At 31.9% G+C, this 57,671-nt stretch carries 44 protein-coding genes and 1 pseudogene; 13 read left to right on the forward strand and 32 right to left on the reverse strand.

Annotation, left to right across the window (positions count from 1 at the left end; translation table 11 throughout):
• Nucleotides 1–352: 352 nt before the first annotated feature.
• The 9 genes from AC1Q8L_RS27360 to AC1Q8L_RS27400 form a co-directional block, all read right to left on the reverse strand.
• Nucleotides 353–730 carry a DUF956 family protein gene (locus AC1Q8L_RS27360; protein ID WP_009327551.1) on the reverse strand — a complete coding sequence of 126 codons (378 nt, stop codon included), beginning with the start codon at nt 728–730 and terminating at the stop codon, nt 353–355.
• A 198-nt stretch (nt 731–928) separates the two neighbouring features.
• Complete coding sequence (locus tag AC1Q8L_RS27365) at nt 929–1,840, reverse strand: PTS system mannose/fructose/sorbose family transporter subunit IID (protein ID WP_071714019.1); 912 nt, start codon at nt 1,838–1,840, stop codon at nt 929–931.
• Between the two features lie 18 nt (nt 1,841–1,858).
• Nucleotides 1,859–2,659: a PTS mannose/fructose/sorbose transporter subunit IIC gene (locus tag AC1Q8L_RS27370; protein ID WP_000103758.1), complete on the reverse strand. Its 801-nt coding sequence runs from the start codon at nt 2,657–2,659 to the stop codon at nt 1,859–1,861.
• A gap of 35 nt (nt 2,660–2,694) precedes the next feature.
• A complete protein-coding gene (locus AC1Q8L_RS27375) occupies nt 2,695–3,681 on the reverse strand; it encodes a mannose/fructose/sorbose PTS transporter subunit IIA (RefSeq protein WP_029443212.1) in 987 nt (328 codons plus the stop codon).
• Nucleotides 3,682–4,884: 1,203 nt separating this feature from the next.
• Nucleotides 4,885–5,589, reverse strand: coding sequence for an MIP/aquaporin family protein (locus AC1Q8L_RS27380; RefSeq protein ID WP_029443211.1), 705 nt, complete (start codon nt 5,587–5,589; stop codon nt 4,885–4,887).
• Between the two features lie 17 nt (nt 5,590–5,606).
• The gene (locus AC1Q8L_RS27385) at nt 5,607–5,858 is read right to left on the reverse strand and encodes an HPr family phosphocarrier protein (RefSeq protein ID WP_029443210.1); all 252 of its coding nucleotides are present in this window, start codon (nt 5,856–5,858) and stop codon (nt 5,607–5,609) included.
• Nucleotides 5,859–6,229: 371 nt separating this feature from the next.
• Nucleotides 6,230–6,883 (reverse strand): dihydroxyacetone kinase subunit DhaL, encoded by a 654-nt coding sequence (dhaL, locus tag AC1Q8L_RS27390; RefSeq protein ID WP_097877207.1) that lies wholly within the window; start codon nt 6,881–6,883, stop codon nt 6,230–6,232.
• A 10-nt stretch (nt 6,884–6,893) separates the two neighbouring features.
• On the reverse strand, nt 6,894–7,892 hold the full coding sequence (gene dhaK, locus AC1Q8L_RS27395; RefSeq protein WP_098312009.1) for a dihydroxyacetone kinase subunit DhaK: 999 nt from the start codon (nt 7,890–7,892) through the stop codon (nt 6,894–6,896).
• Nucleotides 7,893–7,977: 85 nt separating this feature from the next.
• The gene (locus AC1Q8L_RS27400; protein WP_231009628.1) at nt 7,978–8,298 is read right to left on the reverse strand and encodes a sigma 54-interacting transcriptional regulator; all 321 of its coding nucleotides are present in this window, start codon (nt 8,296–8,298) and stop codon (nt 7,978–7,980) included.
• A gap of 581 nt (nt 8,299–8,879) precedes the next feature.
• Here AC1Q8L_RS27400 and AC1Q8L_RS27405 point away from each other — a divergent pair.
• The 4 genes and pseudogenes from AC1Q8L_RS27405 to AC1Q8L_RS27420 all read left to right on the forward strand — a co-directional run.
• Nucleotides 8,880–9,989 carry a glycerol dehydrogenase gene (locus tag AC1Q8L_RS27405; RefSeq protein ID WP_097961979.1) on the forward strand — a complete coding sequence of 370 codons (1,110 nt, stop codon included), beginning with the start codon at nt 8,880–8,882 and terminating at the stop codon, nt 9,987–9,989.
• A 996-nt stretch (nt 9,990–10,985) separates the two neighbouring features.
• Nucleotides 10,986–12,989, forward strand: coding sequence for a fibronectin type III domain-containing protein (locus tag AC1Q8L_RS27410; RefSeq protein ID WP_098312008.1), 2,004 nt, complete (start codon nt 10,986–10,988; stop codon nt 12,987–12,989).
• A gap of 265 nt (nt 12,990–13,254) precedes the next feature.
• Nucleotides 13,255–14,250 carry a DUF4046 domain-containing protein gene (locus AC1Q8L_RS27415; RefSeq protein WP_001178340.1) on the forward strand — a complete coding sequence of 332 codons (996 nt, stop codon included), beginning with the start codon at nt 13,255–13,257 and terminating at the stop codon, nt 14,248–14,250.
• Between the two features lie 213 nt (nt 14,251–14,463).
• A pseudogene (locus AC1Q8L_RS27420) lies at nt 14,464–14,636 on the forward strand (IS256 family transposase); the annotation flags it as partial.
• Here the strand turns inward: AC1Q8L_RS27420 and AC1Q8L_RS27425 are convergent.
• Nucleotides 14,624–15,274: an RpiB/LacA/LacB family sugar-phosphate isomerase gene (locus AC1Q8L_RS27425; RefSeq protein ID WP_151614298.1), complete on the reverse strand. Its 651-nt coding sequence runs from the start codon at nt 15,272–15,274 to the stop codon at nt 14,624–14,626. The pseudogene AC1Q8L_RS27420 and the gene AC1Q8L_RS27425 sit on opposite strands and share 13 nt — an antisense overlap.
• Nucleotides 15,275–16,815: 1,541 nt before the next feature.
• Here AC1Q8L_RS27425 and AC1Q8L_RS27430 point away from each other — a divergent pair.
• A complete protein-coding gene (locus tag AC1Q8L_RS27430) occupies nt 16,816–17,379 on the forward strand; it encodes a hypothetical protein (RefSeq protein WP_000726946.1) in 564 nt (187 codons plus the stop codon).
• A gap of 1,067 nt (nt 17,380–18,446) precedes the next feature.
• On the opposite strand, the gene AC1Q8L_RS27435 is transcribed toward AC1Q8L_RS27430, so the two are convergent.
• Complete coding sequence (locus AC1Q8L_RS27435) at nt 18,447–18,908, reverse strand: hypothetical protein (RefSeq protein ID WP_225989880.1); 462 nt, start codon at nt 18,906–18,908, stop codon at nt 18,447–18,449.
• 437 nt (nt 18,909–19,345) lie between these two features.
• Here AC1Q8L_RS27435 and AC1Q8L_RS27440 point away from each other — a divergent pair, with 437 nt between their 5' ends.
• On the forward strand, nt 19,346–19,576 hold the full coding sequence (locus AC1Q8L_RS27440) for a helix-turn-helix domain-containing protein (RefSeq protein WP_000467338.1): 231 nt from the start codon (nt 19,346–19,348) through the stop codon (nt 19,574–19,576).
• Between the two features lie 442 nt (nt 19,577–20,018).
• Nucleotides 20,019–20,993, forward strand: a complete 975-nt coding sequence (locus AC1Q8L_RS27445) for an NAD(P)H-dependent flavin oxidoreductase (protein ID WP_029443194.1) — start codon at nt 20,019–20,021, stop codon at nt 20,991–20,993.
• A gap of 144 nt (nt 20,994–21,137) precedes the next feature.
• Here the strand turns inward: AC1Q8L_RS27445 and AC1Q8L_RS27450 are convergent, their stop codons facing one another.
• The gene (locus tag AC1Q8L_RS27450; protein ID WP_000167466.1) at nt 21,138–22,043 is read right to left on the reverse strand and encodes an Rpn family recombination-promoting nuclease/putative transposase; all 906 of its coding nucleotides are present in this window, start codon (nt 22,041–22,043) and stop codon (nt 21,138–21,140) included.
• A 314-nt stretch (nt 22,044–22,357) separates the two neighbouring features.
• Between AC1Q8L_RS27450 and AC1Q8L_RS27455 the strand changes: the two genes are divergently transcribed.
• Entirely contained in the window at nt 22,358–22,753 is a 396-nt protein-coding gene (locus tag AC1Q8L_RS27455) for a DUF3221 domain-containing protein (protein WP_029443193.1), read from the forward strand.
• A gap of 144 nt (nt 22,754–22,897) precedes the next feature.
• Here AC1Q8L_RS27455 and scfB read toward each other — a convergent pair whose 3' ends face one another.
• The 6 genes from scfB to ald all read right to left on the reverse strand — a co-directional run bounded on the left by scfB (nt 22,898) and on the right by ald (nt 31,984).
• Nucleotides 22,898–24,304, reverse strand: coding sequence for a thioether cross-link-forming SCIFF peptide maturase (gene scfB, locus AC1Q8L_RS27460; RefSeq protein WP_098014668.1), 1,407 nt, complete (start codon nt 24,302–24,304; stop codon nt 22,898–22,900).
• Between the two features lie 60 nt (nt 24,305–24,364).
• A complete protein-coding gene (scfA, locus tag AC1Q8L_RS27465; RefSeq protein WP_000821353.1) occupies nt 24,365–24,526 on the reverse strand; it encodes a six-cysteine ranthipeptide SCIFF in 162 nt (53 codons plus the stop codon).
• A 622-nt stretch (nt 24,527–25,148) separates the two neighbouring features.
• The gene (locus AC1Q8L_RS27470) at nt 25,149–27,764 is read right to left on the reverse strand and encodes a putative mucin/carbohydrate-binding domain-containing protein (RefSeq protein ID WP_366559575.1); all 2,616 of its coding nucleotides are present in this window, start codon (nt 27,762–27,764) and stop codon (nt 25,149–25,151) included.
• A 632-nt stretch (nt 27,765–28,396) separates the two neighbouring features.
• On the reverse strand, nt 28,397–29,779 hold the full coding sequence (locus AC1Q8L_RS27475; RefSeq protein ID WP_061660510.1) for an amino acid permease: 1,383 nt from the start codon (nt 29,777–29,779) through the stop codon (nt 28,397–28,399).
• A 94-nt stretch (nt 29,780–29,873) separates the two neighbouring features.
• Nucleotides 29,874–30,875, reverse strand: coding sequence for a bifunctional threonine ammonia-lyase/L-serine ammonia-lyase TdcB (tdcB, locus tag AC1Q8L_RS27480; RefSeq protein WP_029442949.1), 1,002 nt, complete (start codon nt 30,873–30,875; stop codon nt 29,874–29,876).
• Nucleotides 30,872–31,984 (reverse strand): alanine dehydrogenase, encoded by a 1,113-nt coding sequence (gene ald / locus AC1Q8L_RS27485; protein ID WP_098329581.1) that lies wholly within the window; start codon nt 31,982–31,984, stop codon nt 30,872–30,874. Before ald ends, tdcB begins: the two co-directional genes overlap by 4 nt.
• 663 nt (nt 31,985–32,647) lie before the next feature.
• On the opposite strand from ald, the gene AC1Q8L_RS27490 reads away from it, so the two are divergent.
• A complete protein-coding gene (locus AC1Q8L_RS27490) occupies nt 32,648–34,003 on the forward strand; it encodes an APC family permease (RefSeq protein ID WP_098312142.1) in 1,356 nt (451 codons plus the stop codon).
• A 175-nt stretch (nt 34,004–34,178) separates the two neighbouring features.
• Here AC1Q8L_RS27490 and AC1Q8L_RS27495 read toward each other — a convergent pair whose 3' ends face one another.
• The 3 genes from AC1Q8L_RS27495 to AC1Q8L_RS27505 form a co-directional block, all read right to left on the reverse strand.
• On the reverse strand, nt 34,179–35,231 hold the full coding sequence (locus AC1Q8L_RS27495; RefSeq protein ID WP_098283005.1) for a Fic family protein: 1,053 nt from the start codon (nt 35,229–35,231) through the stop codon (nt 34,179–34,181).
• Between the two features lie 567 nt (nt 35,232–35,798).
• Nucleotides 35,799–36,743, reverse strand: coding sequence for an L-lactate dehydrogenase (locus AC1Q8L_RS27500; RefSeq protein WP_001038829.1), 945 nt, complete (start codon nt 36,741–36,743; stop codon nt 35,799–35,801).
• A 787-nt stretch (nt 36,744–37,530) separates the two neighbouring features.
• A complete protein-coding gene (locus AC1Q8L_RS27505; protein ID WP_098312141.1) occupies nt 37,531–38,379 on the reverse strand; it encodes a formate/nitrite transporter family protein in 849 nt (282 codons plus the stop codon).
• A gap of 628 nt (nt 38,380–39,007) precedes the next feature.
• Here AC1Q8L_RS27505 and AC1Q8L_RS27510 point away from each other — a divergent pair.
• A complete protein-coding gene (locus AC1Q8L_RS27510) occupies nt 39,008–39,940 on the forward strand; it encodes an FAD-dependent oxidoreductase (RefSeq protein ID WP_001231611.1) in 933 nt (310 codons plus the stop codon).
• A gap of 182 nt (nt 39,941–40,122) precedes the next feature.
• Nucleotides 40,123–40,869: a C39 family peptidase gene (locus tag AC1Q8L_RS27515; RefSeq protein WP_001188814.1), complete on the forward strand. Its 747-nt coding sequence runs from the start codon at nt 40,123–40,125 to the stop codon at nt 40,867–40,869.
• Nucleotides 40,870–41,273: 404 nt separating this feature from the next.
• On the opposite strand, the gene AC1Q8L_RS27520 is transcribed toward AC1Q8L_RS27515, so the two are convergent.
• The 6 genes from AC1Q8L_RS27520 to AC1Q8L_RS27545 all read right to left on the reverse strand — a co-directional run bounded on the left by AC1Q8L_RS27520 (nt 41,274) and on the right by AC1Q8L_RS27545 (nt 46,673).
• On the reverse strand, nt 41,274–41,981 hold the full coding sequence (locus AC1Q8L_RS27520; protein ID WP_000342564.1) for a Crp/Fnr family transcriptional regulator: 708 nt from the start codon (nt 41,979–41,981) through the stop codon (nt 41,274–41,276).
• A 354-nt stretch (nt 41,982–42,335) separates the two neighbouring features.
• Nucleotides 42,336–42,500, reverse strand: a complete 165-nt coding sequence (gene rd / locus AC1Q8L_RS27525; protein WP_000759867.1) for a rubredoxin — start codon at nt 42,498–42,500, stop codon at nt 42,336–42,338.
• Between the two features lie 25 nt (nt 42,501–42,525).
• Nucleotides 42,526–43,740, reverse strand: a complete 1,215-nt coding sequence (locus AC1Q8L_RS27530) for an NAD(P)/FAD-dependent oxidoreductase (protein WP_000414246.1) — start codon at nt 43,738–43,740, stop codon at nt 42,526–42,528.
• Nucleotides 43,741–43,761: 21 nt separating this feature from the next.
• Nucleotides 43,762–44,997, reverse strand: a complete 1,236-nt coding sequence (locus AC1Q8L_RS27535; protein WP_492339539.1) for an FprA family A-type flavoprotein — start codon at nt 44,995–44,997, stop codon at nt 43,762–43,764.
• 146 nt (nt 44,998–45,143) lie between these two features.
• Nucleotides 45,144–45,851 (reverse strand): class I SAM-dependent methyltransferase, encoded by a 708-nt coding sequence (locus AC1Q8L_RS27540; protein WP_098312140.1) that lies wholly within the window; start codon nt 45,849–45,851, stop codon nt 45,144–45,146.
• A 96-nt stretch (nt 45,852–45,947) separates the two neighbouring features.
• On the reverse strand, nt 45,948–46,673 hold the full coding sequence (locus tag AC1Q8L_RS27545; protein WP_000766867.1) for a YwiC-like family protein: 726 nt from the start codon (nt 46,671–46,673) through the stop codon (nt 45,948–45,950).
• 542 nt (nt 46,674–47,215) lie between these two features.
• On the opposite strand from AC1Q8L_RS27545, the gene AC1Q8L_RS27550 reads away from it, so the two are divergent.
• Both AC1Q8L_RS27550 and nrdG read left to right on the forward strand, forming a co-directional pair.
• The gene (locus AC1Q8L_RS27550; protein WP_001065549.1) at nt 47,216–49,081 is read left to right on the forward strand and encodes an anaerobic ribonucleoside triphosphate reductase; all 1,866 of its coding nucleotides are present in this window, start codon (nt 47,216–47,218) and stop codon (nt 49,079–49,081) included.
• Entirely contained in the window at nt 49,078–49,527 is a 450-nt protein-coding gene (gene nrdG, locus AC1Q8L_RS27555; RefSeq protein ID WP_000867051.1) for an anaerobic ribonucleoside-triphosphate reductase activating protein, read from the forward strand. Before AC1Q8L_RS27550 ends, nrdG begins: the two co-directional genes overlap by 4 nt.
• A 133-nt stretch (nt 49,528–49,660) precedes the next feature.
• On the opposite strand, the gene AC1Q8L_RS27560 is transcribed toward nrdG, so the two are convergent.
• From AC1Q8L_RS27560 to AC1Q8L_RS27580, 5 genes are all read right to left on the reverse strand, one after another.
• Nucleotides 49,661–50,779, reverse strand: coding sequence for a TIGR04053 family radical SAM/SPASM domain-containing protein (locus AC1Q8L_RS27560; RefSeq protein ID WP_071714099.1), 1,119 nt, complete (start codon nt 50,777–50,779; stop codon nt 49,661–49,663).
• 218 nt (nt 50,780–50,997) lie between these two features.
• Nucleotides 50,998–51,159: a Spo0E family sporulation regulatory protein-aspartic acid phosphatase gene (locus tag AC1Q8L_RS27565; protein WP_002099070.1), complete on the reverse strand. Its 162-nt coding sequence runs from the start codon at nt 51,157–51,159 to the stop codon at nt 50,998–51,000.
• A 179-nt stretch (nt 51,160–51,338) separates the two neighbouring features.
• A complete protein-coding gene (gene adhE, locus AC1Q8L_RS27570) occupies nt 51,339–53,936 on the reverse strand; it encodes a bifunctional acetaldehyde-CoA/alcohol dehydrogenase (RefSeq protein WP_492339540.1) in 2,598 nt (865 codons plus the stop codon).
• A 251-nt stretch (nt 53,937–54,187) separates the two neighbouring features.
• Nucleotides 54,188–54,496: a hypothetical protein gene (locus AC1Q8L_RS27575; protein ID WP_001176238.1), complete on the reverse strand. Its 309-nt coding sequence runs from the start codon at nt 54,494–54,496 to the stop codon at nt 54,188–54,190.
• A gap of 1,122 nt (nt 54,497–55,618) precedes the next feature.
• Nucleotides 55,619–57,310: a hypothetical protein gene (locus AC1Q8L_RS27580; RefSeq protein ID WP_098312139.1), complete on the reverse strand. Its 1,692-nt coding sequence runs from the start codon at nt 57,308–57,310 to the stop codon at nt 55,619–55,621.
• Nucleotides 57,311–57,671 lie beyond the last annotated feature (361 nt).

The raw sequence follows: 57,671 nt of genomic DNA on the forward strand, positions 1-57,671 counted from the left end.
TGTACTTCTTTTAGTCTGAATAATAGTGTGAATAATGATAGCCTGAACCTCAAAGATAATGCCTTAATTTTTCATTTCATATGATAAACTGAAATCTATAAGTCCTACTAGATATATCAGTATTTCAGAATTATAACACAGCACGATTGCAAAAATATAATTAAATAACATAAATAACCTTTAATGTATAGAACGGTTCTGGTGCAAAAATCCCAAGGCTCTTACAGCTAATATCTTAATCTTGAACATACTGATAGTATGAATCTAAAAAGAAGCATAATCAGTTAATCTATTTTCACACCAAAACCATGTTAGCTCCTATATAAAAAATACACCCCTTCTTTTCATTTTATTATTTCTTTTTACCTAGCGATTTAAGGCCACGTTTAATAACATCATAGAAACTTAGAGATTGTGACATATGACCTGGATCTACATATTCTCGTATAGCCCGAAGAACTTTCTTAGGTTCCTTAGAAGAAAAGGTGAAGATTCCATTTCTCTTGGTTTCAATAGCATAACGTGGAATCCATTTACCCTTAAACATTACAGAAGCTATAACATAATCTACTTCCTCCCATGGAATTTGAATAAATTTACGCGTATCACGAGAATTATAAAATTCAAACCCTTTATCACCAATCATAATTTTCCCATAGTCTGTAAGTCCCGTAAAAGCGGTAGCATCTATTACTAAATCTACCTTTGTATTAATTGATTGAACCATCATATCCACTCCATTTCATTTATCCTATTTATAATTCGTAACTTCAAACAATTAAGTCAATACAAAAAGTGGCTGAAACGATAATCCCCAGCCACTTTTTGTATACGAACTATTATCGATTCACAGGCTACTAACCTATACTTCAATCTCAACAATTCCTAAATAATAAATTTTAAGAATTGAAAACGTGAGCAACTTAAATTATAAAAGTCCGATTACGTGACCAACTACCCCAACTACGAATAATGAAAGAATAATAACAATTGGGCTGACTTTTTTCTTCAGCAACCACATGCAGAAAAATGTCAGAAGCAATGCAGCTAAACCAGGAATTAATTGATCTAAGTTATCTTGCAAGGTAGTTACTTTCGTAGGTGACAGTGCCATTCCTGAGTTTACTTGTTCAAAAGATTGACGAATCCCTTCACCATTTCTAGGAAGTTTGTCCCACTCAACATACGCACCTTTATCTAACTGAACTTCAGATACAACTGGCTTGAATTTAATTGATACCCATCGTTCCACCAAGGCTGCAAGTACAAACATACCAAGGATTGATGCTCCTTTTGTAATATCTTGTAATAATCCACCTGAAAGATCATCAGTGATTTTAGAACCGGCTTTATAACCAAATTCTTGTGTATACCACATAAATCCCCAACGGACCAGATTCCAAGCTAAGAAGAAAAGGATTGGCCCAAGGATATTCCCCCCCATTGCTAATGATGCTCCTAAAGCACCTAACATTGGACGTAAAGTAAACCAGAATACCGGATCACCAACACCGGCTAAAGGACCCATCATTCCAACTTTAACCCCCTGAATTGCCACATCATCAACTTCTGCACCATTAGCACGTTCTTCTTCAAGTGCTAATGTAACTCCTAGAATTGGTGAAGCAATATAAGGATGTGTATTGAAAAATTCCAAGTGACGTTTTAATGCTGCTTTTCGATCTTCTTTTGATTTATATAACTTTTTAATCGCTGGAATCATCGAGAAGGCCCAACCACCATTCTGCATACGTTCGTAGTTCCAAGAACCCTGAATAAATGTAGATCGCCATGCAACGGCTAAACGATCTCTTTTTGTTAATTGAATTTTTTCTGCCATTTGTCTTCTCCTCCTGAATTAATAATCGTTTAAGATATCATCAAGCGGGTCACCAGAGTTACCTCCACCACCATTTGAAGAACCACCCATTTTAGAAAGGCTCAAATAAATAAGAGCTAAAGCCACACCCAATGCACCAAGAGCAATAAGTGTTAATTGAGAAATCGCAGCTATTACGAAACCAATAATGAAGAATGGCCATACTTCTTTTGTTGCCATCATATTAATAACTAATGCATAACCAACAGCAACAACCATTCCCCCACCAATAGCCATTCCATCAGTTAACCATGCAGGCATTGATTCCAAGAATCCTTGAACGCTTTGTGCAGGGATAAATAAAAGTGCTCCGGCAGGAATTGCAATTCGGATACCCTGTAAACACACCGCAGCGATGTGTAACACTTCAATTTTTTTTATATTTCCTTCTTCAGCTGCCGTATCCATCATGTGAACAATAGGAACAGCAAGTGTACGAACAATCATTGTTAAGAAAAGTCCTGCTACTGCAAGTGGTACCGCTACTGCAATTGCTGATGCAACACCGCTAACACCTTGTCCGCCTAATACTAAAATGATCGCTGATGCAACTGATGCCAATGCAGCATCTGGCGCTACGGCTGCTCCAATATTTGCCCATCCAAGTGCAATCATTTGAAGTGTACCGCCAAGAACAATGCCAGCCTCCAGGTTACCTGTTACTAATCCAATTAGTGTACATGCCACTAGTGGTTGATGGAATTGAAATTCATCTAATATTCCTTCCATACCGGCTAGAAATGCAATTAGTATCACTAAAATTATTTCTATAGTAGACATTATGATCCCCCATTTCATTTACATTTACTATGTAACTACGATAATTCAACCTTCGCTTTTTTTAGAATATCATCCATATTTGCACGAGAATCATTAGGTACTTTACGTACATCAAAATGAATGCCTTTTGCTTTCATTTTCTCGAAAGCCTCTACATCTTCTCTTCCCATAGAAAGAACCTTATTAACAACAACCTTTCCAGTTGAATGAGCCATAGAACCAACGTTAACTTCTTTAATATCCACACCACCCTCTATAACTCTCAGGACATCTAGTGGGTTTTCAAATAATACCAGTGCATTAGTATTACCAAAACGGGGATCTTTTTCAACTTCAATCATTTTGCTGATTGGAATAACATTGGCCTTAACCCCTGGTGGTGCCGCCTGTTCGATTAATTTTTTACGAAGATCGTCTTTAGACACTGCATCTGAAACTACGATAATACGATTTGGTTGTGTAGACTTTGTCCATGCAGTCGCTACCTGACCATGCAATAAACGAGAATCCACACGGACTAAAACGAACTTGATTTTCCCATCACCAACTACTGTACCGGGAGCAAGTCCGCCATTTGCTTTTCCATCTTTTGCAACTGCGATATCAGTATTTTCTTTGGGTTCCAGCTCTTCAGGTTTAATTCTGACCCCTTCCTTGGCTGTTTTAATGATATGTGCTGCGATCTCTTGAGCAGACGTAATTGATAAACGGGATGCATAAGCTTCAATCACCATTGGTAAGTTTAAACCAGCAACGATTGCCCAATTGTCTTTGTGTTCTTCATACAAGCCATTAGCTTGATTGAATGGAGTACCGCCCCATAGATCGACTAAAAATAATACCTCATCTTGATTATCAAAAGATGCAACTGCTGCTTCCATTTTTGCTCTCAAATCGTCTGGCCCTTCATTTGGCATTAAGGTAACAGCCTTAACATTCTCTTGCTCTCCAAAAATCATTGCGCCAGATTGTAAAATGCCTTCAGCAAATTGGCCATGGCTTGCTAGGATAATCCCTACCATCTCTCTACCTCCTAAATATTTCATCCTAATTTTTTCTGAATTGACGCAACCAACACAACTTTTCTTCTTCATTTCATCAATCTTTAACTATTAAAAACCAACTTTTTCTATCCTTGAGAAAACCACCTCCTAGGCTATTTAAATCTCACTTCTTTTATAAAATTTTGTTTACTACTAAAAATGAGTTTGTGAATCTCCAATTCATCATTTTTCAAATCATTACTTAAAACACATAATTTCTTAGGTAAAAGGTTCATAATCTTATAAAATAACCCACTATAAGAAAACGCTTTCAAAATATAGAAAGAACATACCGTTAAAAATCGTTGTTTCAAATACACTTACTCTAAACCTAATCAACTATAAATAGACTGAGTTGCGTCAAACCAAAATAGGAGTAAAACTCTACTTGCGAATTGCCTCATTGATAAGGAAAGCGTTTATCTCGAAAAACATGATTATCAATGTAAACGAACATGACAGAAATCAATTTAAAGTTCTTTCGAATGATAAAAATACCATGTAAGTTTTAATTACGCATATGTTACTCACCAAAAGTTCAATTGAATGACAGACTATACATATTTATCCTTTTCCCAAATAAAGAAAAGCACTGTTATTCGTATAATGAAATCGATTCCACTTACTAAAAACATTGCCGTTCTATCTGATAAGATGATTTATATCGCCTGCATACAAAATAACAAACCAAAAAAACAATAACCCACTCTTACGAGTCAAAAGTTTGCTAAAGATAGCTATCTAGAAAACAGTTTGTAGTTGGAGACAGAAATTTGATAAAAGAGTTGATTCGTCGCAAAAGAATATTTGGCATTGGTATTTTTGATCTTGGTTAGATTGTATATTTGCTCAATTTTAAAGAGAGTATGTATCAAATAATAATAATATTTGTAAAAAAACACATGAATATAACAATATAAAAGCAGCTCGTTTATCAGTTCTCAAAAGAATAAAACCACTATCACCCTCTACAACGGTTATATATTCATTATATCCATTGTGAATTTTTTCACAATGGATATAAATTGAACATTTTATGAATAAAACAATTCCACATTATAAGAAATATATAGTGATTTTTTTAGCATACATTTTTTACTTAAATACCCCTTTGCATTATATGATCGATAGTAAACGTGGTTAACTAATCGATTTCTAATTGAAGTTTAATATATTAATTGCTTAATAAATCAATTGAAAACCTATAGCTCCTATAATTCCTCCTATGGTACTACCAATTATGGGAATCCATGCGTATCCCCAATCCGAAGAGCCTTTATTACATATTGGTAAGATTTGATGTGCTAGTCTTGGGCCAAAATCTCGAGCTGGATTTAAAGCAAATCCAGTTGTTCCACCAAGAGATAAACCTATAGATACTATTAACGCTCCTATTATTATTGGAAGTAGTCCATCTGTAACTTTATTATGACTTATAGCTAAAATTGAAAATACAAATACTGCAGTGCCAATAATTTCACTTAACAAATTGGACGGCCAACTTTTTATTGCAGGGCTTGTAGAAAACACCGACAATATAATTTCTTGATTTTTAGTTTCTTTCCAATGTGGAAAATACTGGAGCCAGACAAATATTGAACCTAAAAATGCCCCCATCAACTGTGCACCAATATAGGAAGGAACTTCACTCCAAGGAAATAACCCTATACAAGCAAAAGCAATTGTAACTGCAGGATTCAAATGTGCACCACTTATGTTATCTACTATATATATAGCGAATGTAACTGCTAATCCCCAGCCAAGAGTAATTGCAACCCATCCGGAATTTTGTGCTTTGGATTTTTTCAGCAAAGTACCTGCTACAACGCCGTTCCCTAATAAAATAAGAACCAAGGTTCCAATTAATTCTCCCATAAATGGAGACATATTTATGACCCCCTTTGTTATTTCAAAAACCATTGTATAAACACAAGGGCATCATCAGCATCTTCCCCATCAAGAATTACATGTATTTCTGCTCCTCTTTTTACTGCTAAATCGATTAATTGAAGAGTACTTTTTGCATTAACTTTTTTACCTTTAAATATAAACTGAACCGAACAATCATAATCCCTTAAGCCATCTACAATTTCACTTGCTGATTTTGCATGAATTCCATCCTTACGAGTTACAATTAATTTTTTTTCGATTCTCATAAGATTAGCTCCTTTTATATTTTTATAATGGTTTTCGCTTCAAGTACAGCCTTAAATCTTATATATTTCTTCTAATATTCTGCCAATCCCTAATTCAACAACTGCTACGTAGGACCATCTATTAATGGTGAATCTGCTATTTTAATTTAAACACTCTTAATTAGAGTGCCTCCCAAATTTAGGAATACAATTACAACTCATTCATTATAAATAGACTCTTGAATTTATCGAACGCTTCTACCTACTTTATCGGTATCTACTCCTCCTGCAGCAACTATTAAAACACTGAAACTTAATTGGATGAGTAAAGCTTTTAAATCTCTTAACTAGTAGATAGCCATTAGAAAATAAAGCTATTCCTGCATTACTCATCACAATTGCTCCCTAAGTTCATTAACAATATCTTTTTCACCTATAAGAGATAAACATAGAGTTTCAAAGATAATAAAAGATGAGACTGCTCCTGGATCTAAATGACCAATAGACCTTTCTCCTAGAAAAGAAGCACGCCCTTTTTTAGCTAATAATGGCTTAGTTTTTTCCATTTGTTCTCTTGCAAAAATGATAAGACCAATAGGTTTTATTTTTTCTCCATTTCTTTGGATATACTTCAAAACAGGATCCCAAACATCAAGCATTGTTTTATCTCCTATCTGAGTTTTTCCTCTTAGACAGATGCCATTTACAGATTCTTGAAAAGCAAGCCCCAATTCATTGATTGTAATTTTATTTTTCCCTTTCAAAACACTACCAGCCCTTAAAAATGCAGTTCCATATAAAGGTCCTGATGCACCTCCAACCTTTGAAATAAGTATCATTCCAATATCATGAAATACATTTCCAATATCATCATAAGCTGTATATGATATCTTTTTTTCGACCTCTTTAAACCCTCTATTCATATTAATACCATGGTCTCCATCACCTATGAATTGATCAAGTTGCGTTAGGTTTTTTTTTTGATACTCAAGTTGTTTTGCAGTGAGTTGCATCCAATTGATGATATGTCTTGGTGTAATATACATGTTGGCCCTCCTATTGTACACGCCAGTTAGTCGTATTTGCTGGATCATTAAGCAAAGCAGATAGTTGTCCATCTAGTTTTAATAAAGTAATAGAAAAACCGGCCATATCAATCGATGTCATGTATTCCCCAACATATGTTTTACAGATATCGATACCAGTTTTGTTTAATATTGTGTTAACCATTTTATTTATAATATATAATTCCATTAACGGCGTTCCACCTAATCCGTTTACCATTACTGCAACTTTATCACCAATTTTCAATTGCATATCACTTAAAATATCCTCTAAAAGGAGTTTAGCCATTTCATCAGCTGATATCATACTAATACGATGTGTTCCAGCTTCACCGTGAATACCTATACCAACCTCTACTTCATTTTCACCAATTTTATAACCGACTGTACCAGCTCCAGGTATAGTGCACGTTTTTAATGCCATGCCCATACTACGTATATTAGCAATTACTTTATTTGCAACATCTTCAACTTCTTTAAGCGATGCCCCTTTCTCAGCCATTGCTCCAGCTATTTTATGTACAAATATTGTTCCAGAAATTCCTCTTCTTCTCATAGTGTGTGAACTATTATTAATAGCAATATCATCATTAACAATGACTGTAGCAATCGGGATTCCCTGTGCTTCAGCCATTTCAGCAGCCAATTCAAAATTCATTATGTCTCCTGAGTAGTTTTTTACAATTAACAAAACCCCACTTCCAGTATGAACCTTTTGAATCGCTTTCAAAATCTGGTCTGGTGTAGGAGAAGTAAAAATTTCGCCCATTACAGCAGCATCAAGCATCCCTTTACCAACAAATCCTATATGCGCTGGTTCATGACCACTCCCGCCTCCGCTGACAATTGCCACTTTTCCTTGAAATGGACTATTAGCTCGAATAATTATATTTGTTTCAGGCATATTTTGTAGTTTATCAGAATGTGCAAACAACATTCCGTCAATCATATCCCTAACTACTTTTTCTGGATTATTAATAATTTTTTTCATGGCATCTATTCCTTTCCATTAGTCGCCGCTAGTACCCTAACATTTAATTTTATTCCCTCCTACAATTCCCTTTTATTATAAAAACCTATAATGATTTCACTTGGACATTTAGCTTTAAGCCTCCAATTCCATCTAAAAAGATTTTTCCAATGTTTGCTTGCTCAAATTTCCCTTTCCTCATGTGAAGTGCTCCAGTGAATACTCCTTTTTCATGCTCAAATAGCTCACTTTCAATTAAATTAGGGGGGATAGCCGCACAATTTACTAGAATAAACGACTTATCCTTTCTGAAAAAAGCTTTATGGATACCTTTACCTATAAGTTCTTTTCCTGTTTCACTCTCTCCAGTAATAAGAATCGTAGAATCTAATTCTGCCACTTCATTCGCAACAAAGAGCGTCTTCATTAAAGTGTCACTATAAATAATAATGTCTGAAAAAGAGTTGTTTAGTTTTTTATATTTCGACAATTCACATTCTAAATACTTTATTCTTTTCTTTTCAAGAGTCAATTGGTCTAATAATGATTGTGTTTCATAAATAGATTCATCGTTAAAAGTATTCCGCTCAATTTTGCTATAAGTGTAGCTATGGCTCGAGCATGTAGGCCATTTGTAGTATGAATATTACTTACAATCCTTTGTATCATAAGAACCCACTTCATAATAATACATGCATAAAAATACATAAAACTCAACCAGTGAATTTTATGTATTTTTATTTTTATTATTAAAACCCCAACTATTATATAATAAGATTATTTATACAAAACCTGATAATATAGGTTATTAATACTAATTTTCCCATTTCATCTTTCTTAAAAAATAGTATTTGATTTTTGATAATCATAACACTATCTTTTAATCCGTCATATAACAGACGAAAAACATACATAAAATATTCATAATTCTGCACTCAGAATTTTGATAACATTAGATTCAAGGCTAGATTTTCAGCTTACTTATAAAAATATCAAGGAGTGATCATCATGGAACGTATCCTAATTAGCCCGCAAAAATATATTCAGGGAAGAAATGTAATTGAAAAAATTGGAGAGTATGTAAAACCGCTAGGATCCAATTTATTAGTTATTGCAGATGAATGTGTTTGGCATCTTGTTGGTGAAAAAGTTATGGAAAGCTTTCATAAACAAAATCTAAGCTTTGAAAAAGTTGGTTTTAATGGTGAAAGTTCTGAAAATGAAATTGCAAGAATTGAGAAAATAGGAAAAGAATTTGGTGCTGATGTAATCATTGGTATTGGTGGTGGTAAATCAGTAGACACGGCAAAAGCGGTAGGAGAAATTCTTTCAGCCAAAGTTGTAAGCGTTCCCACTATTGCCTCAACAGATGCACCAACCAGTTCTCTTTCTGTTATTTACTCTGATGATGGAGTATTTGAGAAATACAAATTTTATTTAAAAAATCCGGATATTATTTTAGTAGATTCCCAAGTCATTGCGCAAGCTCCATCCAGATTTTTAGCTGCTGGGATTGGAGACGGAATGGCTACATGGATTGAGGCTAAAGCAAATTTAGAATCACGAAAACCTGCTATGGCTGGTGGACTATCTACCTTAGCGGCTGCTAAAATTGCAGAACTCTGCTGGGATACCTTATTTGAATATGGAGAAGCAGCGCTTTTAGCAGTTAAACAAAAAACTGTTACTCCAGCAGTTGAAGCCGTAATAGAGGCAAACACCTTACTTAGTGGACTTGGATTTGAAAGTGTCGGGTTGGCTGCAGCTCATGCCATCCATAATGGTTTTACTGTTTTACATGATAAGACTCATGATTTGATGCATGGAGAAAAGGTTGCATTTGGCACATTAGTACAAATGGCAATGGAATCTTGGACAACTGAAGAGCTATATAACTACATTGATTTCTGTATCAAACTCGGCCTACCTACTACACTTGAAGATTTGAACTTAGGTGATGCAAGTAAAGAAGAATTGATGAAAGTTGCAGAAGCTGCCTGTCAAGATGGTGAAACTATACATAATATGCCATTTGAAATTTCACCAGAAATGGTTTTTGATGCAATTATTGCCGCTGATGCTTATGCTACTGAGTATAAATTAAAAAAATCAATTTAAAATTACAATACAAAAATTAATAAACTTTAATTAAACGTATTTTAAAAATTTAATTAAATGTATATTACACATTGTTAAATTTCGTATATGTCCTTTAAGCATTTAGCAAAATAACAATACAATATAATAAAAACTAAATAAACATTAAAATTTATATGTATCATGAAATAATCTGAAGACTTCATCCAACACATAAAAGCACAAAATATTTAAACAAAACATAGCATTATGTCAAAATTAATCTTGTAACTGAATTTTCACACCAAAGATAAATATAGAAATAAAAAAAACCTCTTTATGAGGTTTTTTCTAGTCCTATACTTTTGATAATAAAATAAGCTGTTTTATTATAAACAATAGGTTAGCTACACCATCTTAACATATGAAAACAAAAAATCTATGTGTCAATTTTTCAAACACCCTATAGTTTTTATGAGAATACTAAAAGAAATAACTAATAAAAAATGTAGGAGAAGTAATGGACTTAATTTATGCTGTTTCCCGTTTACCTACTCAACTAAAGTAAGACAATTTTAGAAAACCTAAAAAGAATAATCTCATTTTATTATTAAAAAATACAACAAATTGTTTAGATTTAGTAATAGAAGTAGTTAGTCTTGTACTCAAGATAAAAATTTTTTAGCCAAACTAGATTATTAGAATCGACACTTTTGTGTACATTTATATTACTTCTAGCTCACTATTAATTCTCTCCTTACAAAAATGGTATATATATATACATTTTAATTCGATTTCCTGTAATTTATGAGAAGAAATATACTATTTTTGAATGAATATCATTACATTTCCCTCTAATTTGTTTCATTTTCTGTAAGTTGTTATCCTACTAAATGAGGGTAATCATCACATATAAAAATTAGCATTAACTAAAATTATCAAAGACATTCATATTTTTATATCAGTACCGGAGGTTACGGCAATGATTCTTCAGAATATTTTTAAAAAATTATAAATTAGAAGTGAGGAGATATTATTATGATTATAAAAAAACATCCATTTCGTACTCTAGCAAAAACAGCTGTTGCATTAACTATGATAATTCCTACATCCCAAGCCTTTAGCCATTCGTTTGCGTACGCTCAAGAAAATATAACGAAATCTCAACAACAAGTAGCGCCATTTTGGAATAAAAATAAAGATTATCCAGGTGAATCTTACGTTACATATGAAGGTAAGGTTTATCATTCTTTATATTGGGTAAATGCAGGTATATTACCTACCCAACAATTTAGCGGATGGGAATTATATACTGGCTCAGAATATATACCCGACAATAGCGATCCAAATGATTTATTTGGTGAAGGAATAACTTGGCCAACCCATGTTTTTGCACCATATGTAGATAACGGAATGAATCCTCAAAATCTATTAAAATATGCCCAAGAAACAAATACTAGTTTCTTTACGCTTTCGTTTATAGTGGCTGATAAAAATGGAAATCCAGTATGGGGAGGTAGTCATACCCCTATTGGAGATGGTAACTTAGATGATCAAATTAAACAAATTAGAAAAATAGGTGGAGATGTTAAAGTATCTTTTGGTGGAGCAAATGCTGGTAATACTCCTGGATTAGGTGCAGATCTTGCCGCCGCTATTACAGATGTAAATAAATTAAAAGATGCCTATAAAAGTGTAATTAACACATTACATTTAACACACATGGATTTTGATATTGAAGGAGCCTTAGTCGCTCACCCAGAATCTATCGAAAGAAGATCAAAAGCGATTGCATTATTACAAAAGGAATTAAAAGCCGAGGGTAAAGATGTAAAGATTGGCTATACCTTACCAGTAATGCCTTATGGTCTAACTAATGATGGAATAAATGTGATCCAAAGCGCTATAAAACATGATGTAGATTTAAATTCTATTAATATTATGACTATGGATTACGGACAACAAAACCAACAAATGGGACAAGCTGCGATAGATGCTATTAATAGCTTGCATGGACAATTAACTAATTTATATAAAGGTACTATTAAAGATTCTGACATTTGGAAAATGATTGCTGTTACACCTATGATCGGAAAAAACGATACTCAAAATGAAACTTTCACATTAAATAATGCAAAAGAATTGTTCCAATTTGCCAAAGAAAAAGGTATTGGGGAAATTAGTATGTGGTCAGTGTATCGTGATAAAAAAGCTATTGAAAGTTGGCAAATCGGTCAGGCAACTGGAGATGCTTCTGGATTACCCGATGTAGACGACGGTGCCTTTTCTAAACTATTTTCTGCTTTTAATAGTAGTACTGAAATTGACGTAATCGCTCCAACAGCTCCTTCTAACCTACGTTCTGTTAGTAAAACAACAACAACTGTTGAGCTACAGTGGGAGGCTTCCACAGATAATATTGGTGTGAAAGAATATGAGGTTTATCGTGATGGAAAAAAAGTAGGAACAACAAAAACAACACGTTATGAAGATGCGGGATTACAAGCCAATACAAAATATAATTATACAATTAAGGCTACAGATGCAGCGGGAAATAAGTCAAAAAGTAGCAATGAAGTTTCAATTACAACAAAAGAAGAGAATCCAGAACAAATAGCTCCAACAGCTCCAACAGGGTTACAAGCATCAGAAACTACTACAAACAGTGTTCATTTAATATGGGAAGAATCCATAAGTAATGTTGGTATAAAAGAATATGAGATTTATCGTAACGGTACGAAAATAGCTACAAGTCCTTCAACTTACTATACAGATGAAAATTTACTGGCTAGTACAGAATATAGATATATGGTAAAAGCTATAGATACTCAAGGAAAAGTTTCAGTTGCGAGTAATGAAATCAAAATCACAACAAAAGATACCCCCTCTTCTGAGTATAAGGCATGGGATTCGTATGCTGCATATAAAAAAGGAGATAGAGTAGAACATCAAGGTAAAATTTATGAAGCAGTTCAAAGTTATCAAGGATACGGTGATCCAAATTGGATTTTCTCATTAGCTTTATGGAAAGTAATTAAATAAACCGTAAAACTATTAAATAAAAGACATCAATTTTTCTTCTCAGATTGATGTCTTTTATGAATTGAAAATTATATTTTACAAATCTATTATTTCATTTGCCCTAGACTATATTTTTCTATAGGTAATTCTTATTTTACATTACTATAATTTGATTAAGCATCATATTTTCTAAGTTAAGATAGAGTTTACATTTTTAATAGTTCGGACGAAAGTCCTAACATTAAAATCTATTTAACTATATATACAACTAAAAGAAGGTTTTAAGATGCAGATGAACACTAATACTATAGAGGACATCTATCAGGAGATATTAGATGGAAAAAGAAATAGATTTCCACCAAACACTTGGAAATTAGATAGAAATAATCAATTGGCCAGAAGAGTAACAAAGTATTTAGTAACAAAAATTTTGAATTGGAATGAAGAAGAGATAAAACAGAATTGGAATAACAAATTGATTGCAAAGTATCGATTACGAGGGGTATTGAAGCACAAATATGATAATAGTCCATATGCAATGATTAATGATTTATATCCGAATCAATTTAAAGAATGGGAATTTAGAATGACACCATTAAATTTTTGGACAAAAGAAAAGGCCTTACAATTATTAAAATGGTTAATTGAAGAAGAGGAAAAATTACCACCACAAAAACTCTTGCAAATTTATGGACAAAAATGGTTAATTAAACATCGACTAAGTGCACCTTTAAGGGTGATTTGGAATGGAAGCCCGTATGCGATGATTAATGATTTATATCCAAATCGATTTAAAGAATGGGAATTTAATAAGGCCCCTAATAAGTTTTGGACGAAAGATAAAACATTACAAGCACTAAAATGGACAATTGAAAAAAAAGAAAAATTAAATGTGGATCAATTGAAGAATATATACGATAATAAATGGTTAGTTCAATCAGGATTGAGCGGAGCCTGTCAACTATATTGGAATGATAGTCCATATGCAATGATTAATGATTTATATCCAGGTCAATTTAAAGAATGGGAATTTAAAATGACACCAAATGGTTTTTGGACGAGAGAAAAAGCGCTAGATGCCTTACAGTGGACAATTGAAGAAAAAGAGAAGCTGACAGATAATCAATTATTACAGCAATACACAATGCAATGGCTTAAAAATCATAGATTATGGACACCTGTAGTAAGATACTGGAATGGGAGCCCATATGCAATGATTAATGATTTATATCCAAATAAATATATAAAAAGCTCATTCAGTGGATATATAAATAAATTTTGATATTATTAGACACAACATATTTACGTAAAAACTTTAATTGCTAAACAGCAAACTATATATGCACTACTAATTAAAATAGGTATGATGATATTATCTATATGCATATTTCTTATCACAGGTATAGTAAATAAGCTCTGAACAGGTCTGAATATCACCGTTGAAATAAAAATAAAGCTAACTTTAAAGTGCAATATCAAGTCTCCATAAGGTAACGAAAAAGGCGCTTTCCTGAACGAAAACGCCTTACTCAAGGTTCTGTATTTACATGTAAAAGATCTCCAAAACAAATGGAATGGCGGTGTAATTGGTTAATGGTGTTGAATCAACTTATGGTTAACTATAAATTCGCCAAACGTATTAAAAAAAATAGTATTTACCTACCGTAATTTAAATGCTTCATTTGTTCGATAAGATAATTTGATATATCTGTGTTATTGCCATTTCGCAAGAGGAATTCCACTAAATCTTGCTTTTGAAGAACAGGATTAATAACCGCTCCATCTAGCTGACTTAGAATCTCAACAATACTATGATGTGAAAAACTCTTGATTACTTTAAAAAGTTCTGCATCACGTTTCTTTCGTTCGGCAGATTCTTCAGGATACCCAGTATTGAACGGTTCTTCAAATAGTTTCTCAAGCGTGAAGCGAAGATTTAATTCGCCCGCCCAACCGAAATTCAATCCAAGTGGCAGTGATGCACAGTTTCCATTATTTATCCTACCGAATAGGAACGCATCTGTTGGAGTTGGCAGATAACCGCTAATGACATTCGGAAGTGTATTACAGGCAATCGACATACCAACACCGCTACTACATCCAGTGATCACAAAATCAACTGCACCTGAATTTAGAAGTAGACCAACAGCTAAGGACACTTGGATATAGCTTAACTCGGAGTCTTTAAATGTAACACCAAAATTGAGCACTTCATATCCATGCCTCGCCACAGCCCTTTTTGTCTCTTCAAAAATCAGTTCATTTTTGCTAATTTGGGTACTTGCTTGTATCACCGCTATCTTCATTCTTACACGACCTTTCGATTTAATTATCACACAAATCGAAATTCAAAAGAAGATAAAAAAAGGCAGAAGCAATCTTGCCTTAATATTTGCTATTCTAAATATTCGTTTCAAAAACTTACACAGATTTCTTAACAATCCCGTTAACTTGTTTCGCCATGAACCTTCTTACCTCTTCTTTACATATTCTCTTGAACTACCCCCACTTTTACTTCGTTTAGAAGTGAGGAATTCCTAAGTAAAGAGTTCAATCGAACTCTAGTTGATTAGGCTGCCCCCGCAGTCCTTACGGTTAGAAGCCTTATTGCTTCATTTGATTACTTCTTTCATTTTCATACGATTAATTTTAAAATAGTTTGTTCCTCGTAAAATCAATCTACGAGGAGTCGAATTGATTAACAAAATGAAAATTTAGATTTTTATTTTGTTAATTATTGTCCATACACATTAATACCTTGTTCTTAATGAGTAAATTGGTTATTAAAAAGTGGTATTATAACTAATTCTAAATGCAAACATATTGTACAAGAATAAAAAAATATTTACTTCCAAAATCTATAGTATTGATTTATTTATCGATTAAAATACATCCCTTGTCAATTACTTGATGTATTTTAGATATTTATTTGATAAAAAAGAAGGATGAATGTTCAATCAACTGACACAACTACTTTTTAGGAAGTGTGTTATAGTTAATTCAGAATCAATACTGCATAGCAGCATTAATTCTCACCTATCTTTTATTTATTTGTTTTTACACCAACTTAAAGGAAAGACCAACTATATTTTTAGTTGGTCTTTCCTTTTGTTATCAGAATAAGATTAAGAATCACTTAGTTTATATACAAATTACTATTTATTTTACGATAATGTACATATACTTCCGATAGAATTCTACCGTCCCCTTGATAAAATATGAAAAATATAACTAGTTAAGATATCTTTCACAAAAAAATCCAAACAAAAAGAACTCGTAATATATAATTACAAGTTCTTTTTATCGTAACTTCAACACATTGGAACTATAAACTTGTAAACAACAACATTAGAGGAAGGGTGAATTATCCCTTTAAAATGATTATATAACTAATATTCATATTTTGAGATTGAAACCTTGAACATTTCGTTAATTTTAACGATTACTTTAATATTCTTCATTTTTAATTTACACAAACATTTATAATTATATATATTTAAATATAATTAAATAAACTAAAACTAAAAATATATGTGAAATTTTTTATATTTTTTTGATTTTAATAGAATATTTTATGATTATCATTTCATTTTCACTCTAATATTGCCATGTTTTTAGATTGCTATTAGAGTTTTACCTTCTAAAACTTACTTAAAATTGGTTAGTATTGAATACATTGACTGAAAATTGAGAAATCAAATGCATATTGATACTATTATCATATAAATTATCTGTCAGTCTAACTTCCATTACCCACAATAATGTTTTTCTATATATGTATAGAAATAATTTATCTGTCAGTAATTTATAGTTTATTATCATACATTAAAAAGGAGGAAGTAAAATTATGAAAAAGAAAATCATTACAGCAACTGCTCTGGCTGCAACATTAGCTACAGGTGCATTACCTACGACATCAGTATTTGCTGCTGAGACAGTTGCTCCTATCCAACAACAGGAATCACAAGTTAGTATTCAACCGTTTGCACAAAATAATCTAGAAACTGCTGTTCAAGCTGCATTAAATGGTCCCGAAGTAAAAAAAATAAAAGTATTTGAGCATGAATTTAATGTAAAAGAAATTGAAGTTGTGGATCGAGGTGCAGCTGGTAAAGATGTATACGGACAAATCTCTCATCATTTAAGCTTCCGTCCAGATGATCAACTTTACTATAAATTCACAAAAAAAGATGGTGAGGTAACGGGATTCGAATTTCATATTGATAGAGGCGGCTGGACACCAATTGTAGCTCCACTTTTATCAATTCTTGCTGCATATAACGGAATTCCTGTTAATCCAAATGATTTAAATTCACTCGGTCAACAGCTTGGAAAAGTTATCGATGGAAGTTGGGAACATGCAGGACAATCTATTGCTACTGCAGTTAGTTTAAGCTTTAATGAGAAATAAGCTTGTAGGTATTATTTAGGCTTACAGAGAAGTATTATTCTCAAATTTTTCTAAAATGATATTATATGTAACATGTCTATTTCTAACTTTAATGCAGTAATACGAGTGAGACTCTCCCCAAAAGTCTTTTGATCTCAGATATGGAATGCATATAATTTTGCCACATAATTTCTTAACAAATAAAAACCTATGTTAATTAAAATTAAGAATCATGTAGATCTTACTAATTTCAGTAATTCATTGTACTTTGGAAAACAGACGTCTAGTTTAAGACTTCTGTTTTCTTTGTATAAAGTAGATCCTCCTATTCTTTCTCACAACTAAAAGACTATTATAATAATAATTTCAATAACTACTCATAAACTCCATACATACTACAGATTATGTTTGTATGCTACATATATCAATAGAAAGGGATGATATATGTTGCTGACAATTTATATAATATACCTGTTTTTATCAATTGCTATCATGCTATTCTTATTTACAAGCACACTCGGTTAATTTTATTGATTATATCAAGCTCACTTCTTTCCATCAAAAAAGCAAAAAGCAACAATAGAAAAGGTATTTAAAATCCACTCTTTAACCAATTTCCATAATATTTTATTACTTAGTATTCAATTGAAAATAATAGTTGGTTAAGGTTTAATAACTGCTTACAACACAATTAAAGGCTAAGCTCATCACCACGGATTATAACTGTAAAAGCATGTATGACAATATTTCACTTCCAATTATCAACAAACATAATAAGGTACAGAAAACATCCTTTTAGTATAAATTTCTATGAGGTATCTAACAAATGAAAATAGAATCTGCCTTACTACGCCCTCAAGCCAAGTTTTGGTGTTCTATGAACTTTTGCCTACAGAATTAATATTTTGATACGCTTGCCAAATAATTCTTAATGAATAAATATATCTCACCGACATTTTTTAGCAAACAAATGAAACTCATTTTTAAATAAAAACGCCATCCTTCCTATAGATTTCTATAAAAAGAATGACGCTTTCTATTAATTATAAGCATAAATTCATCTTAGGTTGTTGGTAATATAAATAGACTTATTCCCATGCAGCAAATGCTACATAATCTTCTTTACCATATTTGTTTTGATATTCATCTGCTTGAATTATATCAACTTCTCCAACATGGTCTGGCTGAAATCCCGTTCCATCTCCATTATCAATAGGTTTCACTAGAGAAACTAACATACGTCCCGTAACTTCAGATTCTTTAGAAGTTTGCTTCAATGGAAGACCGTTAGATTTAAGATATTGCTTTTGTTTCTCGGTAAGTTTAAGTACTGCTGCTTCTGAAATATCTGTGTTCTTTTTACTTTGCTCAAGCTTGTCCATTTCTGATTGTTTTGCGGCTTCTTCTGCCTTACTCTTTTCAAGCTTGTCCATTTCTAATTGTTTTGTGACCTCTTCCGCCTTACTTTTTTCACTACAAACTGATAACTTAACAGCTGGGTAGAAAGTGGTGAGTATACTGGACCAGATATGACTGATTTCAGATTTCACATTTTTTGTCATTATTTCCTTTCATCATATCTAAAACAGATTTATATGCTTAGTGACAAGGTCAATCAAGCTATATAAGCAGATAATCCATTCTACTCATTCGCCATATTATGCATAATAATCTATAAAATACGTATCTATAAATTAAAGATCTAAAAAAGAAAAAATCTGAAAATCCTTCTGACGTAAGGAGTTTCAGATTTTTTTATTTTAGTAATACCCTTTGCAACAAGTTGCCATTAGGATAGTGTATCAGCAACTTGTAGCTATTACTATGAATGCTAGATTCCTCAAAATTATTCCATATTTTTTCATTATATTTATATTATTCTATGCTTTGTTCTAAATTATAATTCCATATTTATGGACAAAAGTTTAAATTTATGGAATTTTGTACAAGCTATTTATACATCATTCTTAATTAGGAGGGATTCTTTATGTTTGGTCTAGGAAAAAAAAGAACTTCATTTGGTGAGTATTTAGATCACAGAGGAATCAAACAACAATGGCTTGTACAAAGAACTGGATTAAGTAAATCTCTGATAAGTGATTTAGCAAATAAAAAGGATCGTATTCCCACTTTAACATCTGCAACTAAAATCATTAGAATACTAAAAAAATTTGATAAGCATATTGATTATCAAGATTTTTGGAATATTGATATTTAAAACTTCTAGAATGTACTACACATCTAATTGTCTCTAATCCAATCGTGTAGATTACTAAAAACATAGATTTTTTCCTTTACAACTATTGATTATTTAACACTTATAATACAAAAATTACTTTTATTAAAAAGCATATAAACTTCTATTTAGCTCTGTTCATATCCCCGCTTAAAATAATTAATGATTACATCCCACTTCATTTTTGACAAATCAATTTTTTAATAACATTTTTTGTTAGAAAATCTAAATTTCGTTGTTTTTTATCCAGAATCCTTAATATACATTTGATATTATTCTAAAATTTATAGCGCACTATTCGAACATTTTGTGAAAATCATCAAAAAACATCACAAACTACTAGTAGCAGGTATTAATTTCCTGTGTTTGTTCCAAACACCGTGTTAAACTGAAGGGGTTTAACAGATCTACTCTAATAACATTAATGAAATGGGGTATTTACTTGAACTTTCCACAATTAAAAATCGGGCATATGATGCCAAAGGTCCCAATTCTACAGGGAGGAATGGGCGTAGGCATTTCATTAAGTAAACTTGCATCTGCAGTTGCAAATGCTGGAGGAATTGGGATTATATCAGGAACTGGTATTTCCATAGATGAAATGAGAATGCATATTAGGAAGGCGAAAGAAAAGATTCGGAATACTGGTTATATTGGAGTAAATGTCCTTTTTGCAATGAATGATTTTGCTGAAAAAATGAAAGCAGCCATTGAGGAAAAAGTTGATTTCATCATATCTGGTGCTGGCATTTCACGAGATATGTATACTTGGGGGAAAAATGCCGGCATACCAGTTATTTCAATAGTATCCTCAGCCAAACTCGCTAGATTATCTGAACGCTTGGGTGCGGCCGCTGTTGTAGTAGAGGGGCATGAAGCAGGAGGACATCTGGGTACCGATCGACCTTTATTCGATATATTACCGGAAGTAGTTGCAGCAGTCAAAATTCCCGTAATTGCTGCTGGAGGAATTATGACTGGGAAAGATATTGCTCGTGCCTTAAAAATGGGTGCATCTGGTGTGCAAATGGGTACAAGATTCGTTGCAAGTAATGAGTGTGACGCACCACTATCCTTTAAGGAAAAATATATAAATGCTCGATTAGAAGATACCATATTAGTCAAAACAACTGTCGGGCTCCAAGGTCGTGCGGTTAAAAATAACTTTACTAAATTAATAGCTGATAATAATAAAAAGATAAAAATAAAAAAGTGTATAAATTGCTTAAAAAACTGTTCTTATCGTTTCTGCACGCTAGATTCTTTGATAACCTCTATGGATGGTGATTGTGAAAATGGTCTTGTTTTCGCAGGTGCACGAGTAAATGAAGTCAAAGAGATATTGCCCGTCCAAACAATTATTAACAATATTATGATGGAATATAGAGCATGTATTTAAGGTAGAATCCATGTAAGTTTTTTAAAAGATATTTAATGTTGTAAATTCTTATTTTCCTGACGATACATCAACTAATAATTATACTCCGGACATTATTGGTCATAAAAAAGAACACCTACAAATGCTGTAGGTGTTCTTTTTTATTTATAATTGGATAATTTCTCTTATTTCTTCTATAGGTAACTTCGTAAATTTGGCAATATCCTCTACAGACATTCCGTTTTTATACATACCACATACCAATTGTATACGTTCGGCTTTTTTGCCTTCTTCAATACCCTTTTCAATACCTTTTTTGATTCCTTGCTCCTCTGCGTGAGCAAACTTTGCAGCTTCATCCATTAGGGTTTTTTCCCTCGCTTCATAGGCTTGTCGGAATGTCGAATCTTGACTCATTCGCTCCCACTTATTCATTGCTTTTTGTAAAATCGGATCTTGATTCATCGCAATGTCCTCCAATGTTTGAGTTAAGTGTTCATCTTCATTTGCCGGAAGTAATAACAGCCAACGAACAAATGAATCTTCCCACGGATTAACTTTCTCTTCCCGCCATTGTTCCATTAGTTTAGGAAGCTCTATAACATGAATCTCTATATCATCACTAAACTGCTTTTGCTGTTGTACATTCCATAGCTTTCCCGTTGTATGAAATTCCTCATATTCGGGAAAAAGTACGAAGTTTAACAAATTAATAGTAATTGTTTTACTAAGAGAGCTGTAAGGCATCCCTTTTTGTAACTGTGAAGTATATAATTTACCCCAGTAATACAAACTTCGTTTAATCATGTCGTGATTATTATTCAGCTGAATTTCTACGTTTACTTTAGTACCTGTGTCTAATGTGGCTGAGACATCTAAAATTGATAATTTATCATCCTCGTGTTCTCGATGTAAATGTGGATCCTCTAATTGTAGTGACATAATAGGTGATTCTAATGAATTCTTTAGCATGGCATTTAAAAATGTGATAAGAATATCCTCACTACCACTTGTCCCAAATAATTGCTTAAAAGCAAAATCAATTCGTAAATTTACTAATGACTTGGTCATGACTTTCCTCTTCCTGTCTAAGAAACTCTCTTTTCTTTATTGTACATAAAAATTAGGTAATCATGCAAATAGGAACATTTACAAAAGATAGCGCTATCATTCTTTTCAAAAATATATATTCACTAGAAGATAGAGGTAAAATTAATAGTTAATTTGGTGAATTATAACATATATTATCTTTAAATAATACCCATTTGAAAAAACAATGGATTATTTGTGACATAATTGTTAAATTTAGGGATATAAAAAAGGCTTTCTATATAAAAAATAGAAAGGTGATGGTGTACGGATAAAATATAAGGGGGATTTATATTATGTTTTCAAAAAAACAAAAATTAGTAACAGTGGTTACCACTCTGACGCTAGGATGTGGATTAGTTTTCGGATTAACTCCTACTTCCGCAGATTCTATAAGTAATCCTACGCCTATTAAGGAAGAACAAGTAAGAATACAGATACCTTTTACTGGATATGTTATTTCAGCAGATGATAATTATTTAGTTGTAGCTAACACTAATACAAAAGAGGAGGCACTTTCTTATCAAAATAATTGGTGGGAATTAGCTTCTCAGAATAAAATTTTACGTGTTCCTATTACTAGCAAGGATAACTATAGCGTAGGTGAAAAACTAAATATATTTTCCGTAGGATGGACTCACTCTATTCCACCAATCGCTGTTATGCCTGTTATCGAAAAAATAATTGAATAAATTATATATTTTTTACAAAAGAAGATAGCCATTACAAATGGCTATCTTCTTTTAAACTCATTTATTCTAAATTGGACTAAAGAATTCTTGTTTGTAACTATCTTTATAAATTTATGCTATAACAACACTTGTGCACTTTTTTATTTACTGAACCATGCCTTGTTCTTCCTTCTTCATAGCTCTAATGGATTGAGCTACTTTAACCATCATAGAACATTCTATTCTCTTTCGGAAGATTTTACAGCTGAACTCATGTGTTCCCTTAAGAGAACCCGTTGCATGTATTGTATTAGCTGGACAACCGCCACTACAGTAAAGCTGTGCCCAACATTCCTGACATTCCGGTTTTGAATAGCAATTACTTTCCTTAAACTGAGACTGTATCTCTGCTTTTATAATGCCATCCCATATATTCCCCATACTATATTCTTCTTCTCCCACAAACTGATGACAAGGAAATATCTCCCCCCACGGGGTAATAGCTAGATATTCAGTCCCTGAACCGCAACCAGAAATTCTCTTTTGAACGCACGGACCTTCTGAAAGGTCGAGCATGTAATGATAAAATGTAAAACCATTTCCTTTTTCCTCACGGTTTAGCATTTCTTTCGAGAGAATTTCATACTGATTGTAAATTTCCAGCAGGTCTTCTTCACAGAGCGCATATGGTTCTTGGGGATTACAGATAACAGGTTCCATTGAGATTTTGTTAAAACCTAAGTCAGCGATGTGATAAATATCATTGGTAAAATCAACATTATTATGGGTATAGGTTCCACGTACATAGTATTCTTTATCTCCACGCTTCTCAACAAACTCCTGGAATTTTGGAATGATATGATTATAGCTACCTTTCCCATTGACAGTTTTACGAAGATAATCATGAACTTTTTTTCTTCCATCAAGGCTTAATACAACATTGTGCATTTCTTGATTTAAGAATTCAGTAATTTCATCATTAAGCAGCATACCATTTGTAGTAAAGGTAAAACGAAAAGTTTTTTTGTACTCTTTTTCTTTATTTCTTGCATAGGCGACAATCTGTTTGACAGTTTTCCACGCCATGAGTGGCTCCCCACCAAAAAAATCAACATCGAGATTTCGATGATTACCTGAGTTTTCTAATAGAAAATCTATGGCTCTTTTTCCAACTTCAAAACTCATTATGGCTCTATTTCCATTGTATTTTCCTTGGCTAGCAAAGCAGTATTCACACGACAGATTACATGTATGCGCGACATTAAGGCAAAGAGCTTTTACATAAGTGGGACGATTTATCAAATCAATTGAAAGGTCCCTATAATCATCTTCGGTAAAAAGCTTCCCATCTCTTTTTAGTTCTTCAATATCCGCAATTGTTTCTCGAATTTCCTTCTTGGAAACGTGGAAATCATATTTATACTTTTCCTGCATTATTGACAGGATTTCTTCCATAGGAGTATTCTGATATAGCATAATTATTTCATAAGCAAGATCATCAACGACATGTACGGATCCGCTATAAGTATCTAACACGATATTGTATCCATTTAATTTATATTGATGAATCATACTGGATAACCAAACTCCTTTTTCATAAAGATTGCCACCTAAATAAAATATAATTGAATACTATACTTCTTGTTTCCTATTTATTGTATTTTCACACTTTTGATTTGCAACTCCACATGAGGTTTTACAAGCAGACTGACAAGATGTCTGACATGCACCACACCCACCATGTTTTATAGTATCTTGCAGTTTACAAGTGCTCAGTGTTATAATTCTTTTCATTGTTTATAACCTCCTTTTGAAATAATTTTGAAGAACTAAGGTATATGTTTGTGATTTTTTTCACAATTATATACCTTAGTTCTTCAATTTCCCACAAATTGTTACTAATATCCTTATATATTAACGAATTACTTTATTTTACGTTCCTTTCTTTTAACCTTAATTTAAAATATCACGAGAAGGTTGAATATTATCCATTTAACAGTTACATATCGCAAAGCTACATATAGAATAATATTTATTGTAATTATTTATACATTCACAAATACGGTACGTGAAATTGCAACATTTATCTTATAATAAATATGGGCGTTTATAACTTTGTGCTACAACTATAAAAAGTCAATCCCATTGGAATTGACCTTTTATAAACTGTGGCAACAGAAGGATGTCATAAAACTAGGATTTGATATTGTAGCATTTCATTTGTGAAAAGTATAACATGATTAACTAAGAATAGATGTGTCAATCCTTGGAACATTAGCTATAACTTGATTTTTTGAGTATATATAATAGTTAGTGGGCTATAGAATTCATCCTATATCACTATTAATAATTAGCGTTTTTTAATAATAAAAAAGGATGTCTAAAAAAATTCTATTTTTTTGGACATCCTTTTTATCTATTTTATTAATAATCCTGTAGGAGTAACTTGATATGTTTTTTTCTTGCCTACAAATTCCTGTTTACTATTCTCAAGATTAGTAAGTGTGGCACGGGTCTTTTCCTTCTGTGCTTCTCCCTCTATATGAGTAAACTCGATATAATCCCCTACCTTAACTGGAACGGTTTGGCTTTCAGCATTTTGTTGTCTATTTCCTACAATTTCTTTATTGTACAATATATTGCCCGATGAGTTTTGAACTTTAATGCTTGCATACGTACTAGTAAAATAGGAATGGGGGATACCCGCTTCTAATTTAATCTGCATTTTTTCTGTTGCTTTGTTATACTCTACTTTTGCGATTTCTCGATCATTATATCCCTTTAAAGACCAGTTAAATTGATTTCCATCTAAAACTGTCGTTTCTGGCATTTTTTCTACTTTCTTCAGGCCTTCTTTTGTAACTTGATATCTTGCTGTCTTTCCAATGGTTTCATTTTTGTTATTTTCAAGGTTAATTAAAGTCGCTCTCGTCTTTTCCTTTGTTGCTTCCCCTTCTATATGAGTAAGTTCAATGTAATCACCTATTTTAACGGGCACAGTTTGGCTTTCAGCATTTTGTTGTTTATTTCCCACGATTTCCTTATTGTACAGAACGTTGCCAGAAGCATTCTGGACCTTAATACTCGCATACGTACTAGTAAAGTAGGAATGGGGTACACCTGCTTCTAGTTTTACCTTCATCTCTTCTACTGTTTTATCATAATTTACTTTTGCAATTTCTCTATCACTATATCCTTTTAATGACCATGCAAATTGATTTCCATCTAAAATTGTTGCTTCTGGCATTTTTTCTACTTTCTTTAGACCTTCTTTTGTAACTTCATATATGGCTTTTTTTCCAAAGCTCTCTTGTTTACTATTATCTACATTTGTGAGAGTAGCTCTATGCACACCTTCTAGATGTGTTAACTCTATATAGTCTCCTACCTTGACCGAAACTTTTTGTGATTCAGCATTTTGTTGTTTGTTTCCATAAATCTCTTTGTTATAGACCACTTTACCTGCTGTGTTTTGCACTTTAATACTTGCATATGTACTATCAAAGTAGTTATGTGGTACACCTGCTTTTAAATCAATTTGCATTTCTTCTGTTGATTTATTTAAATTTACTTTTGCGAATTCAAAATCTCCAATCCCTTTCAGCGACCATGCAAACTGGTTTCCTTCTAAAATATTATTTACATTAGGCATATCTGGTTTAATTGGATTAGAATCCGTCCCCTTCCAAATCTCTGCTGTTAAAACTGGATATCCTAATGCAGCTACTTTTTGAATGGTATCGTTATTTGGACGTAATCCCCACTTCTCAAAGAAAGGAATCAAATTTTGTTTGGCTACTTTTGATGCTGAAATCATAAATAATTGTTTTTTATTTTCATCAGTTTGTGGAAGTTCACTTGAAGGCATGTCTCTATACAATTGATGCAATTTAGGATAGAAATCCTCTCCATACGCTAACTGTAGTTGCCAAAGCATGACAAGCTTTACAAAAACATCGCTAATTTCATCATAATTTTTATTCACTTGCTCTAGATATTGAAATGCTTTTGGATAAATTCCACTTTTCTCTAAGTTGGATGGTTGATTAAATGCTTTTTCTACAGAAAGGCTGTATATATTATTTTGTACTTCTGTCATATTATAAAACTTCCAGGGCGATTGTTGTCTCAAATGTCCTGCCTCATGCCAAGGGCCCCAGCCATCTGTTATGAATTTATTAATATCTAACACGTATTGGATTGCATCTCCTACATATGCTGTTCGATAAGAAGTTGCATACATATAATAATCAGGAGAATGATTTTCTTCTACGTAATGAACATAATGTTTATCTACTTGTTCTTCAGATAATCCAGCTACTTTGTCTTGAATTCGAGTAGCTTCATCCATCTTTTTTAAGAGTTGTACAGGATCTGTATTAGAACCCAACAAATATTTCTTAACACGTGCAGGGGTGGCCGTAATTAATACACGTTCGCCTTTTAACTCCACTGCATGTGCATTTGGATATTGGTCCAGCATGTTAATTAAATCTTGTTTCGTATGCTTTCCTAGTTCAAAGAAAGGCGTAGTCGTTCCGCCTGTTGTAATTGTTGTTCGAATGGTACCACCTTGTTGTTTATTATAAAAATAAATCATCCCCCCATTTGGAGATTGGATTGTGTTTATACCAGGTTTTAATGTAAATGATTTTATCTTTGAATCTTCTCTCCAAGAAGCATCATACGAATACGTTCCAATATATACCTGAATATCTTGATTACCTTCCACATTAATCGTTATTTGTTCATTTGGCTTTGCATATAAACCAGTTGGTTCATATGGACTAAATGCCATACTTTTTCTTTCCTGTTGTTTCAGTACCTCAACATCCCCTTTTCCTGGGACTGTAAATGTTCTATTTTCTGATTTAACTGATTTTTCACTTTGCAGTGATGTCGATAAATTTTTTTGCTGCTGCGTTTCCTCTGCAAAGACATCTGATGAAGAAGTCATTCCAGAAGCAATTATAGTTAATGTTGCAGTAGCTACTAGTATTCTTTTGGTTTTATACTTTGATTTATTCCCCATAGTATCTCCCTCTCATTTCCTTGATCAATTTAATAGTTTTGGTTTCTTTAGCATGTACTTACGTGCAAAAACAGTTCATGAACTTGTATTTATTACTTTTGTACATAGTCCTCCCTTATTCTATTTATAATTATATTTTGATATTATTTTATGACACATATTAATACAACTTTATAAAATATCAATCAATAATGAGCTTTTATGTTTTGATTTGGTATTCTTAACTATCTTATAAATCAAATAAATTACATAAAGGTATTCATTTCGTATGAATAATACTTTAAATCAAATTATTTTCAGATTAATAATTCACAAAAAATTAATATTATGTAAAATCCTATCAAGGAAATAAATACAAATTGATTTGTCATATATACATTGAAATCACTAAGACATTTACTATCATCCGAATAATTAATTCCTTTTTCTATTTCAGTTTAATTTTTTAAGTTATTAGGAGATAAAAAAGCGAATCTATTTTGAAAATAGATTCGCTTTTTTACGTATAACATAAACTTTCAAGTTCTTTTAATTGAATTTTTTATAAAAAGAAAAGGTACTTCCCAAAAGAGAAGGATCCTACTTGCTCAAACATGTAGGTCGTGATAACTTTTGTCTCTAATATATCTCATTTATAGTTTGTTTAATTGACTATGTCTTTTAGAATACATAAAATATACTATTATCCCTATAAATAACCAAATGCCGAAATAAACCCAGGTTTTTAAAGGTAGATTTACCATTAAAAATAAGCAACATGTTATTGAAATAATCGGTAAAATTGGTACCAGTGGTACCATGAAACCACGTTTTAAATTTGGATGTGTTTTACGAAGAATAATAACTGACACACCAACCATCGCAAATGTTAATAACGCTCCAATATTCGCTAAATTCGATAATTCTTTTAAATCGATAAATCCAGCAATTAAAGCACTACCAATACCTGTTAACCAAGTTGAGAATACTGGTGCTTCTGTCTTCTTATTAATTTTCGCAAACGATTTTGGTAATAAACCGTCACGACTCATCGCAAAGAATACACGTGTTGTTGCATAAATGTAAGCGAAAATTACAGCCATAATACCAATTACAGCTCCAATTGCGATTATACCCGCTACTTTATCTTGTCCTACAACTTCTAATACGTAGGCCATTGCTTCTGGTACATCTAATTCCTTATAAGAAACCATACCAGTCATAACAAGGCAAACTATAACATAAATAATTGTACAAATAACTAGCGAAGCAATAATACCAATCGGTAAATCACGTTGTGGATTTTTTACTTCTTCAGCAGACGTTGCTAACGCATCAAATCCTAAAAAGGCAAAAAATACTGCAGCTCCTCCGGCAAAGATTCCGCTTATACCATAAGGTGCAAACGGGATCCAGTTTTCTGGTTTTACGTAAAATATACCAACTGAAATGAATAAAACAACAATACCAATTTTTATTAATACCATTGCGTTATTCACTCGCTTACTTTCTTTCGTTCCTTTTGATAATAACCAAGTTAATAACAAAGTAATGATTACTGCTGGTAAGTTAACGATTCCACCTTGTGTTGGAATTGTTAAAAGTGATTTTGGTATCTCAATCCCAAACCCGTTTAATAAGTTTTGAAAATAGCCTGTCCATCCACCCGCTACTGCGGCAGTTGTAACTATATATACAGACAATAAAGTCCATCCCATTAAGTAGGCTACAAACTCACCAATCGTCGCATATGAATAGGTGTACACACTACCAGATACTGGAAGAGCGGATGCGATTTCCGCATAACATAGGGCTGCAAACCCACAAACAATTGCAGCAATCATAAATGAAAAAATAACTGCTGGACCCGCATCTCTTGCAGCTACTAATCCAGTTAATACAAGTACTCCTGTACCAATTATTGCACCAATCCCTAGCATGGTAAGATCAAATGCTCCCAATGTTTTTGTCAAAGTCTTACTTTCACCATCTTCTAATAATTTCCTTACTGATTTTTTCCTAAATAAGTTGGCCATAACACACGCCTCCATTTATTAAAAAAGGAGCTAAGATATCGTCTCCTAGCTCCCCTTAAGTAAAATAATTTTATTTTATAAGATTATTCAATCGTTATTTTACCTCATTGGCAACAAAGAAATGCTCACATACAGTTGAAATACGTTTTAAATCCACATTGCCACCTGAAATAACCGCTACTACTTTTTTACCTTGTACATATTTATCAACTTTGCCTGCCAGAAGTGCGGCTGTGGCTAACGCTCCCGCTCCTTCTACGACAGCCTTTCCGCGTTGCAATAAGTCTTTCATCGCTACTTCTAATTCTTCTTCCGATACAGTTACAATTTCATCTACTAGGTCTTTTACAATTTCAAAAGTTAAATTTCCTGGTATTTTTACCGCACAACCATCCGCTATTGTTGGTGCTTCATAGTGTTCTAAAATTCTCCCCGCATCATAAGAAGCTTTCATTCCATGAACATTATCTGCTTGAACCCCAATAATATTAATGGAAGGATTAAATGATTTCAGCGCTACAGCAATTCCTGAAATAATTCCTCCTCCACCAATAGGTACAATAACAGTATCAACATCCCACATATCATCCAGAATATCTAACCCAATTGTCCCTTGGCCAGCCATTACTTCTACATCATCATATGGATGTAGGTATGTTTCGCCTGTTTCTTTTATAATCTCTTCACACTTCGCTTTTGCATCATCAAACGTATCACCGTATAAAATAACTTCAGAACCATATCCTCTCGTCGCATCCACTTTAGCTTGCGGTGCAGAGGTTGGCATCACAATTTTACTTTTGATTCCTAGTAAATGGGAAGATAGTGCAACACCTTGTGCATGATTTCCAGCTGAACAAGCGATTACACCACGTTCTTTCTCTTCATTTGTTAGTTGGGAAATTTTATTAAATGCACCACGAAATTTAAATGAACCCGTTAACTGCATGTTTTCCAGCTTTAAATAAATTTCTCCACCCGTTTTACTAGTTAAATAGAAAGATTTAACCAAAGGTGTTTTTCGGGCATTTACATCAAGAATTTCTTTGGCTTTTTTAATGTCAGTGATATCTAACAATACTTTTTTGGTAATCATACTAACACTTCTTTCAATTCTTTAAAGTCCAAACCTAGCGTCATACCTAAATTTTCGTAGGTAATAATACCTTTATATACATTTACCCCAGATGCTAATGATGATTTATTTTGAATTGCAATTTCTAATCCATCTTTAGAAATTGCTAATAAATACTCAATATTTCCATTTGCCAACGCCATAGTTGAAGTACGTGGGGTGGCACCAGGCATATTTGGTACTGCATAATGAATTACGTCATGTTTAATAAATACAGGATTATCATGAGTTGTATAATGATCAATAGTTTCTACTGTACCACCTTGATCTATTGCGATATCCACAATGACACTTCCTGGCTTCATAGATTGAACCATATACTCTTTAACAATTTTAGGAGGGCGAGATCCTGGTATTAAAATTGTTGAAATAAATAAATCTGCTTCTTTAATCGTTCGCTCTAGATTTTCAGTATTAGATTCAATTATATTTACTTCTTCTGTTGCGTATTGCTTTCTTAAATATGCAATTCTTTCTTGATTAACCTCTAGGATTGTAACACTACATCCAATTCCAATTGCCATATCACAGGCATTAGTTGCAGCATTCCCTCCACCTAGGATTACAACTTTTCCGGCTGGGATTCCCTCAATACCTGATAATAAAATCCCCTCTCCTTGATGTTGTTTTTCTAAATAATAAGCTCCCATAAATACCGCACGTCTTCCAGCAATTGCACTCATAGGTTTTAATAATGCTAAATTTCCATCCTCACTAATAGTTTCACCAGCAATCGCAGTAGTACCAGCATTTCTCATTGCTTCTACACACTCTTTCGACGCAGCCAGATGTAAAAAGCCCCAAACGATTAGATCCTTTTTAAAGTAATGGTATTCTGCAGGTAGTGGTTCTTTTACCTTTACTACCATATCAACATCCCATGCCTGGCCTTGATTTACTATGCTTGCTCCTGCACTTATATATTCATCATTTGTATAACCAGAACCTAATCCAGCATCTTTTTGTACTAAAACTTCATTTCCAGCTGAAACTAATTTTTGAACATTTTCTGGAGTCATCCCTACACGAGCTTCCCCTTTTTTTATCTCTTTCACTACACCAATTTTCATATCTACACATCCTTTTTTAGAGTGAGTTATAAATTAAATTAATTATTGTCAGATAAATATAAGATTCTAAATATTCATCCTTGCAATATTTTTCAAATATAATTTAATTTATAACATTGGATTGCACCTACAAGATACCATTAGTAAAAATAAGAGGTCAACAATTTTGTGAAATATTTCACAAAATGTTTTATTTAGTTGTTTTTCTATATTTTATATCGAAAATATGATTGAATCCCTCAATACTTTGTGATATTCTTCACAAGAATATATCTTCTCTTTTGAATTTCGATTTACCATTTTACTATATCACGATATTAAAATACCTCATTTATTCTTATTATTCATATAAAAGAAATCTCGTTTTTAACTTCATGTTTCGGGTTAAATTAAAGAATTTCTTTTAATGTATAATTCATTGAATTTTACTCGCCTCAAATCATGTGAAATTTTTCACATGATTTGAGGCGAAATTAAACTTTCTTTACTTATACGTTTAATTTCTTTTTTATTTAGTATCTGAAATGTATTCAAATTCTCTAGCTGGTAAGGATGAGGGGCGGCTATTTGTATGGATACAGGATATACTATCAAATAATTTAACAAACAGGATAAAGAATTCATAAGAGAATTTATATATTTTTCTAATTGGGAGTGATTATTTTGTCACAACAACAACTAAAAAAGGATATTGGTTTCTTTGCAGCATTAACCACAGTTATTGGTACCGTTATCGGCGCCGGAGTATTTTTCAAGCCCACTGCATTATATGGAGTAACAGGAACAGCTAGCCTAGGATTACTTGCATGGGTAATTGGTGGTATCTTGACCGTTTGCGCAGGACTAACTGCTGCTGAACTATCTGCCGCTATTCCTGAAACGGGGGGAATGATGGCATATTTAAAGAGGACTTATGGAAACTTAACTGCTTTCTTGCTTGGCTGGGCACAAACTGTCATATACTTCCCTGCAAATATTGCAGCTCTTGCTATTATTTTCGGGACACAAACGGTTAGTTTATTTGGCCTAAATGTTAATGAACACAAAATGCTAATTATCTCAATTGCAATTATCACAGCAACATTTGTAACTCTTATGAACTTTTTAGGAGCTAAAGCAGCTGGTGGAATCCAAATGGCTTCGACTATATGCAAATTGGTTCCATTAGCATTGATTATTATTTTTGGATTACTACACAAAAGTGACGTTACTTTTCAGCTTTTTCCAATTGAGGCAGGGCCGAACAAATCTATGATATCTGCCCTTGGATCTGGTTTACTCGCAACAATGTTCGCCTATGATGGATGGATTCATGTAGGGAATATTGCTGGAGAAATGAAAAACCCTAAAAAAGACTTACCTAAAGCAATCGTATTAGGATTATCAACAGTAATGGTTGTTTATTTATTAATTAATGTCGCGTTTCTAATGGTCATGTCTGCAACATCGCTCGCAGGTACTGATACACCCGCTTCTCAAGTAGCTACAATTCTTTTTGGAGCTATGGGAGGAAAACTAGTTACCATTGGCATTTTAATTTCCGTATTTGGAACGATTAATGGTTATATTATGACAGGAATGCGAATTCCTTATGCCATGGCTATTGAGAACAAACTACCATTTAGTAAATGGTTTGCTACACTATCTAAAAATAGTCGGGTCCCTTATAATTCTGGTCTATTTATGCTATTTATTTCAATTATTATGATGGCCGTCGGCGGATTCAATACTCTTACTGATATGTTGGTATTTGTAATATGGATATTCTACACAATGACATTCCTTGCTGTATTTATCTTACGAAAAAGAGAACCTGATCTTGTACGACCTTATAAAGTTCCATTGTATCCTTTTATACCATTAGTTGCTATTATTGGCGGATTGTTCATTGTTATTAATACCTTATTCACTCAACCTCTACTAGCTTTATGTGGAATAGGTCTAACAGCACTCGGCCTCCCTATTTATTACACTATGCGTAAAAAGGTACAATTTGGTTTAGAAAATCATAACGAGTAGACCAGTCTTTCTTAAAGATGTGATACAAAATTTTATGATTAGATTGCAATTAATAAATAGTCTATTTTACTTCTTTATCCTTCTAAAAGATACATTAGTCTAACAAATAATAAACAAGGAGAACCCTTTTTGGGTTCTCCTTGTTTATTATTTGCCAGTGTTCTAGTTTTTTACCCTAAGTTAATTTACGCTTTATCCATGTTGCATTCCTACCTTTAGAAACCAATTTAATATATCCCTGTGAATTTAAAGCGTGTAATGTTTTATTTATAGTACTTTCACTTATGTCTGGATGCATGTTTCGAATATTTTCTTTAGTAAAAGGATGATTTTGCCTGTCTATGTATTTCTCAATTCTTTTTCTTTTAGTATGAGTGCTTATACAATTTTTTATTAAATTACCTAATTCTTCATATGCATCTAAAACAATATCTAAAAAAATTTTCATCCAGAAAACTACATTATGATCTCCTTGATGCCAATTAGCTGCAGATTTATACAGAGCATCATAATAATCTGATTCATATTTTTTAAAATATTTCTCTATACATGTATATTTTACAAATGTATATCCACTTTCAATTAATAACCATTGAATTAATATTTTTGCTAACTTGCCATTCCCTTTATTAAATGGATAAATACATAGGAAATTTAATATAAATTGAGGAATCAGTAGGAGCGGATGAAAATTCCCTTTAGCCCTTAATGTATTATATTGTTCGCATAGCTGATACAAATATTGCGGAACCATATCATATAAAACAACTGTACTTAATTTGGATTGATTATTTAACATTGGAATACACGATAATACAAGTTCGTTTTTTCTCCAATTACCACTTTCAGACGTTGAATAATTCAGTAATTGGAAATGCAGTTCTTGAATTGTTTGTGGTTTAATAGGCAGTTTGTGATTTTCTTTTTGCACAAGTTCTAATGTTTTGCAATAACAAAATAAAGCGTCCTCTTCCAATGTTTGAGGGCTAACATGATTAGAAACAAATTTTTTCAACTGTTTATTTGAGAATGTAAACTTGTCATATATATTAGGAAAAGTTTTAATATATTGTAGGGATATACTCTTTTCCAAAAGATTAAAGATCTCTGGTTTTTGAGTTTGATATGCTGATATTTCTCCTTTATATTCACTGATTTTACTTATAATATTTATTAGTTCCCTTTTAAATTCTAAATTTGTATATTTTTCTTCAAAGAAATTTCTCATCTCGTTCCCTCCTTTCCCTACGGTTTATTGCCAACTTTGTATGCTCCATAATCCCCCTAATTTTCACATTTCCTACTGTATGCCTATTGTTTTATAAATGCCCATTAAGGATGTAATTAAACGGTAGCCAGATGCACACAGGGACCGCTCTCTTCTTATTAATGTATGTATTAGATTGCTAATGTTAATTAATAAATAAAAAGGCACTCTCTTAAATTTTTAAAAAAGTGCTTTTTATTTAATCAAATTTGTCTGCATTTAGTGCCTTAATAGAAAGTATACACAAAAGGTATCAATCCATTGTGAAAGACATAACATATTTAGCTATAAATAGTTATGTTGATTCTAAAAATGTTCAATCTTGATATGTTATGAACTAATATCATGAAGGCCATTAACTTCTTAATAATGTTTATAAAATGATTCTTTACAAGGCGAAAGTACTGTATTTCAGTTTAAACAAACATTTTTCTATAGTATTTAATTTCAGATTACATTAGATTAGATACATTTAAACTTTTGCCAAGCATTTATATATCCGACATAATATAATAAGATAAATTCACCTTATAGTATTGGTGACATAGTTTCTTTTAATGTATGTACAGAATGATTAAAGTTAAACTTTTCTTCCTCATTTAACTCAATTTCTATAATTTCCCGAATACCTTGACGATTTATAACAGCAGGAACTCCTATATATACATCATTATGACCATATTCATTTTCAAGGTATGCAGATACTGTTAATACACTATTTTCATGATGTAGAATTGCCTTTGTGATACGTAATAAAGACATTCCAATTCCATAACAGGTTGCTCCCTTACGTTCAATTATATGATAGGCCGCATCACGTGAACGAACAAAAATTTCGTCTAAGTCACTTTGATTATACTGACTTTTATTTTCTAAAATGGTTTGTAGCTTTTGAACGCCAACTGACACATGACTCCAAACCGGAAGCTCCGTATCACCATGTTCACCAATTATATAAGCATGAACATTATGAGAATCGATTTCAAAATATTCTCCTAACATGTAACGGAAACGTGCAGAATCAAGTGTTGTACCTGAACCAATTACGCGTTCTTTCGGCAATCCAGATTCTTTCCAAGTTACATATGTTAAAATGTCCACTGGATTTGTTGCAATTAAGAAAATACCATCGAATCCGCTTGACATGACATTACGTATAATTTCTTTAAAAATCTTAGTATTTTTTTCAACTAAGTCTAAACGTGTTTCACCTGGTCTCTGTGGCAATCCGGCTGTTATTACAACAATTTGTGCATCTTTACAGTCCTCACAGCTACCCTTCCATACTTTTGTTGGTGATGGTGAAAAAGGAATTGCATGACTTAAATCCATTGCTTCTCCTTCTGCTCTTGCTTCATTTACATCTACAAGAACGAATTCTTCTGCCAACCCCTGATTAATCATACAATATGCATAACTACACCCTACGGCCCCTGTACCAATTAAAACTACACGATTAATATTTTTATTCATTTATAGATCCCTCACTATTTATGTTATGTTTTTGTGCATTGTTGTTATTCTAATAAAAAGAGATTTAATTGATTTTGAATAAACAAATAATGAACTCGAAATACATTAATGTTCAATACCACATAGTTAAACTTAAATTCCTTTTCATATGTATTTCCAGCAAATATTGCTCCAACATTATTTCTTATTTAACTCAAAAAAATATTATGTATAGCTTCACTAGATAAGATAATTTTTCTTTATCTACATTTCAAAGATTCTTTGATATTCTGTGAAAAATCTAGTTTATACATCTAGTTAAATAAAATTGTTAACGCTTACATTTTTATTAAGATTCACTAACGGATTATCACTTTTCATAATGACATTCATGCTTATATTATCTTCATTCAAATCTAATTACTGCAAATTTTTATTTTGTATATCGAAGGTTATTTCACCTATTTTAGCAATCCCCCCCTAAAAGCACTTCTATACCAAACAAACTTTTTCAAAATTCATTTTCTAGTAAACCTCCCACTGATTTTTTAGAGTTTTCTGTAATAAATTCGACATGTGATCTTGCATTTTATATTAACAAATTTAGGTCACATAAGTTGTGAATGTTTTTTGTATATTTCCCTTCCCTTATATGTCTAACAAAAACAAATAATATATTTTATAAAAGAAAAAAATATATTTAAAAGAATTATTAAAACGGTATTTCCGGCTAATTAGGCCAACTGATATAAAAATAACATTCAAAATAATTATGTTATTTTTATACGAAAATGATTATATTAGTAGCTTAAATTTTTATTTGTGTTTGTAATGGGATGTTTTCCTCACATTGAGATTCAACTAAATTGCCCTTCTGTTCAGCTGTAGGGTTGTTTTGGGTTATATAATGATATACCATGCCAACAAATACAGATCCACCAATAATATTTCCAATTGTAACTGGAATTAAATTATAAATAGCCCCACTAAAAGAAATAGTATTGGGATGTGGCGATACCAGGGAGATTGCAAATAGCGATAAATTTGCAATGCTATGTTCATATCCAGATAAAAAGAATGTAAAAACCAATAACATCATAACAATTATTTTTGCTGTATCCCCTTTTACTTGAGAAGGAAGGAAGCATGCTAGACAAACAAGCCAATTACATAAAATAGCTTTGAAAAATAGCTGTATTGTCGGTGTATTCATTTTTACTTCAACAACATTACTTATCAAATGTTCATATTCAATTTGATCAAAAATACCAGTACCATAAAATAATAACGCAAAAAATATTGCACCTACCAGATTACCTAAAAAACAAGCACCCCAGTTACGACAAGTATCTAAGACCGTTGTTTTTTTTCGTAAGGTCGAAATTGTAAAATACATTGTATTCCCAGTAAATAATTCCGCTCCACCATATATTATTAATATAAGTGCAATTCCAAAAAATAAAGAAGCACTTAAATAAGTTGCAGGTGAATTTAAAACGTGAAAAAAATCCCCTAATTTAAAACATAATACTATAATAAATCCAATATAGATGCCGGCTAGTAATGCACGAACAAAATATTGTATTGGGTTTATATCTAATATTTGTTTCTTCTTTTGTGCAAGTTTTATAGCATCAGCTATCCCTTGTTCTAACATAAAATTACACACTCCTTTAGTTCATGGTTATTATAAATAATCCTAAGAATAAGCTACATGTTTCAATATTCACTTTCAAGATTTTGTTCAATATTTCACAAAATAAACATACTCACTTTACAAAATGATTCAAATGATGTGCAATCTGCTATATTCACTAAATCCTAGAAGGTGCATAATACACGAATATACCTAGTGAATATAGAATAAAAGAATAATTAATCTGGTATAAAAAGTTTTAATTTATCATGTTTAGGAAAAGCACTCCATCTTAATTTTTACTTACTTGTATAGTGACCTATCAGGAAATTATTCGCATTTATACATAAAAAAACTTTAATTATAAGGTTACAGTGTGTTTGTATGCGTTATTCTTTAAAAATTGAAGAAATACTACTAGCAGCAAACATATTCAACATTTTCCATCTGAAATATCTTAGTAACATTTTTAAAATTCCCTCTAACCTATGAGTTTAATGGGATCATCTTTGTATCTCATTACCCGAATAAAGATAATTTGTGACATATTTTAAAATAAACTATATATCAAGCAATCTGCTTTTTAAAATTGTTATAATATGAACGAACATCTTTGCTCAACACTTCACAATCGAAAGGAGAAATTGATATGAGAAAACGAAAACGCTTAGTAATAATCGGTAATAGTATATCTAGTTTACGCTGTATTGAAGAGATTTTAATACAAAATCCTAATATGTATAGCATTTCTATTTTCAGTGATGAACTCTATCCTCTCTACAATCAAATAAACACTATTTCATTACAATTAGATATTAAAAATAGAATACAAAAGCAATATAATTGGTACAAACAACATAATATTAAGCTTTTTACAAACGAAAAGGTAATAGAAATTGATCGTGAGGACGAGGTCATTGTTACAGATAAACGCCGTATTGTTTTCTACGATAAACTCATCATTGCAACAGGATCTACTGCTTTTATTTTTCCCGTTAAAGGACTGCAATTATTGGGAGTAAATAAACTTAGAACAACTGAAGAAATTCAATTTCTATTAAATATTAAGAAGCATGCAAAAAAAGCTATCATTATTGGTAATGGCATGCTCGGTCTAAAAATTGCACAAAATTTATTTGATTTTGGAATAGACGTCCACGTAGTTCATTTCAGTTCACACTTAATGGCAAAACAAGATATCTTGGCTTGTTCATTACTATGTAACAAGCTAAAAGCAAAAGGGATTCAATTTCTCATGGAAAAAAACACGGTTAAAATCCTAGGTACAGACTATGCAGAGGGGATCCAATTCGAAGATGGCACTATTAAAAAATACGATTTAATTGTAATACCTATTGGTAGGCGACCTAATACACATTTAGCAAAAAAAGCTGGCTTATATGTTAAACGTGGCATAGTTGTTAATAAGTATATGCAAACAAATGATAAATTAATTTATGCAATTGGTGAATGCACTGAACACAATGGTATTACATTAGGATTTCCAGCCCCCCTCCACGCACAAGCTACTGTATTAGCCGAGCATATAACAAATGTACAGACAAATACTCTTTTTGCATAATTTCTTAGTTAATTAAAACTAATTCTTTATAACTTTTATCTAAAAAACTCTTCTTAATAATTGTTTAAGAAGAGTTTTAAACCTTTGAAAACGTGTTAAAGAGAACACTGTAATATTGACACATTTGCAACCCCGTTACGTATTAAATTAAAGTATTAATTTAATTAAGGAGACATATTAAAATGCAACGACACAAAAGTATTTATCTATTAATTATTTTATGCACGGTATTATGTATAATAACTCTAGTCCATAAAGGTGAAAATAATAGCGTTAAAAATACAACATATGAGATGGATAAACTTGTTAAAATTGATGAAAAAAAACTATCTTCTAAAGAGAATAATCCTTTAGAAGTCCCTTTGATTTTACAAAATCCAGAATTAGAACGTGGATGCGAAGTTACAAGTTTAGCAATGCTTTTAAATTTTAACGGTCTATCCGTTAATAAATTAGAGTTAGCTGAAAATATTAAATATGTACCTTTTCAAAACAATGGATTGATGGGAAATATGGACGAAGGATTTGTTGGAGATATGTATGACATAGATATGCCTGGTTTAGGTGTGCATATTAAGCCGATTTTAGAGTTAGCCAAATTATACATATCAGAGAATTGTATTATAGACTTAACCGGAAGTAATCCTGAGGATTTATATAAAGCAATTGATAAAGAACACCCTGTTTGGATTTTAACAAACGCGAGCTTTCGCAAACTACCTGATTATGAATTTCGTACTTGGAAAACAAATATGGGTGAGAGACAGGTTACATACCGTCAACATAGTGTTTTACTAACTGGATACACCGATCAATATGTATACATTAATGATCCATTAGATACGGAAAAAAATAAAAGAATTGATAAGAAGGATTTTGAAGAAGCATGGGTTCAATTAGGCAGACAAGCCCTAACTATCATTCCTTAAAAAAACACAGAGCTATAAGATTTGAGATAAACTTTAAATTACTAATTTCTCATTATATAATTATTATATAATAATCCCTATTTTACACGAGAATCACTAACGTTATTTAATTATATAAAATTAAAGGACACACCTATACCATTAAGTGGTACCTAAGGTGTGTCCCTCGCATAAATCAAAAATATAAGATAAAATAATTTGAAATTTATTTTTTAAGTTTGATGATAAGGCATGTGATATTTTGCGGCTCAAAAAATCCATACCTTATCAATTAAACCGATTGGTAACACATATTCCCTTTTTCGTGTTTTACTCATATATAATGATTTTAAGAATTCATATAATTAAAATACTTACTAATTTGTAATAACTCCTCTTTTATATTCTGAGAAAGGGGTCTTTTGTCAGAAACTGATAAGTCTTCTAATAGCTAACTGATTTTTTATTATTATTTTCTTATTTCCAACAGAGGCCATGAGCCCTAAACTTTCAAACTTATTCAATTTACGACTAATAGTCTCTCTTGTTACCCCCGCATAATTTGCCAATTCCTCTCGTGTCAATGGCAAGTTAATAAGTATTCCATCCTCTGTACTTTTGCCATATTTATCACAAAACTCCAATAGTATATGAGCAATTCTAACTTCAGGATTGTTTGTCGCTAAATTTTGCACTAAATTCTCTATCTTAGCTAAACGTTTTGTGACAACTTTTAACAACTTTAATGCAATACTTGGATTTCGTTCCATTATATAATCCATATTTTCTTTTTTTAGCATACAGATATGAGTATCTTCTATAGCATATGCACTAAAATTACTTTTTTCATCATAATTAAATATATTTAATTCACAAAAGGATTCACCACTTGTTAGTATATGCAATATTTGCTCTTTCCCTTGAAGAGTTAGTGTACATAGCTTTACTTGTCCACTATTAATAATAAATAATGTATCTGATTTATCTCCCTCAAGAATTAATGGCTGACCCTTTTTAAACTTCCTATGTTTTGTCATTGAAGCTATATTACTAATTTCCTCTTCGGAAAGGGTCTTAAAAATTAGTACTTTTCTTGGGCAAAGCTCTCTTGATTTTTTATGATTATCGTCCATATTTTCTCACCTTACTTTAACTATAGAATTAAAAATATAATGATATCCAAGGTTATTATAGACATTTTTATCAAATATTGCAGTGACCCCAATCACAACTATATGTTTATAAAGACAGTGATATACACTATCTTCATAAACATATTTTGAATATGGCATAGAAAAATAAGGCCCTGAGGAGAAAGGGTGGCGCCAGGGCCCTATAGAGTGTACCGAAAATGGCTGTATCGGTATAAGTATCTGCTACATAACTATTATAGGATTTTTCAAAGAATATTTCTGTGACCAGAATCACATTCAAAAATATAAAAAACAATGAGAATACTGTGCAGTATTCTCATTGTTTTTTCCTTCTTATTCATCTAGTGGTGCAAAATGATTTTTATCTTCTCCGCACACAGGACAAACCCAGTCCTCTGGTAAATCTTCGAAACTTGTTCCTGGTTCTATATCCTCATCTGGATCCCCTACCTCTGGGTTATAAATATATCCACATGGTAAACAAATGTATTTTTTCATGATTTCCTCTCCTTTTTGTACAGCTTTATATTTTTTCTTTTAACTTGCTCATTATTTCACTTATGTTTGTATTTAATAAATCTATTCCTTCTAACGATACATGCTTTTCAATCGCAGATTTGTAAGGAATAGATGCCGCAACTCCTTCTAATGAAATCACACCGACTATTTTATTATCCTTAATAAATAACCTTGTATACTTCTCCTTACCGTCTTCTTCAACAATTGTTGTATCACATTGCTCTTCATTAACAACTCCAATTGAAAATAAAGATACATTGAATGCGTTAAAAATAGTAGTTGGAATTTCTTTTTTATAAATAGCAGTTTTAGAGACCATATTACTACCTGCTACTCTTCCTTGTTCCAAGGCAGTCCCCCATAAGCCTTCAATTTCATTATTTACTTCTGCAACATCTCCCGCAGCGTATACGGAGTCTATATTTGTTCTCATCTCCTCATCCACAACAATTCCTCTATTTAATTTAATAGCCGTATCATGTACAAGTTTAGTGTTCGGAGTAACGCCAATTGAGTAAACAATACTATCACAATTAATTTGAGAATTGTCGTTCATCTTTATGCCAGTTACAGATTCTTTCCCGAGAATAGAATCAATAGAAGTATTTAAATACACCTTTACTCCTTCCTTTTCAATTTTTCGTTTCAAGAGAAGCGAAGATTTTGTATCTAATTGTCTTCTCATTAATAAAGGAGCTACTTCTACAATGGATACCTTTTTACCAGCTTTCAGAATAGACCATGCTGTTTCTAAACCTTGTACACCCCCACCAATGGTCACAACACTTTCTTTGTCCTCTAAATGACCTTTAAGCTCATCTGCTTCTTTCATGTCCCTAATAGTAAAAATATTTTTTTTATTAATTCCATTTATCTCTAATCTTCTATTATTCGCTCCTGTACAAATTAATAGTTTATGATAAGAAAATACCGCTTCATTGGATGTAACAATAAATTGCTCATCTGTATTAATTTTTACCACCTTTGTATTTATAAAAACTGATATGTGATTATCTTGATACCACTTTTTCTTTTTAATTAACACTTTTTCACTGTGTAAATCTGAATACAGATCCTTTGATAATTTAATTCTTTTATAAGGTAGTAATGGCTCTTCACCAAAAATAAATATATTTGATCCTTTATCGTACTCTCTAATAGTTTTAGCGGCATTTACAGCAGCTACACCACTCCCAATAATAACAAAATTCTTTTCCATGTTTTCACCTCCATTTTTCTATTAAATAGAACTCAATAATAAATCTGTAACAAATGTTGTTGCATGTTGGATTTTCTTTACTTTCCCCTCATCTTTTGGAGAGAATCTAATCCGAATAGGAAATTCAACATGAGTCATACCTGTAGATTGGATAACTTTTGATGTGCTTTGTACATTCATATTTGTTTCATTGAGGTAATCTTGTATCACTTCAATTGCCTCTCCACTCCAACCATATGAACCGAATGAAGCTGCAATTTTTCCTTCTAGGTTCATTTCTGTCATTTCTTTTAAAATTTCTTCTAAATTACCAATCATATCTGCATATCTAGTTGAAGATCCTATGAAGACTGCATCTGCTTCTTGAATACTCTTTAAAACCTCTGATTTTTTTGATTTATCAGCGTTAAATACTGTTACATGAATATTATCTGCTTCTAAAGTTTCTTTAATAATATTTGCCACTTTTTTTGTATTATTTTTAATTGTTGTATATACAATTGTTACTTTCTTATCTTGATTCGTATCTCTACTCATATCCGCATATAATTTAATATACTTCTGTATATCCTGACGTAAAATGTAGCCATGAGATGGTGCAATCATTTGTATATCCAAATCTTTTAGAGCTTCTATTAATGTTCTTACATATCTTCTATGTGGATGGATAATGGCATTATAATAACCAATAAAGTCTTCCGTAATATCTACATTCGCTTTATCACTGAAAATCTCGTCATTTGCTATATGAGTACTAAAAATATCACAAGGAAATAAAATTTTATCCTCTACACAGTAGGTAATCATTGTTTCTTCCGTATGAAGATATGGTGTTTCTTTAAATTTTAATGTTTTTCCACCAATATCTAATGTATCACCGTCTTTTACTATTAAAAACTTTCGATTATGCAGCTTATACATCTCTTGTATTTCTGGTACTGCAATTTCTGTACATACAATCGTTGCATTAGTAGCTCTTGATGCTAATGCTGCCAATCCCCCTGAATGGTCGGGCTCTGTATGATTCACTACGATATACTGAATTTCTTGTGGATCAATTAATTTACTTAATGATTCTACAAATTCTCTTCCAAACTCTATATCAACTGTATCAATCACTGTTGGTTTTTCCGTTTTTAGCAAGTACGCGTTATAAGTTGTTCCTTTTGCTAAGATTAAACGATGAAATGGAACTTCTCTATTATCAACTTTTCCTACCCAATATATATCTTTAGTTAACTGAATTTCTTTGCACATATAACTCAATTCCTCCTCAATCAGATTCGATTTACCACTGAATTATATAAACTTTTTTATAATTAAAAGAGGACTAGAATCACATTTTAAAAAAATTAATAAAAAAACACCTGAGTAACAGCTTTCTACTCAGGTGTTTTTAAAATTTATTTTGTTGCTACAATTACTAATGCCGGACCATCAAGTGAATATATTTTTTTATCAAAATTAGCGTAAGTTTCTACTGACTCAAATCCACAATCTATTAATATGGGAAGTAATTGTTTTTTTGTAATTGGATATAACTCTATACTATTTGAGAATTCTTCACCACATGTATTTAATGTTACAGTAAATAGCACCTTTGTTCTCTCTATTGCATAATCTCGTTTGAATGAGAAATGTTCTTTCTTAATTACTGGAAATATGAAATTTTTTTGATTTAATACTTTTTCATAGTTTACAATTTGAACTATGAACTTTCCATTTTTCTTAAGTTTTTTAAAAGAGCTTTGAATAAAATCAGTAATTTCCTGTACATTGTCTAAATGAACCAACGTATTTCCAATACAATAAATACCATCAAATATCCCAGGTACATCGTCTATTTGCTGCATTCTAAGTGTATTTACAAAAAGTCTTCCCCTATGGGTTTTAGCCTTCTCAGAAATTTTATCAGCCATTTTCTTCTCTGGTTCCATCGCAGTTACAATCATTCCTTTTTCAACTAATGCATTAGCCACATTCCCTGTTGCCGCACCTACATCAATTACGGAGTCCCCCTCTTGTAAATAAGAAGCAATAAAATTCACTTGTTTTTCATTTCCCGGAAAAATTTCATCATAATACGGCATTAATTTTTGGTAAAAAGTCATTATTTATACACTCCTTTCTACAAACAGTATTGAAGAAAACATTAACACAATATCATATATAAATATAATATAAACAATATAAATCATTATTAGTCTTTACGAGATAAAATATTTAAATACTATTATTGTTGTAATAAAAACGTAAATAGCATTTATACTCTCTAAAATCCCCACCTTTAAGATTGAAATATTCCTTCCATACAGTACTATAGACCGTATCAAACTTGGGATAAAAATAATGGTAATCGTTGGTGATAAAATAAGCGTAACAATCACAAGTAATAAATGGTACCACCATGACAGAATGCGATACGTTGGATTCTTTTTTTCACGTATCATTGTTTTTACATAAAACGTACTTCCTATAAAATATAAAAATGTTATAGTCGCTATTATCAATATATTTTTATCGACTGTTTTCATTGTGAAGTAATAACTTATAATGCCCCCTATACAAAACAAAAGAATTGCACATACATCATTTAATAAGGCTCGTTCATTTTTTTTGCTAGAAAAATAAATGTTTATACAAAAAAACGGGAGCATAATAATAGAAAAATAAACTATACGCCATTCATAACTAAGAGCAATAGCTGTACATATACAAGCCTCACCAAAGTAAAGAAAAAAATAATATAAATAATACTTCTTTCGCGGCTGTTTTACATACATTAATAAGGGATATGTAGCTACATACACAAAAAACCACGCTAACAAAAGAGGTATATGATACCATGTCCATTTACCAGTTAAAATACCTAAAACAAATGGAATAAGCAGCATTCCCCAGGCTCCATGCTGCTTTGGAATAATTAACTTCATTCTTCCACACCTCACATTTAATTTTTTATCAAAATGTTACGTAAGAATGATAATAAGTAGCATATATATCATTAAATTTATAGATAAAAAACTTTACCAGTGAGAGAATCCCCCCACTGGTAATCATACTCCACCAATTTAGGGAATACCCATCCCAAATAGTAAAATATAATGAATTTCTCATACTCACTCTTCCCTTATAAGATAAACTATGTTTTTAAAAAATACTGTGAGTGAAATCACTGCATTCTATTTTTATACCTTTTATTTTATAGAATAAAACATTCTTCATTGTGTTTTTACTCTCTATTGATAACCTCACTCTTTGAACCTAAAACAAAAGAATTTTTATCTATAAATAATTAAATCATTCTATATCTTTTCATTTTTTATGAGCAAGATAATACGATAAACTTCTAGATTTAATCTCTTCTAAATAGAAAACATCACATACTTCATTTATTAGTACCATTGCAGAAATAAACTATATATAGTATCATTTATCGATGTTGAGTACTATATATTGAAAAGGAGTGAATTTAATGAACAACTCAGACAATGTAAAACAGCAAAAAAATACTTTATGGACAACTTTTGATAAAATTATAAACAGTAACGATCAAGACTTAATGCAAGAAAATGCAAATGTTGATGGTCGATCTCCAATGGGAATGATGGGAACATTTGCATCAGAGAGCGCAAAACTTTATGTAAGGGAACATTTGCTTTCTAAACAAGTAAAACAAGCTATTAATCAAAATATTTTATACCCACACGATTTAGATTTTTATGCAACAGGAACAACCACTTGTTCACAAATTCCTTTAGCACAATTGCTGAAAAAAGGGTTCCACACTGGACATGGCCATATGAGACAACCACAAGATATTAAAAGTGCATTAGCACTCTCGTCTATTATTCTTCAAGCTAATCAAAATATGCAGCATGGTGGGCAATCTCTTGCCATGTTTGATATAGATTTAGCACCATATGTGAGGAAAACATTTGAAAAAAATAAGAAAAAGTTAAAAGACTATCCGCTAACAAAGGAACAAATCGAAGTGTTTGCATGGAAAGAAACAGAAAACGATACATATCAAGCATGTGAAGCATTTATTCATAATTCCAATAGTATGCATAGCCGTGGTGGTGGACAAGTTCCGTTTATTTCAATTAATTACGGAACAGATACATCAAAGGAAGGAAGGCTATTAATTAAACAATTACTACAGGCAACACAAGCGGGATTGGGAAAAAGTGAAACTCCTATTTTCCCCATTCAAATTTTCAAGTTAAAAAAAGGTGTGAATTTTGAAGAAAAAGATCCAAATTATGATTTATTTGAACTTGCATTAGAAACAACAGCAAAGCGATTATTCCCTAACTTTTCATTTTTAGATGCGCCATTTAATGCAGCGTATTATAATGGGCACCCAGAAAGTGAAGTATGTTATATGGGTTGTCGTACTCGTGTGATGTCTAATATTCATGGTGAGGAGACAGCAATTGGCAGGGGAAATCTATCATTTACCTCTATTAATCTAGTAAAATTGGCTTTAATAAATGATTCAAAAGAGGGATTTTTCGAATCGTTAAATCATTATATCAAACTTGGCATTCGTCAATTGCTAGAAAGATATTCATATCAATGCACAAAAAAGGCAAGAGACTTTCAATTCCTATATTCACAAGGGATTTGGCGCAATGGAGAAAAACTACAACCGGAAGACTCAGTTACTGAGATTTTAAAGCAAGGAACATTGAGCCTTGGTTTTATTGGACTTGCGGAATGCTTGGTTGCCTTAACAGGAAAACACCATGGGGAAGATAAAGATTCATGGCAACTTGGAAAAGAAATTGTTACCTTTATGAGAAATAAAATGGACCAAGCAACAGAAGAACATTGCTTGAATTTCACTTTAATTGCAACTCCTGCCGAGGGACTATCAGGGAAGTTTATCAAAAAGGATTGTGCTGAGTTTGGAACTATTACAGGTGTAACCGATCATGATTACTATACAAATTCATTTCATATTCCAGTTTATTATCCTATTCAAGCAATTAATAAAATACGTTTAGAAGGACCGTTTCATGCTCTTTGTAACGGTGGTCATATTACGTATATTGAACTAGATGGGGCGGCAGCGCATAATCAAATGGCTTTAAAACAGATTGTTCAAGCAATGGCACAGTATGAAGTAGGATATGGTTCAATTAATCACCCAGTGGATCGTTGTAAATGTTGTGACTATAATGGAGTGATTGAAAATGAGTGCCCTAGCTGTGGAAATATAGAAGATCATCATATTGAAAGAATTCGCCGTATTACTGGATATCTTGTAGGGGACATGTCAAAATGGAACAATGCAAAGCGTAGTGAAGAAGCAGATCGTGTGAAACATAAATGAAGGTAATGAATATTATTCATGATAGTGTAGTAGATGGTGAAGGATTACGGACAGTTGTGTTTTTTGCCGGTTGTCCGCATCATTGTTTAGGTTGCCATAACCCCAAATCATGGAATCTTTATAATGGTACCGAGATGAGTGTGAAAGAAATTATAAAAGAAATTTCCACAAATCCTCTAACTGATGTAACATTTTCAGGTGGTGACCCATTTTTTCAAGCTATCGAGGTCAAAGAAGTTGCAAAGGCTGTAAAAAGTTTAAACAAAAATCTTTGGATTTACACTGGCTATACACTAGAAGAGATACAAAACTCACAAAACAAAGATATGATTGAGCTGTTACATTATGGAGATGTTTTAGTTGATGGAAGATTTGAAATCAAAAAAAGAGATTTGACTCTTCCATTTCGCGGAAGCTCAAATCAACGTATTATACGCCTAAAATAAGTATAATTCCCTTGCTTTTTTTCAATTATTAGTCATCACTAACCCAGTATTTATGAGCGGAAAGTGTCTGCTCATAAGTACTGGAAATATACAATAAAAAAATTTATAATACAGGTTAAAAAAAGAGACATGCTCAATTCTTACACTTTTTCCGCAATGCTTTTGGAACATATATACAAAAAGGTTCGCTTTCCATGTAATCCCCCGTCATCGCAAATGCCCTAGAACGAGATCCCCCACAAACATATCGAAACTCACAAACACCGCATTTTCCTTTATAATTGTCTGGATTACGAAGACTTTGAAAAACAGGAGAGTTTCGATAAATTTCAGCTATCGGTGTTGATTTAATATTCCCCGTTTTAATTGGCAATAGCCCACTTGGGTATACATCTCCAATATGAGAAATAAATACAACTCCATTTCCATCATTTACTCCTTTTGGAGCGCGTCCAAATTCATTAACTCCGTCCGTCATCCCTTCCATCAATACATCTCTATATTGAATAATTTGATCTATCTTTTTAATTCCCTTCATTTTTTCTTGAAGAACAACGCGTCTATAGTGCTGAGCAGCTGTGGTTTTTATATCAAAAGAAACAGTTTTACTAAGCTGATATAGCCAGCGGAACACTCTTTCATGTTGAATTGGTGAAATCATATCTTTCTCTTTACCACGTCCTGTTGGGACTAAGAAAAATACACTCCACAACACACAATCTAATGCTTCTACTAAATTTGCCATATCTTTAAGTACACTCAAATTATAATTAGAAACAACTGTATTAATTTGAATAGGGATTTTTAATTCATTTAAATGATGAATTGCATCCATTGTTAATTTAAATGACCCCTCTGTTCCTCTAAAATGATCGTGTACTTCAGCTGTTGGTCCATCTATACTAAATGCCCATCTAGCAATCCCAACATCTTTTGCTTTTTTAATCGCTTCTTTAGTAACCTTTGGAGTAGCACTGGGGGTAATGGAAACCCGAATACCTTTCTTCACCGCGTATTCAGCAATATCATATATATCCGAACGCATTAATGGATCCCCACCAGTAAAAACCAGCATCGGATTATCCATTTCATATATATCATCAATTAGTTTTTTTCCTTCTTCTAATGTTAACTCAAAAGGATCGCGATAATGCTGAGCTTCAGCACGACAATGTAGACATTTTAATTCGCATGCTCTTGTTAACTCCCATATTACAATAAATGGGTTTTTATTATAATCACGATTTATCAAAAAGAAAGCCTCCCATCAACTTACATACTATATTGTAAAATTATATGTGCATTTATGTTGTGAGATTTATCACGCATAAGTTTTTAGCATTTAAAAAATCCCTCCTAAAATAGATGAAATTAAGATAAAAAAGCACTCTCCTATTTATAGGAGAGTGCTTTTTATTTTAAAAATATCTTAAATATTTATATTTTATTTCTTTTTTATATAAATTCGATTTACTTATTATTTCTATTAGATTTCATCAAATCATCTAGTAATAAATCTAATTCTCTACTATAACAAATTACCTTTTCATGAGTGAATCCATACTGCTTAACAAGCGATATTAATTCCTCTTTTTTTTCAATTACTTGATTTAACTTCTTATAATTAGACATAGCTTTGTACACTCCCATCTTACCTACATACAGGTCATCTAGGCAGCATTTTTGTTAGATGTTCTATTTAAAACAATGCTGTTTATAATATATATTTCCCCTTAACACCCATATACAATATATTTACAAATATCAAATACAAAATCTATGAACTTAAAAAGTTATACCTACTTAACTTATTACACACCTTTATATGCTTGTTTATAGACTTCTTTTAATTCTGAAATCAATGGGAGTTTCGGATTTGCTGGTGTACATTGATCTTCAAATGCTCTTTCCGATAAGACATCCACAACATTTTCAAATGCTTCTTGTTTTACTCCTTGTCCTGCAATACTCATATTAATATTCAATTCTTTTCCAAGGCTGATAATTGCTTGTACCAAAGATTCTACCCCTTCTTCTACTGTACTTGCTGGCAACCCCAATGTTCTTGCAATATATGCATAACGTTCATCTGCCACAAAATGCTCATATTTTGGGAACAATGCATGTTTTCTCGGCTTAATAGCATTATAGCGAATTACATGCGGCATTAAGATTGCGTTAGCGCGTCCATGTGGAATGTGAAATTCTGGTCCAAGCTTATGCGCCAAACTATGATTAATACCAAGAAATGCATTTGCAAAAGCCATACCTGCAATTGCAGAAGCATTATGCATTTTCTCACGTGCTTCTTCATCATTTCCATTTTTATATGCTCGCGGTAAATATTTAAATACTAGATCAATGGCTTTTAAGGCCAATCCATCTGTATAGTCATTTGCCATAATAGACACGTATGCTTCAATTGCATGTGTTAACACATCCATTCCAGTGTCTGCTGTTACATGAGGTGGCACTGTCATTACAAACTGTGGATCAATAATCGCTACATCTGGTGTTAATTCATAATCAGCAAGTGGATATTTTATATTATTTTTTTTATCTGTAATAACCGCGAATGGTGTCACTTCTGACCCTGTTCCTGATGTTGTTGGAATCGCAACAAATTGTGCTTTTTGCCCTAATGTTGGAAACTTACATGTACGTTTTCTAATATCTAAAAACTTTTGTTTGATTCCAAAGAATGTTGTTTCTGGATATTCATAAAATAGCCACATTCCTTTTGCTGCATCCATTGCTGAACCTCCGCCCAATGCAATAATTACATCAGGTTTGAAGCTTCTCATCATCTCAGCACCCTTGAATACTGTTTCATCTGATGGATCTGGTTCTACCTCTGAGAAAACACCTACTTTTACATCATTTAAATGCTGTTGTAAGTAATGTGTAACTGTGTCCACATATCCCAGGTCTACCATTCCTGGATCCGTTACAATGAATGCTCGTGAAATGTTTGGCATCTTAGCTAAATATTGTGTCGCATGTTTTTCAAAAAAAACCTTAGGTGGTAATTTGAACCATTGCATATTATTTTTTCTATTTGCCAAACGCTTTACATTTATTAAATGTGTAGCTGTTACGTTTTGGGAAACAGAATTCTTACCATATGATCCACAACCTAATGTTAAAGATGGAATAAATGCGTTATATATATCACCAATCCCACCTTGTGCTGACGGTGAATTTACAATAAGACGACAAGCTTTCATTCTTAAACCAAATTGTTTTTGTACTTCTTTATTTGTAGAATGAATAACTGCTGAATGCCCTAAGCCACCCAAATTTAACATTTCTTCACAGTATTTAAATCCTTCTTCTCGTGAATTTGCTTTGATACAAGCTAATACTGGGCTCAATTTTTCACGTGATAGTGGATATTCTGCACCCACTCCCTTAATTTCAGCTACAAGTATTTTTGTATCTTCTGGTACCTTAATGCCTACTAATGAAGCAATATAATGTGCTGATTTCCCAACAATATCACTATTTACTGCACATGTATTTTCATTAATAACAAGCTTCTCTAATTTTATTCTCTCTTCTTCTGTAACAAAATAACAATTGTTGTCTTGCATTTCTGTTTTTACACTATTATAGATTTCCTTATCTACAATGATTGCTTGTTCAGAAGCACAAATCATACCATTATCAAATGTTTTTGATAAAATTAAATCATTTACAGCTCGTTTTACATGTGCTGATTTCTCTAAATAACAAGGTACATTCCCAGGTCCTACTCCTAAGGCCGGTTTCCCTGTAGAGTATGCTGATTTCACCATTCCAGCACCTCCGGTTGCAAGAACAAGTGCAACCCCCTCATGGTTCATTAATCTTTTTGTTGCCTCAACAGAAGGTTTTTCGATCCATTGAATGCAATTTTTCGGTGCCCCTGCCTTAATTGCAGCAGCTCTTAAAATTTTAGCCGCTGCAACAGAGCATCGCTGAGCAGATGGATGAAAAGCAAAAATAATTGGATTTCTTGTTTTCATTGCAATAATTGCTTTAAACATAGTTGTTGAAGTAGGATTCGTTACTGGTGTCACACCAGCAACTACACCTACTGGTTCGGCAATTTCAATGACTTCTTCATGTGGATCTTCATGAATAATTCCTACAGTCTTATCTTTTTTTATGCTATGCCAAATATATTCAGTCGCAAATATATTTTTTGTACATTTATCCTCATACACACCTCGACCAGTTTCCTCTACCGCCATTTTTGCTAATGGCATATGTTGATCTAATCCAGATAGTGCCATTTCATGAACAATATGATCTACTTGCTCTTGCGTATAAGATTCCATTGCTTTTAGTGCTTCTTTTCCATTTTCAACTAAAGTATTAACAACTTCTTGTACATCATTTTCATCTTTAATTACTACGTTGACCATTGCTTGTACTTCTTTTTCATCTGTCTTGTTTGTCATATTAAAGCCTCCAGATCACTATAAAAATAGATTTAAAATGTTGGAACTTATTGTTTTCATCTTGCCTATTAAGTAAATCCTTAAAACATGTGAAGCATTTCACAAGTAATGATATGAAATTTTCAACTACTCCCACTATACATGAAATGACTATTTTTTATTGTGTATTTTTTGTGAAGTATTTCACAAATATTTATAATAATTCTAATCAATAATTACTTATTTACACCATCAATATATACAATTACATTCTCAGTTGTATTATTTCTCAATTCAATGTACACCTCAGCATTAAAATACAATATTTGTTGATGCCTTAATATCTCAATTTCATTATCAATTATAACCATTGTTTCACCGAAAACTGCATAGATACATATATCCTTGTTCAAATATTTTGGTATGACAACATTACCTGACGGATTAATGAAAAAAAATGATGGGAATGTATTTTCAGTTTTATTAATAATTGTTTTGAATACATCATCATTTAACCCCATAGGTGTTACATTTTTTAGTTGCATAAATATCACTCCTATTCATGTATAAAAAATTTAATAAAGTATAATAAATTTATACTCTATTTTTACAAACTTATAGCTAGGATCTTGACTTTGCCTATAAGTTTATAACTATTAATTTCCTAAAGCAATAGTAATTCATCTTCTTGTAAAGGACTATTAATTTGTTATAGTATGTAAATCTCTTTGTTGTGATAACTCTACTAAAGAAGACACTTAACACTTATATGTAATTTATCTAGTAGTATTTTATGTGTATAGTAGTTATAAATTTTTATTAATAAATTTTGAAAACATTAGTATATATATAATATAAATTATTTTTTTATTTAAAAATATTTTGTTTGTCCCCATCCTCTCTAAAATATTCCCCCTTTTCTTAAAATCTTATATAAATATATATCTTATATATATTAAAAATATAAAGATAAAACTTTTATAGGTTCATAAAATATAGAATAAAGCCTGCTATGACAATGTTTTTAACATACCCTACTGTAAAAAATCATAAATGGTATGTAATGGGAGTGTAAAAATAGACTTTGTTGTACCATCCTTTCTACATAAAATCATAAAATAATACCACTATTCCTACATAAAAAATGAAGAAAAATAATTCACTGATAAGTATATTTATTCAACCGTAAATAAGAAGATATTCTCGATAGTTGTCCCCAATTTGTAGTTATTTGTACACAATCTATACACAAGGATCATAATTTAATCCACTTAATTCAGTTATTCATATTTAATCACATAAAACTTGATGAATTTTAGTAGATTTACTTATAGAACCTTTATATAGCAACAATAGTATGATATTTTTATTCACAAATGATACTTTTTATAAACATATCCACTAAAAATTTAATTTTTCTTATGATTTTATGTAGAGTAAAATCTCTAATTATATAGGTATTGGATACCTTTTCAAGTTACTATTGTGGAAATTAAGAAGGATGAATAACTTTTATTGTATAGAAGTGCATAAAAAAAGACTCTATTTTCAATAGAATCTTTTAGAAAAGTATATAAATGTATCTAATAGAAAGACTTTGAATGATAGAGCCAACACGAATAGCCCTCTACTTTGATTTTTTTTCAAATATAGAGAGCTGAAAATGATTACATTTCTTCCATTACTTTTAATACCTGTTCAGTTGATGTTACTTGAATTCCAGTACGTATCAGCTTTTCCAAGGCACGTATAAAGGTAATTAAATTTATGCTATCAGGTACTTCAATTACCCTTAGCTTTTCTTTTGGTAATTTATCTATCTTTTCAATGAACAATTCACGTACATCGCTAGGAATAAAGCGTTCCTTATGTCCTTTTATTTTTAAAAGTTCACGCATTTCTATTTCTAAAGCCATATAAGCATTTAGATTTGCACCTTGTTCATAAGCGTATTTTCTAAATAATGTTTCTTCTTGATATCTTAGATAATTACGATGGTAAGATTCCTCTGTAACAGGTACGGCAAATTTGTTCTTTAATAACTCAAATGTTTTACGGAACAGCTTCTTGATGCTTCGGCGAGAGTATATAGAGAAATGCAATCCGAAATCAAATATAGCTTGTTCTTTTTGTTTTGCGGGTACGTGCTGTGTAATAAGAGGATAAACCCCTTCTTTAGCTGCGGTATCAAGAATATGATACTGTGATGTTTGATTCAATAATTTTTTCAGTGTATATACTAACTTACTTGGATATTTTTCAGTGCGATCAATCATGTCACGCAAACTATGTATTACACTACGGATTTGTCGATGACAGGTATTTTTAAGTACATGAATAAATTTATTCATGTCTCGTGTAAATTCCCCAATATGCATTTCTTGTAGTGTAGATTCAATAAATCGAGCTTTACGGGCATACGTAACCTTTGGAGTAAAAGGATCACGATACTGTAGTTCGCCTGATTCTTTTCCACATAAGAAGTCTGAATGAATAGATAAAAATAAAGTCGTGTATTTTTTCTTGTTTTGAACCCCTTTTTGTAGTTTACAGATTTTGAATAGTGGAGTTCCTGTACAAGGCAATACAGTCGTTAGTTCTTTCATAACTGCACGAATTTGATGTGGATACTTCTTATGTAGAAAGCGGTACATCCCACCCAAGTGAGTCTTATTACCTCTTTCATCCTGTTTGTCTAAAGAACGTTTTAATGTAGTTTCTCTATGCTGTTGCATAGCAATATCTAAGAATAGCTTCTTAGATGCTACTGAAAGTTCAAAGAAAGCTTTTGTAAAGACTACAGGACTAATGTAAACATAAGGATTTGCTTTTTCTGTTTCTTCATTCATAAAATGAGTTATTTTAATTGTGTATCGACTATCTAATTCATTTTCAATCGTAATAATGTTATGTAGGCTTAATTTTTTTAATGCAATATAGAATTGAGAATGCTGTATACATGCCAATTCTTCTTTGTATTGCTTATAGTCTTCCCAAAGCATATGTACTGTTACGTTTGGAATAATACCATTTGTATAGCATTTTTTATGTAGATAAAGGAATACTTCAAGATCTGCATTTGTAATACCGTACAATCTATGTTTTCTTCCCATTGTCTTTGAAATAGTATGACGTGAAAAAGATGGCTTTGCCTGTGCAACAAATCCATCGATATCCGCAATACGTTCTTCATACGACATTTGATTAATAATATCTTCAAGGTATGTATCTTTATAGCTATAGTATTTTCCTTCCAATGCATCAACAAGTGCTTGCCAAGATTTTAATGTAACTATAACCGCATTAGTAGATTGTCCATTTAGACTACGTTGATTACGAATAACAAATGATTTGCTCATCTTTTTCACCTCCTATACAAATTAAAATATACATATCCGTACAATATAAAATATACCGATTTTAATTATAGCAAATCAAAATTCGATGAAATGGGCCCCTTTAAGAGCAAACATGAAAAAATGAAATGTACGTTAATCTCTTTCATATCAAGGGGTTTCGGGTTTTGTTCTATTTTTTTTATGGACATGATATCACTATGGATTTTCATGTTCCGAATAAACAAGAAAATGAGTTATAAACTGCTAATAAACGTTGTTCTAATGGGATTGGAAGCTTATTTTCACAAAAATATAAGGGACATGATAGAGCTGTGGATTTTCATATTTCTATTTATTACAATTCACATGAAAATCGTTAATA

The sequence above is a fragment of the Bacillus sp. GW823-FHT06A11 genome, from assembly GCF_058795355.1.

Coding starts and splice junctions, on each gene's coding strand:
- AC1Q8L_RS27360 (WP_009327551.1), bottom strand. CDS start 730: ATGATGGTTCAATCAATTAATACAAAGGTAGATTTAGTAATAGATGCT.
- AC1Q8L_RS27405 (WP_097961979.1), top strand. CDS start 8,880: ATGGAACGTATCCTAATTAGCCCGCAAAAATATATTCAGGGAAGAAAT.
- rd (WP_000759867.1), bottom strand. CDS start 42,500: ATGAAAAAATACATTTGTTTACCATGTGGATATATTTATAACCCAGAG.
- ald (WP_098329581.1), bottom strand. CDS start 31,984: ATGAAAATTGGTGTAGTGAAAGAGATAAAAAAAGGGGAAGCTCGTGTA.
- AC1Q8L_RS27415 (WP_001178340.1), top strand. CDS start 13,255: ATGCAGATGAACACTAATACTATAGAGGACATCTATCAGGAGATATTA.
- scfA (WP_000821353.1), bottom strand. CDS start 24,526: ATGAAAAGAATTATAACACTGAGCACTTGTAAACTGCAAGATACTATA.
- tdcB (WP_029442949.1), bottom strand. CDS start 30,875: ATGATTACCAAAAAAGTATTGTTAGATATCACTGACATTAAAAAAGCC.
- AC1Q8L_RS27475 (WP_061660510.1), bottom strand. CDS start 29,779: ATGGCCAACTTATTTAGGAAAAAATCAGTAAGGAAATTATTAGAAGAT.
- AC1Q8L_RS27495 (WP_098283005.1), bottom strand. CDS start 35,231: ATGAGAAATTTCTTTGAAGAAAAATATACAAATTTAGAATTTAAAAGG.
- AC1Q8L_RS27470 (WP_366559575.1), bottom strand. CDS start 27,764: ATGGGGAATAAATCAAAGTATAAAACCAAAAGAATACTAGTAGCTACT.
- AC1Q8L_RS27520 (WP_000342564.1), bottom strand. CDS start 41,981: ATGGACGATAATCATAAAAAATCAAGAGAGCTTTGCCCAAGAAAAGTA.
- AC1Q8L_RS27580 (WP_098312139.1), bottom strand. CDS start 57,310: ATGAGCAAATCATTTGTTATTCGTAATCAACGTAGTCTAAATGGACAA.
- adhE (WP_492339540.1), bottom strand. CDS start 53,936: ATGGTCAACGTAGTAATTAAAGATGAAAATGATGTACAAGAAGTTGTT.
- AC1Q8L_RS27375 (WP_029443212.1), bottom strand. CDS start 3,681: ATGGTAGGGATTATCCTAGCAAGCCATGGCCAATTTGCTGAAGGCATT.
- AC1Q8L_RS27510 (WP_001231611.1), top strand. CDS start 39,008: ATGAGAAAACGAAAACGCTTAGTAATAATCGGTAATAGTATATCTAGT.
- AC1Q8L_RS27455 (WP_029443193.1), top strand. CDS start 22,358: ATGTTTTCAAAAAAACAAAAATTAGTAACAGTGGTTACCACTCTGACG.
- AC1Q8L_RS27380 (WP_029443211.1), bottom strand. CDS start 5,589: ATGTCTCCATTTATGGGAGAATTAATTGGAACCTTGGTTCTTATTTTA.
- AC1Q8L_RS27450 (WP_000167466.1), bottom strand. CDS start 22,043: ATGACCAAGTCATTAGTAAATTTACGAATTGATTTTGCTTTTAAGCAA.
- AC1Q8L_RS27370 (WP_000103758.1), bottom strand. CDS start 2,659: ATGTCTACTATAGAAATAATTTTAGTGATACTAATTGCATTTCTAGCC.
- AC1Q8L_RS27540 (WP_098312140.1), bottom strand. CDS start 45,851: ATGACTTTTTACCAAAAATTAATGCCGTATTATGATGAAATTTTTCCG.
- AC1Q8L_RS27565 (WP_002099070.1), bottom strand. CDS start 51,159: ATGTCTAATTATAAGAAGTTAAATCAAGTAATTGAAAAAAAAGAGGAA.
- dhaK (WP_098312009.1), bottom strand. CDS start 7,892: ATGAAAAAAATTATTAATAATCCAGAAAAAGTAGTTAGGGATATGATT.
- AC1Q8L_RS27425 (WP_151614298.1), bottom strand. CDS start 15,274: ATGAAGATAGCGGTGATACAAGCAAGTACCCAAATTAGCAAAAATGAA.
- AC1Q8L_RS27365 (WP_071714019.1), bottom strand. CDS start 1,840: ATGGCAGAAAAAATTCAATTAACAAAAAGAGATCGTTTAGCCGTTGCA.
- AC1Q8L_RS27430 (WP_000726946.1), top strand. CDS start 16,816: ATGAAAAAGAAAATCATTACAGCAACTGCTCTGGCTGCAACATTAGCT.
- dhaL (WP_097877207.1), bottom strand. CDS start 6,883: ATGTATATTACACCAAGACATATCATCAATTGGATGCAACTCACTGCA.
- AC1Q8L_RS27445 (WP_029443194.1), top strand. CDS start 20,019: ATGAAATGGGGTATTTACTTGAACTTTCCACAATTAAAAATCGGGCAT.
- AC1Q8L_RS27410 (WP_098312008.1), top strand. CDS start 10,986: ATGATTATAAAAAAACATCCATTTCGTACTCTAGCAAAAACAGCTGTT.
- AC1Q8L_RS27535 (WP_492339539.1), bottom strand. CDS start 44,997: ATGTGCAAAGAAATTCAGTTAACTAAAGATATATATTGGGTAGGAAAA.
- nrdG (WP_000867051.1), top strand. CDS start 49,078: ATGAAGGTAATGAATATTATTCATGATAGTGTAGTAGATGGTGAAGGA.
- AC1Q8L_RS27440 (WP_000467338.1), top strand. CDS start 19,346: ATGTTTGGTCTAGGAAAAAAAAGAACTTCATTTGGTGAGTATTTAGAT.
- AC1Q8L_RS27550 (WP_001065549.1), top strand. CDS start 47,216: ATGAACAACTCAGACAATGTAAAACAGCAAAAAAATACTTTATGGACA.
- AC1Q8L_RS27505 (WP_098312141.1), bottom strand. CDS start 38,379: ATGTTAGAACAAGGGATAGCTGATGCTATAAAACTTGCACAAAAGAAG.
- AC1Q8L_RS27500 (WP_001038829.1), bottom strand. CDS start 36,743: ATGAATAAAAATATTAATCGTGTAGTTTTAATTGGTACAGGGGCCGTA.
- AC1Q8L_RS27400 (WP_231009628.1), bottom strand. CDS start 8,298: ATGAAGACGCTCTTTGTTGCGAATGAAGTGGCAGAATTAGATTCTACG.
- scfB (WP_098014668.1), bottom strand. CDS start 24,304: ATGATTCATCAATATAAATTAAATGGATACAATATCGTGTTAGATACT.
- AC1Q8L_RS27530 (WP_000414246.1), bottom strand. CDS start 43,740: ATGGAAAAGAATTTTGTTATTATTGGGAGTGGTGTAGCTGCTGTAAAT.
- AC1Q8L_RS27385 (WP_029443210.1), bottom strand. CDS start 5,858: ATGAGAATCGAAAAAAAATTAATTGTAACTCGTAAGGATGGAATTCAT.
- AC1Q8L_RS27545 (WP_000766867.1), bottom strand. CDS start 46,673: ATGAAGTTAATTATTCCAAAGCAGCATGGAGCCTGGGGAATGCTGCTT.
- AC1Q8L_RS27575 (WP_001176238.1), bottom strand. CDS start 54,496: ATGCAACTAAAAAATGTAACACCTATGGGGTTAAATGATGATGTATTC.
- AC1Q8L_RS27515 (WP_001188814.1), top strand. CDS start 40,123: ATGCAACGACACAAAAGTATTTATCTATTAATTATTTTATGCACGGTA.